Annotated in this window: 53 protein-coding genes and 2 pseudogenes (1 of these 55 only partly in view); 35 read left to right on the top strand and 20 right to left on the bottom strand. The window is 65.3% G+C overall.

The features are described from left to right. The 3 genes and pseudogenes from IE224_RS09085 to IE224_RS20990 form a co-directional block, all read left to right on the top strand. Positions 1-429, top strand: a 429-nt coding sequence (locus IE224_RS09085) for a winged helix-turn-helix domain-containing protein (RefSeq protein WP_191309629.1), incomplete at its 5' end; no start/stop codon positions are given. A gap of 470 nt (positions 430-899) precedes the next feature. Further along, positions 900-1,166, top strand: a pseudogene (locus IE224_RS20985) (HAMP domain-containing protein); the annotation flags it as partial. A gap of 48 nt (positions 1,167-1,214) precedes the next feature. Further along, positions 1,215-1,532, top strand: a pseudogene (locus IE224_RS20990) (integrase core domain-containing protein); the annotation flags it as partial. A 262-nt stretch (positions 1,533-1,794) separates the two neighbouring features. On the opposite strand, the gene IE224_RS09095 reads toward IE224_RS20990, so the two are convergent. Then, positions 1,795-2,754 carry a hypothetical protein gene (locus IE224_RS09095; protein WP_191309633.1) on the bottom strand — a complete coding sequence of 320 codons (960 nt, stop codon included), beginning with the start codon at positions 2,752-2,754 and terminating at the stop codon, positions 1,795-1,797. 387 nt (positions 2,755-3,141) lie between these two features. Then, positions 3,142-4,470 (bottom strand): HEPN/Toprim-associated domain-containing protein, encoded by a 1,329-nt coding sequence (locus tag IE224_RS09100; protein WP_191309635.1) that lies wholly within the window; start codon positions 4,468-4,470, stop codon positions 3,142-3,144. Between the two features lie 211 nt (positions 4,471-4,681). Here IE224_RS09100 and IE224_RS09105 point away from each other — a divergent pair, with 211 nt between their 5' ends. The 7 genes from IE224_RS09105 (at position 4,682) to IE224_RS09135 (ending at position 12,662) form a co-directional block, all read left to right on the top strand. Next, positions 4,682-7,672 carry a restriction endonuclease gene (locus IE224_RS09105; RefSeq protein ID WP_191309638.1) on the top strand — a complete coding sequence of 997 codons (2,991 nt, stop codon included), beginning with the start codon at positions 4,682-4,684 and terminating at the stop codon, positions 7,670-7,672. Between the two features lie 51 nt (positions 7,673-7,723). Further along, positions 7,724-8,239 carry an ATP-binding protein gene (locus IE224_RS09110; RefSeq protein WP_191309640.1) on the top strand — a complete coding sequence of 172 codons (516 nt, stop codon included), beginning with the start codon at positions 7,724-7,726 and terminating at the stop codon, positions 8,237-8,239. 364 nt (positions 8,240-8,603) lie between these two features. Then, positions 8,604-9,350, top strand: coding sequence for a hypothetical protein (locus IE224_RS09115; protein ID WP_191309643.1), 747 nt, complete (start codon positions 8,604-8,606; stop codon positions 9,348-9,350). Between the two features lie 55 nt (positions 9,351-9,405). Beyond that, complete coding sequence (locus tag IE224_RS09120) at positions 9,406-10,098, top strand: EF-hand domain-containing protein (RefSeq protein ID WP_191309645.1); 693 nt, start codon at positions 9,406-9,408, stop codon at positions 10,096-10,098. Between the two features lie 109 nt (positions 10,099-10,207). Beyond that, complete coding sequence (locus IE224_RS09125; RefSeq protein WP_191309647.1) at positions 10,208-10,543, top strand: hypothetical protein; 336 nt, start codon at positions 10,208-10,210, stop codon at positions 10,541-10,543. A 160-nt stretch (positions 10,544-10,703) separates the two neighbouring features. Further along, complete coding sequence (locus IE224_RS09130) at positions 10,704-11,231, top strand: hypothetical protein (RefSeq protein WP_191309650.1); 528 nt, start codon at positions 10,704-10,706, stop codon at positions 11,229-11,231. Positions 11,232-11,474: 243 nt separating this feature from the next. Then, positions 11,475-12,662, top strand: a complete 1,188-nt coding sequence (locus IE224_RS09135) for an AI-2E family transporter (protein WP_191309652.1) — start codon at positions 11,475-11,477, stop codon at positions 12,660-12,662. Between the two features lie 210 nt (positions 12,663-12,872). On the opposite strand, the gene IE224_RS09140 is transcribed toward IE224_RS09135, so the two are convergent. The 7 genes from IE224_RS09140 to IE224_RS09170 form a co-directional block, all read right to left on the bottom strand. Next, on the bottom strand, positions 12,873-13,136 hold the full coding sequence (locus tag IE224_RS09140; RefSeq protein WP_191309654.1) for a WGR domain-containing protein: 264 nt from the start codon (positions 13,134-13,136) through the stop codon (positions 12,873-12,875). A 96-nt stretch (positions 13,137-13,232) separates the two neighbouring features. Beyond that, a complete protein-coding gene (locus IE224_RS09145; protein ID WP_191309656.1) occupies positions 13,233-15,494 on the bottom strand; it encodes an FdhF/YdeP family oxidoreductase in 2,262 nt (753 codons plus the stop codon). Next, complete coding sequence (locus IE224_RS09150; RefSeq protein ID WP_191309659.1) at positions 15,491-16,579, bottom strand: catalase family protein; 1,089 nt, start codon at positions 16,577-16,579, stop codon at positions 15,491-15,493. Before IE224_RS09150 ends, IE224_RS09145 begins: the two co-directional genes overlap by 4 nt. 91 nt (positions 16,580-16,670) lie before the next feature. After that, positions 16,671-18,887 (bottom strand): PAS-domain containing protein, encoded by a 2,217-nt coding sequence (locus IE224_RS09155; RefSeq protein WP_229849304.1) that lies wholly within the window; start codon positions 18,885-18,887, stop codon positions 16,671-16,673. Beyond that, positions 18,887-20,068 carry an FIST N-terminal domain-containing protein gene (locus tag IE224_RS09160; protein ID WP_191309662.1) on the bottom strand — a complete coding sequence of 394 codons (1,182 nt, stop codon included), beginning with the start codon at positions 20,066-20,068 and terminating at the stop codon, positions 18,887-18,889. The genes IE224_RS09155 and IE224_RS09160 overlap by 1 nt, the downstream gene beginning before the upstream one ends. 39 nt (positions 20,069-20,107) lie before the next feature. Beyond that, complete coding sequence (locus tag IE224_RS09165; protein WP_167624020.1) at positions 20,108-20,776, bottom strand: LuxR C-terminal-related transcriptional regulator; 669 nt, start codon at positions 20,774-20,776, stop codon at positions 20,108-20,110. 23 nt (positions 20,777-20,799) lie between these two features. After that, entirely contained in the window at positions 20,800-21,414 is a 615-nt protein-coding gene (locus IE224_RS09170; RefSeq protein ID WP_191309664.1) for a rhodanese-like domain-containing protein, read from the bottom strand. A 108-nt stretch (positions 21,415-21,522) separates the two neighbouring features. Here IE224_RS09170 and pedF point away from each other — a divergent pair, with 108 nt between their 5' ends. The 6 genes from pedF to IE224_RS09200 are packed head-to-tail and all read left to right on the top strand — an operon-like array spanning position 21,523 to position 26,860. After that, positions 21,523-22,194 (top strand): cytochrome c-550 PedF, encoded by a 672-nt coding sequence (pedF, locus tag IE224_RS09175; RefSeq protein ID WP_191309667.1) that lies wholly within the window; start codon positions 21,523-21,525, stop codon positions 22,192-22,194. 14 nt (positions 22,195-22,208) lie between these two features. Beyond that, complete coding sequence (locus tag IE224_RS09180; RefSeq protein WP_191309669.1) at positions 22,209-22,970, top strand: quinoprotein dehydrogenase-associated SoxYZ-like carrier; 762 nt, start codon at positions 22,209-22,211, stop codon at positions 22,968-22,970. Beyond that, positions 22,967-23,911, top strand: a complete 945-nt coding sequence (locus IE224_RS09185; protein ID WP_191309671.1) for a quinoprotein relay system zinc metallohydrolase 1 — start codon at positions 22,967-22,969, stop codon at positions 23,909-23,911. The genes IE224_RS09180 and IE224_RS09185 overlap by 4 nt, the downstream gene beginning before the upstream one ends. A gap of 40 nt (positions 23,912-23,951) precedes the next feature. After that, on the top strand, positions 23,952-25,802 hold the full coding sequence (locus IE224_RS09190) for a PQQ-dependent methanol/ethanol family dehydrogenase (RefSeq protein ID WP_191309673.1): 1,851 nt from the start codon (positions 23,952-23,954) through the stop codon (positions 25,800-25,802). Positions 25,803-25,850: 48 nt separating this feature from the next. Then, positions 25,851-26,483, top strand: a complete 633-nt coding sequence (locus IE224_RS09195) for a pentapeptide repeat-containing protein (protein ID WP_229849305.1) — start codon at positions 25,851-25,853, stop codon at positions 26,481-26,483. Continuing rightward, positions 26,465-26,860: a hypothetical protein gene (locus IE224_RS09200; RefSeq protein ID WP_191309675.1), complete on the top strand. Its 396-nt coding sequence runs from the start codon at positions 26,465-26,467 to the stop codon at positions 26,858-26,860. Before IE224_RS09195 ends, IE224_RS09200 begins: the two co-directional genes overlap by 19 nt. Positions 26,861-26,872: 12 nt before the next feature. Here IE224_RS09200 and IE224_RS09205 read toward each other — a convergent pair whose 3' ends face one another. Together IE224_RS09205 and IE224_RS09210 are read right to left on the bottom strand one after the other, a co-directional pair. Further along, positions 26,873-27,850 carry an asparaginase domain-containing protein gene (locus IE224_RS09205; RefSeq protein ID WP_229849306.1) on the bottom strand — a complete coding sequence of 326 codons (978 nt, stop codon included), beginning with the start codon at positions 27,848-27,850 and terminating at the stop codon, positions 26,873-26,875. Positions 27,851-27,864: 14 nt separating this feature from the next. After that, the gene (locus IE224_RS09210) at positions 27,865-28,863 is read right to left on the bottom strand and encodes a bile acid:sodium symporter family protein (RefSeq protein ID WP_191309677.1); all 999 of its coding nucleotides are present in this window, start codon (positions 28,861-28,863) and stop codon (positions 27,865-27,867) included. A 129-nt stretch (positions 28,864-28,992) separates the two neighbouring features. Between IE224_RS09210 and IE224_RS09215 the strand changes: the two genes are divergently transcribed. The 11 genes from IE224_RS09215 to IE224_RS09265 all read left to right on the top strand — a co-directional run bounded on the left by IE224_RS09215 (position 28,993) and on the right by IE224_RS09265 (position 38,991). Next, on the top strand, positions 28,993-29,826 hold the full coding sequence (locus tag IE224_RS09215) for a PaaX family transcriptional regulator C-terminal domain-containing protein (RefSeq protein ID WP_191309680.1): 834 nt from the start codon (positions 28,993-28,995) through the stop codon (positions 29,824-29,826). Between the two features lie 120 nt (positions 29,827-29,946). Continuing rightward, positions 29,947-31,152 carry a 3-oxoadipyl-CoA thiolase gene (gene pcaF / locus IE224_RS09220; protein ID WP_191309682.1) on the top strand — a complete coding sequence of 402 codons (1,206 nt, stop codon included), beginning with the start codon at positions 29,947-29,949 and terminating at the stop codon, positions 31,150-31,152. Positions 31,153-31,166: 14 nt separating this feature from the next. Further along, positions 31,167-32,165: a 1,2-phenylacetyl-CoA epoxidase subunit PaaA gene (paaA, locus tag IE224_RS09225; RefSeq protein ID WP_167624031.1), complete on the top strand. Its 999-nt coding sequence runs from the start codon at positions 31,167-31,169 to the stop codon at positions 32,163-32,165. 51 nt (positions 32,166-32,216) lie between these two features. Beyond that, positions 32,217-32,501 carry a 1,2-phenylacetyl-CoA epoxidase subunit PaaB gene (gene paaB / locus IE224_RS09230; RefSeq protein WP_167624032.1) on the top strand — a complete coding sequence of 95 codons (285 nt, stop codon included), beginning with the start codon at positions 32,217-32,219 and terminating at the stop codon, positions 32,499-32,501. Next, complete coding sequence (gene paaC / locus IE224_RS09235) at positions 32,501-33,364, top strand: 1,2-phenylacetyl-CoA epoxidase subunit PaaC (RefSeq protein ID WP_191309685.1); 864 nt, start codon at positions 32,501-32,503, stop codon at positions 33,362-33,364. The genes paaB and paaC overlap by 1 nt, the downstream gene beginning before the upstream one ends. A 4-nt stretch (positions 33,365-33,368) precedes the next feature. Continuing rightward, positions 33,369-33,890 (top strand): 1,2-phenylacetyl-CoA epoxidase subunit PaaD, encoded by a 522-nt coding sequence (paaD, locus tag IE224_RS09240; protein WP_191309687.1) that lies wholly within the window; start codon positions 33,369-33,371, stop codon positions 33,888-33,890. Between the two features lie 39 nt (positions 33,891-33,929). Further along, positions 33,930-35,003 carry a 1,2-phenylacetyl-CoA epoxidase subunit PaaE gene (gene paaE / locus IE224_RS09245; protein WP_191309689.1) on the top strand — a complete coding sequence of 358 codons (1,074 nt, stop codon included), beginning with the start codon at positions 33,930-33,932 and terminating at the stop codon, positions 35,001-35,003. 7 nt (positions 35,004-35,010) lie between these two features. Beyond that, complete coding sequence (locus IE224_RS09250) at positions 35,011-35,760, top strand: Phenylacetic acid catabolic protein (protein WP_191309691.1); 750 nt, start codon at positions 35,011-35,013, stop codon at positions 35,758-35,760. A gap of 32 nt (positions 35,761-35,792) precedes the next feature. Then, entirely contained in the window at positions 35,793-37,856 is a 2,064-nt protein-coding gene (paaZ, locus tag IE224_RS09255; RefSeq protein WP_191309694.1) for a phenylacetic acid degradation bifunctional protein PaaZ, read from the top strand. Then, on the top strand, positions 37,853-38,470 hold the full coding sequence (locus tag IE224_RS09260; protein WP_229849307.1) for an acyltransferase: 618 nt from the start codon (positions 37,853-37,855) through the stop codon (positions 38,468-38,470). The genes paaZ and IE224_RS09260 overlap by 4 nt, the downstream gene beginning before the upstream one ends. A gap of 107 nt (positions 38,471-38,577) precedes the next feature. After that, positions 38,578-38,991, top strand: coding sequence for a hypothetical protein (locus tag IE224_RS09265; protein WP_191309697.1), 414 nt, complete (start codon positions 38,578-38,580; stop codon positions 38,989-38,991). A gap of 24 nt (positions 38,992-39,015) precedes the next feature. Here IE224_RS09265 and IE224_RS09270 read toward each other — a convergent pair whose 3' ends face one another. The 4 genes from IE224_RS09270 to paaG form a co-directional block, all read right to left on the bottom strand. Continuing rightward, positions 39,016-39,615, bottom strand: coding sequence for a TetR/AcrR family transcriptional regulator (locus IE224_RS09270; protein WP_167624040.1), 600 nt, complete (start codon positions 39,613-39,615; stop codon positions 39,016-39,018). 76 nt (positions 39,616-39,691) lie between these two features. Continuing rightward, complete coding sequence (paaK, locus tag IE224_RS09275) at positions 39,692-41,002, bottom strand: phenylacetate--CoA ligase PaaK (RefSeq protein ID WP_191309700.1); 1,311 nt, start codon at positions 41,000-41,002, stop codon at positions 39,692-39,694. A 23-nt stretch (positions 41,003-41,025) separates the two neighbouring features. Next, a complete protein-coding gene (paaI, locus tag IE224_RS09280; RefSeq protein WP_202380176.1) occupies positions 41,026-41,451 on the bottom strand; it encodes a hydroxyphenylacetyl-CoA thioesterase PaaI in 426 nt (141 codons plus the stop codon). Between the two features lie 14 nt (positions 41,452-41,465). Beyond that, entirely contained in the window at positions 41,466-42,260 is a 795-nt protein-coding gene (gene paaG / locus IE224_RS09285) for a 2-(1,2-epoxy-1,2-dihydrophenyl)acetyl-CoA isomerase PaaG (protein WP_191309706.1), read from the bottom strand. A 114-nt stretch (positions 42,261-42,374) separates the two neighbouring features. On the opposite strand from paaG, the gene paaN reads away from it, so the two are divergent. The 7 genes from paaN (at position 42,375) to IE224_RS09320 (ending at position 50,496) form a co-directional block, all read left to right on the top strand. Continuing rightward, entirely contained in the window at positions 42,375-44,003 is a 1,629-nt protein-coding gene (gene paaN, locus IE224_RS09290) for a phenylacetic acid degradation protein PaaN (RefSeq protein WP_191309709.1), read from the top strand. A gap of 26 nt (positions 44,004-44,029) precedes the next feature. Next, positions 44,030-45,172 (top strand): ABC transporter substrate-binding protein, encoded by a 1,143-nt coding sequence (locus tag IE224_RS09295; protein WP_191309712.1) that lies wholly within the window; start codon positions 44,030-44,032, stop codon positions 45,170-45,172. Between the two features lie 71 nt (positions 45,173-45,243). Next, positions 45,244-46,116: a branched-chain amino acid ABC transporter permease gene (locus tag IE224_RS09300; protein WP_191309714.1), complete on the top strand. Its 873-nt coding sequence runs from the start codon at positions 45,244-45,246 to the stop codon at positions 46,114-46,116. Positions 46,117-46,118: 2 nt separating this feature from the next. Further along, on the top strand, positions 46,119-47,075 hold the full coding sequence (locus IE224_RS09305) for a branched-chain amino acid ABC transporter permease (protein WP_191309717.1): 957 nt from the start codon (positions 46,119-46,121) through the stop codon (positions 47,073-47,075). Then, positions 47,072-47,863: an ABC transporter ATP-binding protein gene (locus tag IE224_RS09310; RefSeq protein WP_191309719.1), complete on the top strand. Its 792-nt coding sequence runs from the start codon at positions 47,072-47,074 to the stop codon at positions 47,861-47,863. Before IE224_RS09305 ends, IE224_RS09310 begins: the two co-directional genes overlap by 4 nt. Next, on the top strand, positions 47,850-48,551 hold the full coding sequence (locus IE224_RS09315) for an ABC transporter ATP-binding protein (RefSeq protein WP_191309722.1): 702 nt from the start codon (positions 47,850-47,852) through the stop codon (positions 48,549-48,551). The genes IE224_RS09310 and IE224_RS09315 overlap by 14 nt, the downstream gene beginning before the upstream one ends. Before the next feature lies 1 nt (position 48,552). After that, positions 48,553-50,496, top strand: coding sequence for a 3-hydroxyacyl-CoA dehydrogenase NAD-binding domain-containing protein (locus IE224_RS09320; RefSeq protein ID WP_191309725.1), 1,944 nt, complete (start codon positions 48,553-48,555; stop codon positions 50,494-50,496). Positions 50,497-50,535: 39 nt separating this feature from the next. Here IE224_RS09320 and IE224_RS09325 read toward each other — a convergent pair whose 3' ends face one another. Genes IE224_RS09325 through msuE form a run of 5 tightly spaced genes read right to left on the bottom strand, consistent with a single transcriptional unit; the run spans position 50,536 to position 55,061 of the window. Continuing rightward, positions 50,536-51,303: an ABC transporter ATP-binding protein gene (locus IE224_RS09325; protein WP_167624051.1), complete on the bottom strand. Its 768-nt coding sequence runs from the start codon at positions 51,301-51,303 to the stop codon at positions 50,536-50,538. Beyond that, positions 51,300-52,268: an ABC transporter substrate-binding protein gene (locus IE224_RS09330; protein WP_191309727.1), complete on the bottom strand. Its 969-nt coding sequence runs from the start codon at positions 52,266-52,268 to the stop codon at positions 51,300-51,302. Before IE224_RS09330 ends, IE224_RS09325 begins: the two co-directional genes overlap by 4 nt. Positions 52,269-52,301: 33 nt before the next feature. After that, positions 52,302-53,108, bottom strand: a complete 807-nt coding sequence (locus IE224_RS09335; RefSeq protein WP_191309730.1) for an ABC transporter permease — start codon at positions 53,106-53,108, stop codon at positions 52,302-52,304. A gap of 4 nt (positions 53,109-53,112) precedes the next feature. Beyond that, the gene (locus IE224_RS09340; RefSeq protein WP_191309732.1) at positions 53,113-54,459 is read right to left on the bottom strand and encodes an LLM class flavin-dependent oxidoreductase; all 1,347 of its coding nucleotides are present in this window, start codon (positions 54,457-54,459) and stop codon (positions 53,113-53,115) included. 23 nt (positions 54,460-54,482) lie between these two features. Continuing rightward, positions 54,483-55,061, bottom strand: a complete 579-nt coding sequence (msuE, locus tag IE224_RS09345) for an FMN reductase (RefSeq protein ID WP_191309735.1) — start codon at positions 55,059-55,061, stop codon at positions 54,483-54,485. Positions 55,062-55,418: 357 nt separating this feature from the next. On the opposite strand from msuE, the gene IE224_RS09350 reads away from it, so the two are divergent. Beyond that, positions 55,419-56,717, top strand: partial view of an FAD/NAD(P)-binding protein gene (locus IE224_RS09350; RefSeq protein WP_229849308.1) — the 5' portion only. 66 nt of this gene lie beyond the right edge of the window; the window shows 1,299 of its 1,365 coding nt (coding positions 1-1,299); its start codon is at positions 55,419-55,421; its stop codon lies off the right edge, out of view.

The raw sequence follows: 56,717 nt of genomic DNA on the forward strand, positions 1-56,717 counted from the left end.
ATGGGGGCTGACGATTATCTTCCAAAGCCATTCCACGGGCGCGAACTGCTGGCCCGCATCAAGGCCGTGCTGCGCCGAAGCGCCGGGCCGAAACCGGCACCACAGGATCCGGCGTCCCGGTTCATCTCCTTCGACGGATGGCGCCTCGACACCGGCAAGCGGGAACTGATTTCGGCGGATGACATCGTGGTCCAACTGAGCAGCGCGGAATACGAACTGCTTGTCGCCTTTCTGACCTGGCCGCAAGTCGTGCTGTCGCGCGAGAAGCTTCTGGACGCCACCCATGGCCGCTCTGCCATCATCTCGGATCGCAGCATCGACATCCAGGTCAGCCGGTTGCGGCGCAAGCTGGGCGACGACCCACGCGAGCCGCGCATCATCAAGACGATCTGGGGTGACGGCTATCTGTTCACGCCGGACATCAACTGATGGCCCTTCATGCCAGCATGCGGTTCCAGACGGCCGCCATCATCGTGGCAAGCTTCATCCTGTCCCATGCCGCCGGCCTTTTCTTTTATGCTCTTGATCGCCGGGACGCGCTTGCCGTGACCGAGGCCGTGGACCGCGCCGAAAGGGCCGCGGATATCAGCCGTCTTCTGCATGAATTGCCGGCCGACTGGCACGACAGCATCGTGCTGTTCTCGGACACCCGGAACTTTCGTGTCTGGCTGTCAGACCAGCCGGCCGTCGCCGTGCCGGATCCCACCAGGACCGAACGCGATATCACCGCCTATCTGCGGACCCAGGTGCCGCGTATTGCGGAAGGCGACCTGCGTGTCCGCCTCATCGGCGAGGAAGGATTTCAGGTCGCGCCGCCTCCTTTCGATCCGTCGGGCCGCGCCGGATCACCGGCCTACGCCCGCAACCTTCCCGACCAGGGATCCGCATTGGCCATCTCGATGCGGCATGACGGTGACGAATGGATCAACTTCATCGGCTTTCTCAGTCCGCAGCAGGCGTCTCTGCCCGGCCTGTTTTTGGCCAACTTCATTTCAAGCGCCATCGGGATCGCCCTTGTTGCCTTCTGGCTGGTCCGGCGGGTCACGCAACCGCTTGCCCGGCTGTCCGAGGCGGCCGAGCGTCTGGGGCGCAACCTGTTCTCGATGCCTCTGCCGGTGACCGGGCCAAGCGAGGTGGTGCTGGCTGCCACGGCCTTCAACAAGATGCAGCGCAGGCTGATACGGCTTATCCGTGGCAGGACCGNGACCGCCTTCGAGCACATCTTTGGCCGCGTGTGCCGCGAGCATGGGATCGAGCACAGGCTGACGAAGGTAAGGCATCCCTGGACGAACGGCCAAGTCGAGCGGATGAACCGCACGATCAAGGAGGCAACCGTCAAGCGCTTCCATTACGACAATCACGATCAACTGCGAACGCACCTCGACGACTTCATCGCAGCCTATAGCTTTGCCCGTCGGCTCAAGACGCTGAGCGGCCTGACGCCCTACGAATACATCTGCAAGGTCTGGACTTCAGAGCCAGACAGATTCATCGTCGATCCGATCCACCAGATGCCGGGACTGAACACCTAGAAGCGTCGGAACCAGTTGGGTTGCCGTATAAGGGCCGAACATGTTGGCGTTCATCGCTCCATCGATCATCCAAGGCCCGTGCAGCCGGCCATGCCGCACGGCCACAACGAAGGTCTGGCTTCAGTGTGAAGATGGCGAATGATCCGCGGGACTTCGTCTGCAAGGTGCCCAGCCGGTGGCCTTTGATGTGTTCGTCTAGACCCCGGCCGCCGTCACTGTCCGAGCTCCGGGTAGTAGCCCAATCATGTTCACTGACGAGTGCCTATAGGTGCACCGACTGCGGGATAAGGCCTTCCGATTTCAGATAGGCAACTACAGTTGGTGCTGGGGTGATCTTCGGAAACTTACTTGGATCAAAAACCTTATTAAACCGCCGAATTTTGCCCGCTTCACTCGTCGGCCAAATCTGTTTATCTGGCTGAAGTATTGCTTTCATCTCGTTTTCAGCTAAGGGTGTTTTTGCAAAAACACAATCGTATGTTGCAACTATGTGTAACAATACTTCGGAGAAGCCAATAACCCCTCGATAAGACAGCTTGACTTCGTCACCCACCGATTGGGCGGAGTGAAACTGAGGTGCATTTGCTCTTCCAATCTTCCCGGAATTTATTGCATGAGAAAACTCTGCCTGAGCGTCAAGCTGCCTTTGCCCGACCCGCCCTCCATTGTGAGCAACTGAGTTTCGTATTTCTTTGAAGTAACGATAGCAAATCAAAAGCCGGTCGATCCCTCCCTCGTCAATTCTTTCGGTAATTCGCTTGTCCCAAGTCACATTGCCTATGAATAAATTCGAAACTCCAAGTGTAGTCAATGCTTGCGTTACACCACCGTTACTTGCGCCAGTCGGAAATTGCAATTGCTTTTCAATAGCCCGCTTTTTGCTATCTCCAAAGTCGGACAGAGCAACTAGCGTGGAAAGGTAGTCTTCGAACACTGCGATTGCGTTTGTGAGTATAAAGGACGCAAAGGTTCCAAGTTGTTCGTCCCATGTGACCTCAACCGTGGCTCGCTTCAAGGAACCGGCGCCAATTCGAGAGCCACTCGCAAACCTTGCCTCCAGCATTCTAGCATCAGCGGTCGGGACGCTCTGTAAATAACCCTGGATCTGCCAGCGAAGATTCCACAGCGATATCGCGGTAGGGTGAATAAAATCATATAAACGGGTGATGGACCTATGAGCATCCCGCGATGCTTGAAAAATATACCGCGCATGATCACCCACGATAGAGACTCCCTAAAAATCGGATTGACATACATGTGTGCGCCATTATCTAGCTGAGTATCTTGTTTAAGTCCAGTTCGGAGAAAGCGGTTTCGTGCCATCTTTCATCAATCGTCAAATGCCATTTACGTGCTAATTTCAAACCTAGACCAGGTCCTTCTTGTGTTTCTTACCTAATGGATGACTGCACGCGACGTAAGCCGCGACAATCTAAGCACTCAGGTTAATTTCCGCAAACCTACGAAGTTAGCGTCCGGACGTTCAATGCAATCAATACGCAAGAAAAACTGCCGTTGATCGGCATTCTATGACCAGTCATCGGCCAAGCCGATTAGGGTCGGAAACTCAGTGTGATCTGAGATTGGACCCGTTGCCTCGCCAGGCTGCCTATTTGTATGCTCCCAGATTCCACTGAAGGTTTTTGTGCCCGACGCACGGCGCCATGGCAATTGCCTCTCCGATGAGCTTATCAAGAACTGCTGTTATCTTTGACGTATCATAGGGGCCTAGCTTTCTTCCCTCGCACCACGCGAGAAAGTCGATGCGGGGTGGATCCTTTGGATCCACAATTCCATTGTATTTCTTCTCGGACTTGTCCCATGAACCCCAGCGGAGAACCGAGGGTCCATTTCGGTGTGACCGCGTTAGGTCGAGATACGCCTCAATCGGTGCGCCGATGCCGTTTATGTCGAGTTGTTGCTCCAATCCACCCGGGCCAACGGTGGGAAAGCTCTTGAAGACATTCAGATCAGGTAGAGTCATTGCTCGACAGTAGGGACCGATAGAGCGAAGCGTCAGTGACCTGAAGCTCCTCCATCCTTCGATATCGTTGTCAAATATGCCGATGACGCGAAGTTCGGCACCCAGCTGTTGAAGGCCGCGGAGCAACTTGGGAATGTCACCGGCGCCGCCGAAGGGCCATTCGCTCGTGCTGAAGAAGCGGAAGAAGTCAGCCACATCCGGGCGCAGCTTTTTCATCGCTGCCTCGATTATTTCTGCGTCAGTCTTACCCTCAGTCACGACAAGGATTTTGTGCGATCGGGGTGGGCCGAGCCTGATGTGCTCTTCAGCGACAGAAAGATCGGATATTCCGGGGCCGTAATGCCAGACGACGTCGAGGTCTAGGTTGTCGGTGTTTTCAGCCAGCATCCGCATGCGGCTGAGAGGCGGAACAACGTCTAGTAACGCATGGAGTTGCTCAATGCCTGGCGGGATGTCATCGATACTTTCGATCCAGCCAAAATGAATATCGCGGCGCTTGTTTCGCATCTCCCCAAACAGGTCGACGGGGTCGTTAAGTAGAGAGCGAATACAATGTTGCTTTACCGTATCCATTATCTCAGCAAACGTCGCGACCGGGCTCGGCTTTTCATTGAGAAAAAATCTTATGTCGAAAGCCCCATAGTCGTAGTCTGCCAAAGCACGGTCTATGCTGTGATCCAGTAACTCCAAACGATGGATCATTGCTCGGAGACGCCTTCGGGCGGCCTGAATGTAGGTTCCGCCGAGATTGTGACCAAAGACCGAGTTCCGGCTCTCCAGTTCAGTTCGGGCATCAAGTTCGTCAGGATGGAGTTCCCGCTCGCTGAGCTCTGTTCTGTCCGTGTTGGCGAAAAGACCTGCGTATATCTCTTCTTTTGGGCTTTCGGTCGCCTCGATAAGCATCTCGCCCAGCCGAAGAGTCATCTTTGTTGGCTGGAGCAGTGTTCTTGCCATCTTTTCGTTCCTGTCCTCAGTAGTAGTCGCTGTTATCCTGACGGGATGGTTATAGAGGTGGCAGGTGCCTTGAAAGACCCGTCCCCGGGCTGTCAGTCTTCCGTTCCGGGAAAGCTAGGCAAACTGCCTGTATGGCTTTTATTCATCAGCAGATTGCCCAAACTTGCCTTCGCAACTATGGTCGCTGCAACAGATTTCGACGGTGATTTTCATGACGTCTTCTATTGATGCCCTCCTGGACAGCTACCGGGCAGCAGCGGCTTCTGAGCGTGAAAAAGGCACCTATTACGAACGGCTCTGTGCGGCGTTCCTGACCCATGATCCCCTCCAGGCCGAGCAGTATGAGCAGGTCTGGACCTGGGTGGATTGGGCGGCGAGGAACGGTTGGGTGGGCAAGGATGTCGGCATCGATCTCGTTGCCAAGCTGCGGGGTCATGAGGGATATGCCGCGATCCAGTGCAAGTTCTACGCCGCCAAGCACAAGATCGCGAAAGCCGACATTGATTCCTTCATCTCGGCCTCGGGGAAGGAGCCTTTCGCGCGCCGCGTCATCATGGATTCGACCGAAGGCGAATGGTCGGACAACGCGGAAGCCATGCTCATTGGCCAGGTGATCCCAGTCATCCGGATCGGGCTGGTCGATATGCGGGCATCAGCGATCCAGTGGGGTGTCTTCGCGGCCAAGCAGGAAGTGGCGCTCGAAGCGAAGAAGGAACTGCGGCCGCACCAGACGGATGCCGTCAATGCTGTCCGCAAGGGGCTGACGGAATATTCCCGCGGCAAGATTATCATGGCTTGTGGCACTGGTAAAACTTTCACCGCGCTGAAGATCGCTGAGGATCTGGTCGGTGCAGACGGCACCGTGCTGTTCCTGATCCCATCGCTCGCGCTGATGGCTCAGACCGTCAGGGAATGGACCAATGATACCACGACGCCGCTTCGCTCCTTCGCGGTCTGTTCAGACAGCCAGGTGGGCCGACGCCGTGTCGCCAAGGATGACGTGGCCGAGATCACCACCCTCGACCTGGCGTTTCCAGCGACCACCGATCCTGCATCACTCGCTGCCGGTGTGGCCGATCCTGCCATGGGTAAGATGACTGTCGTCTTTGCCACCTATCAGTCGATCCAGGGAGTATCCGACGCGCAACTCAAGCACGGCATGGGGCGCTTCGACCTGATCATCTGCGACGAAGCTCATCGCACCACCGGCGCAACCATCGACGGGCAGGAGGAAAGTAACTTCGTCAAGGTCCACAACGATGCAATCGTCGGTGCCAACAAACGGCTCTACATGACCGCGACGCCGCGTATCTACGGCGACGCAGCTAAATCGAAGGCGAATGACCTGGGTGTCACCCTTGCGACGATGGACAACGAAGAGCTTTTCGGCCCGACGCTGTTCTATCGAGGGTTCGGCTGGGCGGTGCAGGAGGGGCTGCTGACCGACTACAAGGTCGTCGTGCTGACGATGGATGAGGGACTGGTGGCTCGCTCGGTCCAGCACCGCATTGAGGATCCGACCAGCGGTCTCGTGCTCGATGATGCCACGCGTATCCTCGGCTGCTACAAGGCATTGACCAAGATGGACATCCAGGCCGATCTTGGGGCGGACACCCAGCCCATGCGTCGGGCACTGGCCTTCTGCCGCGACATCGCGTCCTCCAAGCTCGTTCGCGACGAGTTCTCGGACGTGGTGAACGAATATCTTGGATCGGAGGAGGTGAAGCAACGTGAGGCAGATCTCACCCGGCATCAGCTCGACTGCGAGATCAGGCATGTCGACGGCACCTTCAACGCGAAAACGCGTGGCGAGTTGCTGGACTGGCTCAAGGCTGAGACCCAGGATCAGACCTGTCGGATCCTAACCAATGCCCGCTGCTTGTCCGAGGGCGTCGACGTGCCAGCGCTGGACGCCATCATGTTCCTGCACCCACGCAAGTCGCAGATCGATGTGGTGCAGTCGGTGGGCCGGGTGATGCGGCGGGCTCCGGGTAAGCGCATGGGCTATGTCATTTTGCCTGTTGGCATCCCAGCCAGCAAGTCGCCCGAAGAGGCGCTGAACGATAACGAGAAATACCGGGTCGTCTGGCAGATCCTGAACGCCCTGCGCGCCCACGACGAGCGGCTGGATGCGACTATAAACCAGATGTCCCTAGGACAGGACGTCTCGGACAAGGTTGAGATCATCAGCCTAGACAGCAAGGAGTTGCAGTCGGTTACGGCGACTGTAGAAAATCTACCATCAAAGACTGCCGTCAAGCGTTCTGGCATCGCCGGTCGGGGCCAGGATAGGGATGACGACGATTTCGTTATTGAGGATGATCGAGAGCCTGAACAGGGCTCGATGGTCCTCGACGACTTCAGCCGTGCCATCAAGGCGAAGATCGTCAAGAAGTGCGGCGACCGCGAATACTGGGACCGCTGGGCGGCCAGCCTGCGCGATATCGCCTTGGCTCATATCACCCGGCTCGAGGCCATCCTCTCGGTCCCTGGCAGCCCTGCCAGGCACGCCTTCGACTCCTTCCTGGCCGAGATCCGTGATGACCTTAACAGCGGCATCACTGAGGCCGAGGCCATCGAGATGCTGGCGCAACACATCATTACGCGTCCAGTCTTCGATGCGCTCTTCGAGGGCCACGCCTTCACCGAGGAGAACCCAGTTTCGCGCGCCATCCAAGGCGTGCTCGAGACGTTGGAGAGTGCGCATCTGGAAAAGGAAAGCCGCGATCTCGACGAGTTCTACCAAAGCGTCCGCAACAAGGCACAGGGCATCACCGACCCCGCCGCCAAGCAGGAACTAGTCCGCCAACTCTACGACAACTTCTTTGGTGTCGCCTTCAAGGGCACGCGCGACAAGCTGGGGATTGTCTACACCCCCATCGAGATCGTCGACTTCATCATCCGGTCGGTCAACGATGTGCTTCAGGACGAGTTTGGTCAGTCCCTTGGGTCGAAGGGTGTCCATATCATTGACCCCTTCACCGGCACGGGCACCTTCATCACGCGCCTGCTACAGTCCGGCCTGATCCAGCCTGACGAGCTTGAGCACAAGTTCCGCTACGAGCTGCACGCGAACGAGATCGTGCTGCTGGCCTATTACATCGCCGCGATCAACATTGAGTCCGTTTATCACGGCTTGAACGGCGGCAACTACACGCCCTTTAACGGCATACTGAGCTGCTCCCCGGAAATTGGACAGTGACGGAAGCTACGATCTGACGTTTGCTGGTCTCCAAGAACGAGGAGATCAGGAATGCNTCTTCGTGCGCTCGATGACATCGATGTCATCATCGGCACCTTCCTGAATTACGCCCGAACCTTGGACGAGGCTGAGCCCAAGAGCCGTATCGATCTTGGAGCACTGGTCGGCAGCATCTGCGATGATCTTGCCGACAGCGGCGCTTGCATCAGCTGCGATTGCGCTTCTGGCATCATCATCTCCTGCAAGCGCGTGGGCATCAAGCGTGCCGTGACGAACCTGATCGAGAATGCCCTCAAGTACGGACAGGAAGCACATGTGAGCACACACCGTTCCAGGCATGTTGCCGTCATCTCGGTGGAGGATCGGGGACCGGGCATTCCCGAAAGCCAGCTTGAAAGGGTGTTCCTGCCATTCAGCCGTGGCGACAAGTCCCGCTCCTCCGAGTCCGAGGGCATTGGCCTTGGCCTGAGCATTGCACAAGCCATAGCCGAGGATCATGGCGGCGAGGTCCGCTTGATCAACCTCAGCGGGGGCGGTCTGCGCGCCGAGCTTGTTCTTCCCTTGTGACCCGCCCCCTGGATTGCCGGACGCATATCAGAGGCGAGAACAACGTCTGCCACTGTGGAAAACGTCCCTTCCGGTCGCATTCATATTGATTCGTTTTCCGCCGAACGGCCAGGGACCGACGACGCGCTGACCTTGCAGTTCCACACGCGAACGGCGTCAAATTGTATCGGCAGCCGTGTCTGACACATGCTGTCACAGCCTCGACAAACACATAGCGAATCCAGCGTCCCGACATCCCCTAACTTGGTTTCGTGGCCATCGTGCCGGTGCGGCTTCGGCTTTCGGTCGGCAGGCCGCACGTCTTGCAGAGCAAAACCGAAAGGAGATGGACATGGCATTCGCTGCCGTTTGCGCCAGACCCAGAATGACGACCCTTGCCGCAGCCGCGCTGCTGGGCTTCCCTCTCTGTGCGGGCGCTGTCCTGGCCCAGGACGCGCCTAAGGCAGATGCACCAGGCAACACGGGCGCGCAGCAGACGCAGTCGTCGGATCAGACGGCGCAGGCTGCTGGCGGACAGGCGTCCACGGGCGTTGTCGCCGATGGGCTGCTTGCAACCATTGGCGGCGTGGAAATCCGCAACTCCGATCTGCTGACGGCGATCGGTGCGCTTCCTCCGCCCCTTTCCGCCCAACCGCCCGAGATCGTGGCCTCGCTTGCGCTGCAGCAACTGCTTCTGCGTGAGGCCATCGTGCAGAAGGCGCGATCCCAGAACCTGGCCCAGGATCCCGAGGTCCAGTCGCTGGTCTCGCAGGCCACGCAAACGGCCGAGGAAAACGCGCTTGTGCAGGTCTGGCTGCAACGCGAACTGCAGAACCGCGTGACCGCTGACGCCGTGGATCAAGCCTATGCGGCGTTAAAGGCCGTTTCGACCGACGAGGTGCCGCCGCTGGACGAGGTGCGGACCCAACTGGAACAGGGCCTTCGCCGCCAGGCGGTCGAGCAGATCGAACGCTCGCTTCTGACCGGGGCGGATATCACCTTCTATGGACCGGACGGAAAACCCCGCCCGGGGCCGCAGGCCAGCGGCGATGGCGGCGCCGATGGCGCTGCCGCAGCGGCGGACCAGACGGGCGCGGCCGCGGACCCCGGCAGCGCGCAGACCGGCAACTGAAGCTTGGTCGGCACCTGCCAGCAATCATGCACCCAACCAAATTGGAGGAAAGATCATGACGAATTACACGCAACTCACCGCGAACGGCCTTGTGGCCCTGCTTCTTTGCACCACGCCGGTCCTGGCGCAGGCCGGATGGGACGAAGGAGCCTGGGACGCGGATGACGATGGCCTCTTGAGCATCGAGGAGTTCCGCGAGGGCTTCCGTGAACGGGTCGACTTCACGGACTGGGATGATGATGGCAACGGCGTCTTGTCCGAAGTGGAGTTCAGCAGCGGGATCTACGGCCGGTACGATGGCGACCTGACGGATGCCATCGAGGTAACAGAATACGGCGCCCTTGAACGCGATTTCGGCGACGAGGGCTTTTGGCGCTTCCACCGCGAGCAAGTGGTCGAGGCCCGGCAGGGCGGGGAAGAAGTTGTTGACGAGGAGGTCGCGGACACCGCGACGGACGCCGATGATGCCGTCACCTCGGCCGACGAACCTGCGGGGGAAGCAATAGGCTTCCAAGCTTGGGACGTCGACGGCGACGGCGTTATTCTCGGCAATGAATTCCAGACCGGCTTCCAGACCTGGGGGCTGTTTGCCGAGTTCGACAGGACCGGTGATGGCAGCATCACCGAAGACGAACTGACCCAAGAGATCTTCGATCGCTACGACGACGACGGTGACGGCCTGATCGAGGAACCGGAACTGGCCGATATCGGCGACGACATGGGCGACGAAGGCCTGTGGGACGTCTGAACGGCTTAGCGGGCTGCACCGTGCGGTGAAAGCACCTGCACGTCATCCAAAGCGGCCTGGCCGAAAACCGGCGGCGAACGCCGCCCCAACGAAGAACCTGGAGAACAACATGACGTTGGAACTGAAAAAGATCGCAGGCCTGGGTGCCGTTCTTGCAGCCCTCGCCGCAAGCCCGGCAATGGCCCAGAACATGACCGAATGGGACAGCGACGGCGATGGCGCCTTGAACCAGGAGGAATTCGGCACGGGCTGGAATTCCGCCTTTGGCGAAGACGAGACCGCGTTCAGCACCTGGGACGGGGACGATGACGGAGCGCTGAGCGAGGACGAGTACAACGCCGGCGTGTTCAACTCGTATGACAGGGACGACAGCGGCGTCATCGAGGAGCCCGAGTTCGGTGATGTCGGGGACGATCTGGGCGACGAAGGCTTCTGGGACGTCTGACCGTTCCGGGGCAGGGTGGGCGTCAAAGGCCCGCCCTGCCGTCCCGGTCCCCTCGGCTTCCGCCGATGGCAAGTCAGGCGAGGCCGAAAGCTGTTCACGGACAACCCGCGGGTTCCAGCATCTGACCGCTGGAGCCCGGATGCAATCGGAGGAGATCCCCATGACGACGACGAACTGGAAGACCTGCAGCAAGCAAGTTGCTGCGGCGTTCGGTCTTGCCTTGGCAGCCGGGCCTTTGTGGGCGCAGCAGTCGCAAGACAGCGCCTCGACCCAAGCAGCGGGCAGCGAGGCCGCAAAGAGCCAGGCCGAAAAAGTTGGGATGCGCAACGTCGAGGATGTAAAGGGCAGCAGTGTCCTGAAGGGAACATCTCCCGCAGACACTGTCCTCTACATGATCGTCGGCCCAGCGGGAGAACTTCTTGCGCTTGCCACGCCTCTTCCCGGATCATCAGCACATCCGGCTGCTTCAAACGCTCAGGGCAGTTCAACGGGCGGAGGGAGCAACAGCGGAAGCCAAGCAGCTTCAAACAGCGCGGCCAAAGCCGGAGAAGCCGCTGAAAGCGGCTACATGGCGACGCAGGCGCAGCCGGCGATGCCAAACATGTGGGATCCAGCGGCAGTTGAAAACGGCATCCGGCAGCTCGAACTTGGCACACGTGCCGCTGCCGGCGAGATACAGGAAAACTGACCGGTTGCTGCCCCGGTCCCCGTGCCGGGGCACGTTATCTTCCATCGCCAGCTATGACACAAGAAGCACGAAGGGGCGCCGCCCTCGTTTCGTTAGCCCCAACGACAACAAAACCGCCCGTGCCCATTGGCGATGATGCCGCCGTGTCATGCCAGAGGGAAACACGGGACTGGCCTTTACCATCTGTTTTGACATGGCTGCCATACCGCCCGTTCAACGACGGCTCTCAGGAAAGAATGAAGGATGGATGCAGGCAGGATCTCTCGGGCTCGTTTCTGGCTGCTGGTCGCCATCACCGTGGTCCTGGGCGGATGGGCCCTGTATGCAACGGGTGCCTTCATGGTCCCGGTCATCTTTTCCCTCGCCCTTGCGCTGTTGGTTGCGCCACTGGACCGGTGCGTGACCCAGCGACTGCCCACGAGGTTCGGGTGGCTTGGCCATGTGGCTGCCATGGGCGTCGTCCTGGTGTCTCTGCTGCTGCTGATGGGCATGGTCTGGATTGCCGCACAACAGCTTGTCGACCGCTTTCCGTCATCAGGCGTTAGCGGCAGCCTGCTGCCTCAGTTCGGGCAAGAGTTCCGAAGCCCATCGGGCAGTTCCACCGCGGATGCAGCAGCAGACTCGCCAGTTGCAGCGCAGGGTAGTCCCGAAGGTGCCGTCATTGATGCCCCATCCTCAGTCGCCCAAGGCTCCATCAAGCCGCTCCGCCAACTTCTCTCAAGCACCTTCGTGGTCGAAAAACTGGGATCCTGGGCATCCGGCATGGCCCTGAAAATCCTCGGCGCAGCCAGCGGCACATTGTTCGCGACTGTGCTCGTGTTCTTTCTGACGCTTATCATGCTCATCGAGGCGCCGAGATGGCGCCAGAAGATCGGCAACATCCTGAACCGTTCCGCGCACGACAAGACGATGGAGTCGATCATAGTCATTTCCCGCTTGTTGCGCCGCTATCTGATGGCGCGCACGGTCTTGGGCATTGTCACCGCAGTTCTGTACATAGCCTGGCTCTGGATTTTCGGGGTCGACCTGCTTGTGGTCTGGGGCATGCTGACCTTTGTGCTCGGCTACCTGCCAACGCTCGGCTCGCTGATTGCAGGGGCGTTGCCGGTCCTCTACGTGGTGGTGCAAAAGGATCCAGGCGCGGCGATCGCCGTCGGCGTCGGGATTTTCATCATCGAGCAGGTGATGGGTAACTATATCGACCCAAGGGTGCAGGGTCGGCAGGTGTCGCTGTCTTCACTTGTCGTGCTGATCGCTCTTCTGGTTTGGGGCTGGCTCTGGGGAATCGCAGGGGCAATCCTGGCTGTGCCCATTACCATCGCGGCGATGATCATCTGCGCCCATATAGAAAGTCTTCGGCCTTTCGCGCTGATGTTGAGCAACGCCAGCAACTTGGAAGAACTCGACCGGCAAGTAACCTGCAGCGATTGATAGCCTAGATCCGAGGTCTTTCCGGGACCGGTTTCCGAAACAGGCCGGTGCCGGTTTGCCAATCCGCAAACAGTCATTCCTTCAACGGGCAATACACAGGTGGCTTGCTGGAAGGCGCGGGTTATCCCGCACAGGTAGCCTCCTGTCCCAGCTCAGTTGAAACATCCCCTTTGGCCCAATTATTTGTCATATAATCCGGATTATGGAACATCAGGCGTTGCCGCCGTCGGCGTCCTGCGTGCCATAGCCTCGGCGCAGCTTGCGTCGAAGCCATAGCTGCTGTTCGCGCTGCGCGTCGGGAAGGTCGGCGAACCAATGGCGCCGTTCCTGGCCGTGATGGCCGATGCGGCCCCAGTTGCGGATCAGGACAACGCCGCCGAACAGGTCGGGCGTGATCTCGATCCGGTAGAACCGCGCCAGGTTCTGCGACGGATCACGACGGGCCAGAAGCAGGCTGCTTTGTTCCTGTGTCATGGTTCCAGTATCCGGCCACGCTTTCGGAAAATCCAATGATCATTGTGAATCGGACCCGCCCAAACGATTCCCCGTGATGATGTGTTCCAGCCCCCTTCAGGTTTCGATCCGCACCGGGGCACCTTTGTAGGCGGGGGTTTTCGAGGCTCGGTCATGCCAGGCCAGCGGCACCAGCGGGTTCGTTTCCGGATAATAGGCGGCGACGCAGCCGGGCGGCAGGTCATAGGGCACGACGCTCAGCCCCTCGATCCGCCGGGTGACGCCATCCTCGACGGCCGACACCAGGGTGACGCGCTGCCCCTCGGCCAGTCCCGACCGCTCCATCTCGGGCCGAGAGATCAGGACGATCATGCGGTCCCCCTCCAGCCCCCGCAAGCGGTCGTGGAAGTCATAGATGGTGGTGTTGAACTGGTCGTTCGACCGCAGCGTGATCAGCGTGAAGATGCCCTGTCCCGGTTCCTCGCCCAAGGCCGAAAGGCTTTGGGGCTTGGTGAACTGGGCCTTGCCGCTGTCGGTCTGCCAATCCCGCCTGCGCGCCGAATTGCCGCGATAGAACCCGCCCGCCTGGAACAGCCGGTCGTTGAAGTCGCGGAACTGGTCGGGATAGGTCGCCTCGATAAGGTCGCGGATCCTGGCATAGTCGCCCACCCAGTCATCCCATTTGACCTGCGGCTTGGGCGGCAGCGTCGCCTTGGCAATGCCTGCGATGATGGCGGGTTCCGACAGCAGGTGGCGCGATGCAGGCGGCCTGCGCCCCATCGAGCCGTGGATGTGGCTGAGGCTGTCTTCCATTGATACCGCCTGCGGCCCGGTCCTTTGGCGGTCGCGTTCCGCGCGCACCAGGCAGGGCAGCAGCCAGGCCCCGTCGCCCACCAGCACATGCGAGCGGTTCAGCTTGGTGGCGATCTGGACATTCAGATCCAACCTGGCCCAGGCAGGATCGGCCTGGTGCTGGTCGGGGATCGCACGGGCGAAGTTGCCGCCCAGGCCGATGAAGCCGCGCACGGTGCCGTCGATGACCCCCTGGACGACGTCGACGGTCGTCATGCCGGTGTCTTCCGGCGGGTCGAAGGCAAACAGTTCGGACAGGCGGTCCAGCGGCACCAGTTCGGGCTTTTCCGAGATGCCGACGGTGCGTTGGCCCTGGACGTTGGAATGGCCGCGGACCGGGCAGATGCCGGTGCCGGGTCGGCCGATATGGCCGCCCATCAGCAGCAGGTTGACCAGCATTCCGATGCTGTCGCTGCCATGGACATGCTGGGTCAGGCCCATGCCATAGATGCCGATGACGCGCTGCGACGCCGCGACGATCTCGGCCACTTCGACCAGGTCGGTGCGCGGCAGGCCCGATGCCGCCTCAATATCGTCCCAAGAGGATGCATGGATCCAGGCTTCGAAGGCATCGAAATCGTGTCCGTGTTCGGCGATGAAATCACGGTCCACGGCGCCGATCTCGAGCAGGTGCTTGCAGATCCCTGCGATGGCCGCGATGTCGCCGCCCGGTCGCAGTTGCAGGTAAAGATCCGAAATGGGCGTGCCGCGCCGCGACAGCATCTCGGTCGGGCTTTGCGGGTTCGTGAACTCGACAAGGCCGCGTTCACGGATGGGGTTGAAGGTGACGATCTTGCAGCCGCGCTTCACGGCCTGCTGGATCGGATGCAGGAAGCGCGGGCTGTTCGTGCCGGTGTTCTGGCCGAAGAACAGCATCAGGTCGCAGTGGTCGAAATCATCCAGGACGCAGGTGCCCACGGCTTCGCCGATGGTGCTTTTCAGCGCAACGCTGGTGGTCTCGTGGCACATGTTGGAACTGTCGGGCAGGTTGTTGTGCCCGTAAAGCCGCGCGAAAAGCTGGTAGAGATACGAGGTCTCGAGGCTGGCGCGGCCCGAGGCATAGAAGACCGTCGATTTCGGATCCAGTCCGCGAAGCTTGGCGCCTATGGCCTTGAATGCCTCGGGCCAGGTCGTCTCGACATAACGGTCGCTGGAGGGGTCATAGCGCATCGGATGCGTCAGCCGCCCCACCGCCTCGAGGTCGTGGTCGCACCAGGTCCGCAGTTCGGCCAGCGTATGGCGGGCGAAGAAGTCGGGGCCGCAGCGGTCGCGGGTCAGGTCCCAGATGGTCGCCTTTGCCCCGTTCTCGCAAAATTCGGCCAGGTGGGGCGAGGGCGGCTTGGCCCAGGCACAGGACGTGCACATATGGCCTCCGGGCTTGTTCTGGCGGCGCAGCGTTTCCACGACGCCCAGCCGGATGCGATCCTTGGCGGCATGTTTCAGCACGCTTTTCAGCGAACCCCAGCCCCCGGTGGGGCGGTCGTAGAAAGGCGTCGTCGGGTCTTGTCCGCGTTCTTCCCGGCTCATGTTCCGGCCTCCGCAGTCAGGATGGGTTCATGGATCGGGCAGCCGTTGAACCGCTGCCTGAAATCGGCCGACATCCGGTAAGGCCGTCGTCGGGCGCGGTTGATCGCGCCCAGGGGACGGTGGTCCTGGATCCCCGTCCAGACGGAAAAGCGCATGTGGTCATCGACCAGTTCGGCCGCCTCCTCAGTCCAACCGGTCTGGGCCGGGACATGCAGGCGTGCCACGGTGACGAAGGGGCTGTCGGCTTCGTCCCACAGGACCGAGGGATCCTCGACGGGTTGCCTGTCCAGGTCACGGCAAAGCTGCACGCGCAGGTTCCAGACCACGTCGCCGGTCTGCATGTCCGCGGCCAGCGTCTCGCGGATGGCGTCGGGCCGTCCACGGGTATCGATGACCTGCCCCGAGTGGCGCGTCAGGCTGGCCGAGGCAGGCTGCAGAGACAGCTTCGCGACATGGTCGCCATGTCGATAAGGGGTCTGTGTGAAATAGGTCTCGCCCAGCGGATGGACATTCGGGGCGCCGCCCAGGGTCTTCAGCGTCGCGCTTTCGCCGCCGGCAGCCTCGACGATCCTTTCGGCCCCGCGCAGAACCGCCGACAGCCCGCGCTTGGCCCATTCCGCCCTGTCGGTGGTCCGTGCCAGCAGCTTGAGGTTCTTGAGAAAGGTCTGGGGATCGGGCGCGGTGAAGACCGGGCCGTTCACGAAGATGAAGTCCTGGTTCCGGCCCTCGGCCCCCTCAAGCCGCGGGCCCTCGACGCCGATCACCTTCAGTGCAAGCCCGCGCGGGACCGAAATGGAATCGTGCAGCAGATCCCCCGGATTGGTCGAGATGCGGATGATCGCGCCATGCCGCCCGGGGCGGGCGAAGATGCCTTGGGACAGTTCGGCGGGAAGGCCGGGCAGGATCTCCAGCTCGCCGCGCAGGATGCCGTGGCTTTTCGCGTGGACGGACCGGACCGCGTGGCCATAGTCCCTGGACGTCGTTTCCATGATGTCACGAAGGGTTTCCAACAGCTCGTCGATGACACGGCCCTCGTCCGGACCCTCGGTTTCGACATCGGGGGAATAGCGGACTGGAGGCTGCATGGTCGACCCTTTGCTGCGGCTGGTGTGGCAAGGGGTCAACAGGTCCGGCGGAAAAGCGTTCCGCCTCAGGCCGCCGCCGGGGCATCACAAGTCAGGCAATTGCCGGGTTCACGTTCGACAGGAAATGATAAAGCGCCTCGGTATCCAAAGGTTTGGGCATCGGGAACAGGCCCATCCGCGCACAGCGTTCCCGCAGCACCGGCGAACGGTCGGCCGAGATGATGCGCGCCGGTCGCCAGCCGAAGCGCCGGCGTAGCATCGCGACCAGATCCAGCCCGTCCACGGCGTCGTTCAACTGATAGTCGATCAGCATCGCGTCGGGCACGAAGTCCATCTCGTCGATCAGGGCGATGGCATCCTCGGGGCCTTCCGCGTCAAGCACGGTGATCCCCCAGCCTTCCAGCAGCGCGACCATCGCCCGGCGCAGTTCGTGGTCGTTGTCCACCAGCAGCACCAGAAGCCCCGCCCCGGCCAGCGACGACAGGTGCCGGGGATCGCCGTTGTCCCGGCTGTTGCGGGCCCCCGCGGCGGCCAGGGGCACGGTCACGCGAAAGACGCTGCCGCGGCCCGGCCGTGACAGCAGGTCCAGGCCGAGGCCCAGCCGGGCGCAGGCACGCTCGACGATGGCAAGGCCCAGGCCCATCCCCTCGCTGGCCGAGGCGCGGCGGTGCAGGCGGCGAAACTCCTGGAAGATCACTGCGCGATCCTCGTCCCGGATGCCGGGACCGCTGTCCCATACCTCGATCTGCACCTTGTCGCCGCGCCGCCGCGCGCCCACGAAGACGCCGCCCCGGTCGGTATAGCGGATCGCATTCGAGATGAGGTTCTGCACGATCCGCTGGAGATACAGCCCGTCGCTGATGACATGGGCTTCCGAAGGCCGCACCCGGAAGCGCAGTCCCTTGGCTGCCGCTGCCGGCGCAAAGCTGGACGAAAGCGAGGACAGGATGTCGTTCAGCGCCAGATCGCCCTGCGCAAGCTGTTCCTCCTCGGTTTCAAGGCGCGAGATGTCCAGAAGCGCCTCGATGATGCGTTCGACATTGGTCAGCGCCTCGCCGGCCTTCTGGACATTGCTGTTGGTCCCAGCGGTATCGGCGGCCGACAGGTAAAGCTTGGCGGCCGACAACGGTTGCAGCAGGTCGTGGCTGGCCGCGGCGACAAAGCGCGACTTCGACGCATTGGATCGCTCCGCCTGCGCAAGCGCATCGCGTAATTCGTCGGTCCGCGCAGCGACCCTGGCTTCCAGTTCCTCGTTCGCGCGGGCCAGGCGGCGCAGCGCATCGCGTTCGGCGGTGACATCGGTCAGGGACAACACGAAACCGTCGTCCGGCAGGCGCTGCGCAAAGCCGTCCAGCGTCAGCCCGCCCCCCTGCTGGACCAGTTCGAAGGACAGAGCCCCACGCCCATCCTGCCCCTGCCCGCCCTGCCCCTGCATCCAGTCGGCGATGCGTGCCGCGTCTCCAGGACCCGCCGGGCGGAACAGTTGCAGCATCTGTTCCGTCACCCGCTGAAAGCGCGTCCCCAGCGTGAAGGTCTGCGGCGGCAGGCCCGTCAGCACACGGAAGCGCCGGTTCCAGCCCGCCAGCAGGCCCTGCGCGTCGAAGATCGCCACGCCCTGCGCCAGATGGTCCAGGGTCGCGCGGATGATGCGCCCCTGATTGTCCAGCAGCCTTTCGCGCTGCTCGCGTTCCGCCCGCATCAGTTCGGTCACGTCGGTCTGCACGATGGCCGTGCCCGAGTTCGCCGTCCGATGTTCCGAGATCTGAAGCCAGCGGTCATCGATCAGGGCCAGGTTGAAGATCACATGGTCGCGCCGGTGCCGCTGCATCCGGGTGGCCGCCCAGTCATCGGGCGTCTGGCCCGCGGGCAGGTGCAGCTTGGCCGATCGGCTGACGATCCGGACATAATCGGCAAAGCGCATTCCCGGCCGCAACTGGGCGCGCACCTCGGGCATCTGCCAGCAGAAGCGGCCGTTGAACAGCAGCAGCAGGTCATCGGCGCCGAACAGGGCAAAGCCCTCCTGCACGGCCTCGATGGCGCTTGCAAGGTCGCGGCGGGCGCCCTCGATCTGGCTGTTGGCGGCCGACAGCTTGGCGTTGGATTCGTTCAGCAGCCGCAGCGCGCGTTCCAGTTCCTCGGTCCTGCGGCGGACCTGATCCTCCAGCACCACGGCGCGTTCGAACTGGGAATAGGCGGCGCCGTCGCGGTCGGTCTGGGTTTCCACGCGCCGCATCAGGACGGCGCTGATCTTCTTCAGCCGGGCGATCTGGATGTCCGGCGGCTCGGCCGGATCGACGAGGTTGTCCATCAGTCTTCCTCGGGCGAATAGATCGCGACGCCGGTCATGGTCAGGTTCACGTGCATCGCGCCGAACTGTTCGCCATAGGTGGAAAAGCCGGTGACGTTGTGGCGGGCCAGAACCTGGGACACGTCGCGGATCTGCTGCTTCTGCTGCGCCTCGATCCGGCGCAGGATGCAGTCGCAGGCCAGAATGCTGTCCACGCGGCCCCCGTCCCCCAAGCCCGCCAGGTTGGCGTCCAGCGACCGGGCCATGTCGCGCGATGTCGCCAAGGTCAGCACCACACCCTCGTCGATGGCGCTGAAGAAGATCAGGTCGGTGCCGTTCTCGACCCGCTGGATCGAGCGCACGTGATAGCGCCCGCCGACCTTCACCACCAGGGGATGCGCCGCGAAGATGAAGGGGTCCAGCTGACCCGCGGGCTTGCCCAGCAGGCGGGCGTATTCGGCGGCGGCGGGGGCCGCGTTGATCTCGTGCACCTTGCGGCGGGCCGGATCGGCCCCGGTCACGACCATCTGCCCCGGCCCCGCATCCAGGTGGTCGAAGCTGAAGACCTTGACCGGGCAGCGGGTCCGCAGGAAGGTCAGAAAGGCCGCATTGGTGCGCACGGTTCCACCCTGTGCCAGATAGCTTTGGCCAAAGCGCGCCCCGTCGCCCGCCGATCCGCCGAACAGCGGCACCGGCCCCAGCCCGTGGCCCACCACGGCCATCAACGCATCCTCTCGCAAGGTGCTGCCATCGACCATCAGATAGGCGAATTCATGGGCGAAGCCGGGCCGGCCGGCCGCAAGCGCCTGCCGGGCGCGGATCATCCGGTCGATCAGCGCGCCGGGTTCAATCCGGTCCAGATCCGGGATGGCGATGGTTTCCGCCGCGAAATCTGATGCGGGAAAGCCTACCGCGACGATCCGGTCCTCGACATAGCCGCCCGCGATCTCTCCGGCGGTGGTGCATCCCAGGACCGGGGTGGTGCCGAAGGCGCGGGCGGCGGCGGCCATCGTGGCGGCGAAATCGGCGCTTGGCGACACGAACAGCAGGGCAAGCGCGATGCCCGGCCCCAGATCCGCCGCCAGGCGCGCCGCCGCGCCCGGATCCCCGGCAGGCGCCTGCGCCCGGCGAAGGATGCCGTGCCTGCCTATGCCTGAACCCGCCCGCGGCGGGGCGGCGGTCGGATCTCCTCCTCCGTCCATATGCCTGCCTGTCCGCGCCTCTCCCTGCGGGAAAGGATGTCACCGCGCGCCGAGGCTGTCAAACCGCGCGGCCTGGGCTGCCAGCACTGCCTGGGTGCGGGTCTGCACGCCCAGCTTGCGCATGATGACGGTGACATGGGCCTTGACGGTCGATTCTGCGATGTCGAGGTCATGGGCGATCTGCTTGTTCAGCTTGCCTTCCGATATCAGCGACAGGATGCGCGACTGCTGCGTGGTCAGGCTTTCCAGCCGGTCCCGGGTCTGCGCCAGGGGCCTCGGGCCGTCCGGGGCCACGAAGCCCTCGGGCAGGTAGATCTCTCCGCGCGCGATGCGGGCCAGGGCATCCTGGAACACCTGCCTTTGACTGTGCTTGGGCACATAGCCCGAGGCGCCGAAGTCGATGGCCGCGTTCACGATGGCAGGGCTGGTCAGCGATGACACGATCAGCAGGACCGCGTCGGGGGCCGCCTTGCGCACCTTCAGAAGACCGTCCAGCCCGTCCGCATCGGGCAGGTTCAGATCCAGGAACACCGCGTCGGGCTGCGGACCGATGGCCAGTTGTCGCAGGCAGTCGCCGATGGAGCTGGTGGTCCGCACGCTGCTGATTCCTCCGACGATCTGCAAGGTGATCGACAAGGCGTCGCAGAACAGCGGGTGATCCTCGACGATCAGGACCGAGGCGATGGTGCGGGTCGGGTTCTGGGTCATGGCGGATGCCCTTTGCATTTCGGTCAGTCTAGGGCAGCGGGGCCAACCCCGTCCATCGTGCAAAGCGGGCGTCCCAGCGGCAGCGGATCGACGGGAACCAGGTCGCGCCCCTGATCGGCCCAGTCATCCACCCCGCCCGGATACCAGCCGATCTCGCTATGGCCCAGACCCGCCAGGTGCTGCACTGCATTCCAGCTCATCCAGCAGTCGGTCTTGCAGAACAGGACCACAGGCCGCGCCCGGTCGCAATCCGCAAGCGAGGCGCGCAGCCCCGCCTCGATCCGCGGGTCCAGGCGGCCGCGCCCGATCTCGGGCAGCCAATGGGCGCGGGGGATGGTCCGGTGCGGTTCGGCGATGATCCATGCGTCTTCGGGGGTCAGGGCATGGCCGGGCGCGGCCATTGCGTCGATCAGCAGCGCGCCCCCTGCCGCCATTGCCGCGACCTCATCGGCGCCGACCACCCGCCCGCCGGGCACGCTGTCCGGGACCGGCGCGCGATAGGCAGCGACGCGCAGCCCGGTCGGCGGGTCGAAGACCGCTTCGGCCCCGGCGGTCTGCGGCATCAGCGCGATCAGCGCGGCGGGGATCAGGCGCAGCATGTTCATCGCGCCAGCTTCCCACGGCCGACGCCCCGCCACCAATTCGACCTTTGGCCTAAGACCGCACCCCCCGCCGGGACCATTGGAGAATTGTGGGATCCGCCTGCCTGGCTTGATCCTGCCGCAAAGTAATCGAGGGGGCTTCGAATGCGCAAGGCAACGATCTGGGCCGGTTTCGGCATCATCCTGGGGGCGGCCGCCGCACTGGGCCATGGCGATACCGCGCCGCAGGCGGTGGACACGGCTGGCCTGCCCGACCTGCCCGCCGAGATGGCAACCGAAAACCCTTGGCGCCAAGCCGCGCCCGAAGTGCTGTTCAAGGCGGTCGAGGTCGGCGCCAAGGGCTATAACAGCAACTGCGCGCGGTGCCACGGGCTCGAGGCGATCTCGGGCGGGCTGGCCCCCGACCTGCGCTATCTCGAGGCGAACGAGTTCGGGGACGAGTGGTTCCTGGACCGCATCCTGCACGGCTATGAACAGAATGGGGCGGTCAAGATGCCGCCCTTCGAGGGTATCCTGAACCAGCAGGCGATCTGGGCTATCCGCACCTATGTCGAGACCCGCGCCGACGACGTGGAAATCGCCGACCAGCAGGGCAAGCTGACCGAGCTGCGTGACAAGCTGGCCTTGGTCGCCGATGACGAGGCCGCAGCCACCGCCCTTGCGACCGAACTTGCCGCAGCGGGCGAAGGCTTCGAGCCCTTGTCGGGCGCGCCCCGCGCGATCACCCCCTTTGACGAGGCTGCCTGGCAATTGTCGACGCAGCCCCCTCATGTGAAGGCTGCGATCGAAACCTTGTCCGCCGCCGTGCGGGACTGACGGGGACGCGGGCCGTGGCGGCGATCCTGTCCCACCTTCTGCCGGGCGGCGAGGCCGGGCTTGCCGGCTTTGGCGGCGGGCTGACCCGACCGGACCGGCTGGACAGCGGCATGTGGGACCTGCACCGCGCCGATCTGCTGGGCGTTCCCGGTGTCTGGCGCACGGATCCTGGCCTGCGCCTTCTGGCTCCCGGCAATGCCGAGGATGCGCGCCATGTCCCCGTCCTGGCCGATGCGACCGGGCTGGATCGCGTCGAACGGATGGTCGTCACGATCGACTACAGCCCCTTTCCGCTGGCCCTCGTGTTCCATCCGGGCCGCGCCCTGCCGCTGCTTGGCTTTGGCGTGAAATACGAGATTGCCGGGCCGATCCGGGCTTCGGCTCTGACCGGGGGCGAATGGATCATGGGCGGCGCCTTCGTCGACGCGATGGGCGGCGGCTGTTCGGCGCCCGCCGTGACCCATGCCCGCCCCGACTGGCAGGACGGCTTTGGCGAGATGCGCGCCAGGCTGTGGCCGGAAACGGGGCGGCTGCGCGTGGGCATCCGGCACCCGATGGACACGGGCCTGGCCGACGGCGTCCCCGCCCATCACCTGACCGACCTGACCCTGACGGATGCAGCGGGGGCTGAGATCGCGCGGCTGGAGATCCACGAACCGCTGGAGGAAAACCCGGTCCTGACCTTCCTGCTGCCCCCGGATCTGGCCCGCGGTCCCGTGGGCATCACCGCGCGCGATACCAGCGGCTTCCGCTTCTCGGGACGGGTCGCGGCATGAGGGTCACCCGCCGCCAGACCTTGCTGGGTGCCGCCGCCGCGCTGCTGCCGGTTCCCGCGCGGGCCGCGCCGGAATACCGGCTGGAGCCCCGGCAGGTCGCGGATGGCGTCTGGCTGATCGAAGGCGCGCAGGAGAGCATCGCCCCTGCCAACGGCGGGGCGATCTGCAACGTGGCGATGCTCGAGACGCCCGAGGGCGCGGTCGTGGTGGATACCGGCGGCACGCTGCGCCACGGTGCCGCGCTGCGCGCCTTTGCCGATGGGCGCCTTGGCGGGGTCGCAGCTTCGCTGAACACCCATCACCACCCGGACCACTGGTTCGGCAACGGGGCCTTCGCCGACCGCCCCATCCAGGCCTTGCCTGGCACCACCGCCGCGCAAAAGGCCGGCGCGCAGGCGCTGTCCGACGGGCTGTATCGCATCCTGGGATCCTGGATGCAGGGGACGGCGCCGCTGGCCGCCACGGCAGCCGTCGAAGGGGGCGACATGACCATCGGCGGGCGCGGCCTGACCGTGATGGCGCTGTCGGGCCATACCGGGGCCGACCTGGCGCTGATCGACCAGCGGACCGGCACCCTGATCGCGGGCGACCTGCTGTTCCTGGACCGCGCGCCCAGTTTTCCCGATGCCGACCTTGCGGCCTGGCGGGCTGCCCTGGCCAGGCTGGGCGGGCTGCCCGTCAGCGGCACCATTCCCGGCCACGGCCCCTTCCACCGCGACAGCCGGGCGGTCGTGCAGACCCTGGCCTATCTCGACGCCTTCGCCGCCCGCATGGACGCAGCGGCAAGCCTGGGCCTGACACCGGCCGAAGCGCTTGCCGCTGGTCCGATGCCCGCCTTTGCCCACCTGGGCGCCAACCCTGCCGAATACCGCCGCGCCACCGTCCAGCAATGGCGCGCGCACGAGATCAGCGCCCTGCCGGTCATCGGCGGCAGCGTCTGACAGACGACCAGAAACGAAGTTTGCCATCAAGGAGGAGAGTATGCGCAAAGCTTTCACCATCCCGTCCGTCAGCGCCCTCGCGCTGCTGGTCGCGGGGGGCCTGTCGGCCGCCATCGCCAAGGATGTCACCTGGGAGGACATCCTGAACGACCACGAGACGACGAACGATGTCCTGATGTATGGCCTGGGCAACAATGCCCAGCGGTATTCGTCGCTGAACCAGATCAACGCCGAAACAGTCAAGCACCTGCGCCCGGCCTGGGCCTTTTCCTTTGGCGACGAAAAGCAGCGCGGCCAGGAAACCCAGGCCATCGTCCATGACGGCACGATCTACATCACCGGCAGCTATTCCCGGATGTGGGCGCTTGATGCCAAGACCGGCGAGCGAAAATGGAAGTTCGAGGCTCGCCTGCCCGACGACATCCGCCCCTGCTGCGACGTCGTGAACCGGGGCGCCGCGATCTATGGCGACAAGGTCTATTTCGGCGCCCTGGACGCCAGCATCTATGCGCTGAACAAGGAAACCGGCAAGGTCGAGTGGCGCGAGAAGTTCGGCGACCACAAGGTCGGCTACACGATGACCGGCGCGCCAACCGTCATCAAGGACAAGGAAACCGGCCGGATGATGCTGATCCACGGATCGTCCGGCGACGAGTTCGGCGTGGTGGGCCAGCTTTACGCCCGGGACGTGGATACGGGCGAGGAAATCTGGATGCTGCCCTTCGTCGAAGGCCACATGGGCCGCTTCGAGGGCAAGGACAGCCGCACCACCGGCGACGCCTCGGCGCCAAGCTGGCCCAACCAGGAGAACGGCGAGAAGGTCGAGGCCTGGAACCACGGCGGCGGCGCGCCCTGGCAGTCGGCGGCCTTTGACGTGGCAAGCAACACCATCGTCGTGGGCGCAGGCAACCCGGCCCCATGGAACACCTGGGCAAGGACGCCAGGCGACAGCCTCTACACCTCGGGGCAAGCTTACGTGAACCCCACCACGGGCGAACTGGTGGGCTTCTACCAGCACACCCCGAACGACGCCTGGGACTTTTCCGGCAACAACGAGATCATCCTGTTCGACTATACCGACAAGGACGGCAACACCCATCGCGCGGGCGCCCATGCCGACCGCAACGGCTTCTTCTACGTGACCGACGTGGATGCCCTGTCCCAGCGTGGCGGAGAGATCAACCGCCCCACCGCGCTGCTGAACGCCTTTCCCTTTGTCGACGAAATCACCTGGGCCAAGGGGATCGACCTGGAAACCGGCCGCCCGATCGAGGTCGAGGGCCAGCGACCCCCTCTGCCCGAGGAAGGCGAGACGAAGGGCGCCACCATCCAGGTCACCCCGCCGTTCCTGGGCGGCAAGAACTGGAACCCGATGGCCTATTCACAGGACACCGGCCTGTTCTATGTCCCCGCCAACAACTGGACCGAGGACTACTGGACGGAAAACGTGACCTACCAGGCGGGCGCCGCCTATCTGGGCCAGGGCTTCCGCATCAAGCGGCTGTATGACGACCACATCGGCACCCTGCGCGCCTTCAACCCCGCCACCGGGGAAAAGGTCTGGGAACACAAGGAAGAGTTTCCCCTTTGGGCAGGCACGCTGGCGACCGCGGGCAACCTGGTCTTCACCGGCACCTCGGACGGTTACGTCAAGGCTTTCAACGCCCAGACCGGCGAGGAACTGTGGAAGTTTCAGACCGGCTCGGGGATCGTCAGCAGCCCGATCACCTGGGAAATGGACGGCAAGCAATACCTGGGCATCGCCTCGGGCTATGGCGGCGCGGTGCCGCTGTGGGGCGGCGACATGGCGCAGCTGACCACGCAGGTCAGCCAGGGCGGATCCTTCTGGGTCTTCGAGATCCCGTCGGAACTGCTGGCCTCGGCCAACTGACAACGGCGGCGGGGGCATCGCGCCCCCGCGCTTTTTCAAGGGGGAACCATGTATCGCCATTCCATTGCCCTGGCCCTGCTGCTGGCCGCGCCGTCCACCCATGGGGCCATGGCCGACCCAATGCAGGTCACGCCCGGCACCGGTTACCGCATCATCACCGATACCGACGACCTGCCCGAGGGTCCGCAGACCATCGACGGCTGCAGGCTGGAACCCGGCGCGTCCTGCCCCGGCGTCGACCTGAGCCACCAGGATCTGTCGGGCATGAACCTGAACGGCACGGACCTGTCAGGCGCCCGGCTGGTGCGCGCGAACCTGCACGGCGCGCTGCTTAAGGGGGCTACCCTGACCGGCGCGGATCTGCGCGGGGCGGATCTGTCCGAAAGCTATCTGCAAGGCGCGACCGTGCGCGACGCCGACCTGACCGGGGCGGATCTGGATTATTCCCGCATGGCCGGGATCGACTTCAGCGGATCGAACCTGACCGCCGTGTCGATGGAGGCGGTCTGGGCCAACAAGGCCCGCCTGGTCGGCACGACCCTTGTCGCCGCCAACCTGTCCGAAGCCAAGTTCTACAACGCCGACCTGGCCAACGCCACTCTGGGCGACAACACCAACCGCTTCACCATCTGGGAAGGCGTGCATATGGAGAACTGCACCGGGTGCCCCGTCGATTGGTGATCGGGTCGCTGCTGCTGGCGACCTGCTTGGCAGCCGAGGCCGCAGCCGGGGAACTGTCGGACTGCCGTGCCCTGTCCGACGACCGGGCGCGGCTTGCCTGTTACGACGCCCTGCCTTTGTCGGGTGGGACGTTCTTTGAGGGCCAGGGCAGCGGCATGGCGGGACCATTCACCGTAACCGGGCCGCAGATGCTGGGGTTCGAAAGCGACGATGCGATCCTGGTCGCCTATCTGCTGGACGACACCACGGGCGCTGTCGTCCAGAACCTCCACCACGGCGGCGCGGGCACGGGGCATTTCCTGATCGAGATGCCGGGCACCTATCGCTTGCAGGTCAACGCCTCGGGTGGCTGGCGGATCGAGCTGTCCGGTCCCTGAGGCTTTTTTCCCTTAGGCAAAGACGTCCGGCGCGCGATCCGCCTCGCCCGCCGCGATCAGGGCCACCAGCAGCACCCGCGCCTGCCCCGGCCGCAGAACGGTAGACAGGACCGCCCCGGCGCGCACCAGGTCATGCCCGCCCCCGCCGCCGCCATAGCTGGCGGCAAGGCGCCCCATCGGAACCCGGCTCGAGATGACGACCGGCACCCCCGCCGCGTGGGCGCGCGCCACCCCGCTGGTGATCGCGGCCGAGGCGTTGCCCGACCCCAACGCCGCCAGCACGATCCCTTGCGCCCCTGCCGCAAGGCTCGCGTCCAGATGCGTCGCCTCGGCACCCGGATGGATCGCCACCACATCGACGCGCACATTGCCGACCGGCGCGGTCAGGGTCAACGCGGGCGGCGGCGCATCGACGGCCAGGCGAAAGGCATCGGCGCTGTCGGTCGCGTGCTTGACCAGCCCCCAGGCGGGCAGCAGCCGGCCGCCGAAGGCCAGCCGGACGCCCCCGCCTTGAAGAACCGCGCGGATCGCAGCCGTCATGTTGGCGGGACCATCGGCCTGCGGGTGATCGTCCGTGAACTGCGCGCCCGTCAGCACCACCGGCGCACCGGGATGCTGGAGCGACAGAAGCAAGGCTGTCTCCTCCATCGCGTCGGTTCCGTGCAAAACCACGACGCCTGCCGCGCCCGCTGCAAGCTCGGCCCCTACGCTGTCGCTGACGGCCTGCATGTCCGCAAGCGTCAGGGTCGAGGAATCCTTGGCGAACAGATCGACGGGCTTCAGCCGGACCGGGGGCAGCGCCCCCAGGCGGGCCAGCAGCGCCTGCCCGCCGAGGTGGGGGCTGCTTGATCCATCCTCGTTCTGCTGGCTGGCGATGGTGCCGCCGGTGGCGATGACGGCAATCAGCGGCGGATCGGTTTCGGGGCGGGCCGTCAGGCCGCTAGCATGGGGCTTGTTCATGGGCGCAGGATCGACGTCGGACGCGGGCATTGTCAATTGCGGGATCAGGCGGGCCGCAGGTCCGCGCGGCCCGCCATCCGCTGCGAGATGATCGCGCAGACGCCCAGTTGCAGCAGGTGGAAGATCATCAAGGGCAGGATGACCAGCGAGATGTCCTGCCCCGCGAACAGGATCCCCGCCATGGGCAGCCCGGTCGCCAGGCTTTTCGTCGATCCGCAATACAGGACCGCCATCAGGTCCGCATGACCCATGCCGGTGCTGCGTGCGGCCAGCAGGGCAGTACCCATCACCGCCGCCAGCAGGACTGCGCACAGGCCCACCAAGATCGCCAGGGACCCGGCCGAGATGACCTGCCAGATGCCGTTCACCACCCCTGCCGAAAATGCAGAATAGACGATCAGCAGGATCGACCCCCGGTCCACGACCAGCGTCGCGGTCCGGTGCCGCGCCAGCAGTCCGGCCAGAAGCGGGCGGCACAATTGGCCCAGGGCAAAGGGCAGCAGGATCTGCTGGAGGATCTTCCAGATGGCCGACGACTCGATCCCGTAGCCGGTCCCCTGGGGGATCAGGACCGCGAACAGCAGGGGCGACAGCACCACCCCGATCAGGTTCGAGATCGAGGCCGCGCAGACCGCCCCCGCCACATTGCCATGCGACACCGCCGTGAACGCGATCGAGCTTTGCACGGTCGAGGGCATGCAGCCGATATACAGGAACCCGACGCCTATGGCCGTGGGCAGCCAGATCATCGACAAGGGCTTCAGGCCCAGGGCCAGGATCGGGAACAATACGAAGGTCAGCGCCAGCACCGTAAGCTGCAGCCGCCAGTTCGCCAGCCCCGCAACGATCGTGGCCGTTGTCAGCTTCGCGCCGTAAAGGAAGAACAGCAGCGCGATCACCCAGTAGGTGAGATGGGACAGCGCCACCGCCGCCCCGCCCCGCGCCGGCAGGACGCTGGCCAGCACCACCGTGAGGATCAGCAGAAGCATGTAGCGGTCGAAGCCGAAACGGGCCAGCACGGCCTCGGCCCTGCGCAGGGACATGGGATATCCTACGGATGATGCGTTCCCGCTGCTTCTACAGTCCCCGCGCCGCCGATCCAAGGGGCGCCCGTTTGACATCGTGCCCCCCTGCCCCTAGGCCAAGGCCTGCGCCCCCAACCGGATCCGACGATGAGCCCGACCGACCTGATCCTGCGTTTGACCGACGGCCTGCCGATCACCGCCGGGTCCTTCATCGTCACCGTCTATGGCGACGTGGTGGTGCCGCGGGGCGAAGTCCTGTGGATCGGCAGCCTGATCGAGATCTGCTCGCGCATCGGGATCAGCGAGAACCTGGTCCGCACGGCGGTGTCCAGGCTGGTCTCGGCCGACAGGCTTCAGGGCACGCGCGTCGGGCGACGCAGCTTCTATCGCCTTGCACCTGCCGCCCGCGCCGAATTCGCCCAGGCGGCGCGGATGCTTTACGCCAGGCCGCAGCCCTCGGGCGACTGGCTGGTGATGCTGCATCCCGACATGCCCGAAAAGGTGGCCCGCAGCCACCGGATGGCGCGGATAGGGGGCGACCTGTGGATCTGCCCGGCGCGCGGCGACCTGCCCGAAACCGGAGGCCTTGTCCTGCGCGCGGCGCCCGTCGCCGGTGGGGACCAGCTTTCGCGGCTGGCGGCCTTCTGGGATCTCCAAGCGCTTGCGGACGGCTATCGCATTGTCCTTGATCGCTTCGGCCCGCTGGCGGAGGGCCCTGCCCTGTCGCCCGAGGATGCGCTGATCGCGCGGCTGCTGCTGGTCCACCTGTATCGCGGCGTCCTCTTGCGCGATCCCGGCCTGCCTGCCGAAGCCCTGCCCGCCGACTGGCCGGGACACGCGGCGCAGGCGCTGTTCAGCGACCTTTATCCCGCCCTGTCCCCCCTGGCGGAGGCGCATATCGCGCAGGTGATGGAAGGCGAGGACGGCCCCCTGCCGGAAAACACCCCCCGGACGCAGGCGCGGCTTCACGCCTTGGCTTGAAACATTACAGCACTATGCACATTTTCCTTTGCGGCGTAATGTCTGGTCTGATATAAGCTGACCAATCGGTCGATGAATGGGAGAATCATCGGCCTCATCTGGAAATCACTGGGGTCTTTCATGACTGATGCCTTCATCTGCGACGCGATCCGCACGCCGGTCGGCCGGTACGGCGGGGCGCTTGCGACGATCCGGGCCGACGATCTGGCCGCGCTGCCGTTGCAGGCGCTGATGTCGCGGAATCCAGATGTGGACTGGTCTGCCGTGGACGACGTGATCCTGGGCTGCGCCAACCAGGCGGGCGAGGACAACCGCAACGTGGCCCGCATGGCCGTGCTGCTGTCGGGGATGCCCATCGGTGTGCCGGGCACCACGGTCAATCGGCTGTGCGGTTCGGGCATGGACGCGATCGGCATGGCGGCGCGTGCGATCCGTGCGGGCGATTGCGACTTCATGGTCGCGGGCGGCGTCGAAAGCATGACCCGCGCGCCCTTCGTGATGCCCAAGGCCGAAACAGCCTTTGCGCGCGCCAACGCCGTCTACGACACCACCATCGGCTGGCGCTTCCCGAACCCCGCGCTGCGCAAGGCTTATGGCACGGACTCGATGCCGGAAACCGCCGACAACGTGGCGGCTGACTATGGCATCAGCCGCGCCGATCAGGACGCCTTTGCCGCCCGGTCGCAGGACCGCTGGGCTGCCGCGCAGGCTGCGGGAATCTTCCGGGACGAGATCGTGCCGGTGCATGTGCCCCAGAAGAAGGGCGATCACCTTACCGTCGATACCGACGAACATCCCCGCCCCGGCACCACGGTCGAGACGCTGGCAAAGCTGAAGGGCGTGAACGGTCCCGACCTGACGGTGACGGCGGGCAACGCGTCCGGCGTGAACGACGGGGCGGCCGCCCTTGCGATCCTGTCCGAGGACGCGGCCCGCGCCCAAGGCCTGACGCCCAAGGCGCGCATCTTGGCAATGGCCGCCGCCGGAGTCGAGCCGCGCGTCATGGGCATCGGCCCGGTGCCTGCGGCGCGCAGGGTTCTGGCACGTGCGGGCCTGTCGCTGGACCAGATGGATGTGATAGAATTGAACGAAGCCTTTGCCGCGCAGGGATTGGCCGTGCTTCGTGACCTGGGACTTGCCGACGACGATCCGCGCGTGAATCCGAATGGCGGCGCCATCGCCATCGGGCACCCCTTGGGCATGTCCGGCGCCCGGCTTGTCACCACCGCGATGTACCAGTTGATCCGCACCGGCGGGAAATACGCGCTTTGCACCATGTGCGTCGGCGTGGGCCAGGGCATCGCCATCATCATCGAACGCGTCTGAAGGGAGGGACTGCCATGTATGCACAGCTGGTCAAATCCGAAGGGTCGAAATCCCGCGAGGACATGACGCCCGAGGAGATCGCCTTTCAGGACCGCATCGACCGGAACGAGAAGATCGAGCCCAAGGAATGGATGCCCGAGGGCTATCGCAAGACGCTGATCCGCCAGATCGGCCAGCACGCGCATTCGGAAATCGTGGGCCAGCTTCCCGAAGGCAACTGGATCACCCGCGCCCCCACGCTGGAACGCAAGGCGATCCTGCTGGCCAAGGTCCAGGACGAGGCGGGGCATGGGCTTTACCTGTATTGCGCCGCGGAAACCTTGGGCGTGTCGCGCGACGAGCTTCTGGAAAAGCTGCACAGCGGCAACATGAAGTATTCGTCGATCTTCAACTATCCCACCTTGACCTGGGCCGACATGGGCGCTGTCGGCTGGCTGGTCGATGGCGCGGCGATCATGAACCAGGTGCCGCTGCAGCGCACGTCATACGGCCCGTATTCCCGCGCGATGATCCGCATCTGCAAGGAGGAGTCGTTCCACCAGCGGCAGGGTTACGACATCATGATGAAGATGTGCGCGGGCACCCCGGAACAGAAGGCCATGGCGCAGGACGCGCTGAACCGCTTCTGGTATCCGGCGCTGATGATGTTCGGCCCGTCCGACAAGGACTCGGTCCATTCCGCGCAGTCGATGGCGTGGAAGATCAAGATGAACACCAATGACGAACTGCGCCAGAAGTTCGTGGACCAGACCGTGCCGCAGGCCGAATACCTGGGCCTGACCGTTCCCGACCCGGACCTGAAATGGAACGAGGAAAAGGGCGGCTATGACTTCAGCGAGCCCGACTGGTCCGAGTTCTTCGCCGTGATCGCCGGCAACGGGCCCTGCAACGCCGAACGCCTGGGCGCCCGCGTCAAGGCCTGGGAGGACGGCGCCTGGTTCCGTGACGGGCTGATGGCGCACGCCGCCAAGGCCGGCGAACGCGCCCGCACGGCCCGCCACGCCGCAGAATAGGGACGCGCCCCGCGCACCCAGCCACAACCCGCATCTTTGGGAGGAGCCATCATGTCCAGCGAATGGCCGCTTTGGGAAATCTTCATCCGGGGCCAGCACGGCCTGAACCACCGCCATGTCGGCAGCCTGCACGCGCCCGACGCAGAGATGGCGATCCGCAACGCCCGTGACGTTTATACCCGCCGGAACGAGGGCGTTTCGATCTGGGTAGTCAAGTCGAATGACATCACCGCGTCCTCGCCCTCGGAAAAGGGGCCGCTTTATGATCCGTCGAACAGCAAGGTTTATCGCCACCCGACCTTCTTCGACATCCCCGACGAGATAGGGCATATGTGATGCCGTCGCTTCCCGACATGACCACCCCGAACCTGACCGCGCTTGCCGGTCAGGCCCTGGCCGACAGCGGCCATGTGGCGGTGCCTGCCCCCGATGCCGGGCAGCCCGAATTCGTGGAATTCCTGCAGCGGATGGGCGACAATGCGTTAATCCTGGGCCATCGCGTGTCGGAATGGTGCGGCCACGCCCCGGCGCTCGAGGAAGACATCGCGCTTGCCAACCAGGCGCTTGACCTGATCGGCCAGTGTCAATTGTGGCTGGGCCTTGCCGCCGAGGTCGAGGGCAAGGGCCGCGACGCAGACGCATTGGCCTATCTGCGCGACGCGGGCGCCTTCCGCAACCTGCTGCTGGTCGAGCTGCCCAACGGCGATTTCGGTGTCACGCTGATGCGTCAGTTCCTGTTCGACGCCTTCCATATCGAACTGCTGCGGGCGCTGAAGGCTTCGGCCGACAGCCGTGTGGCCGACATCGCCGCCAAGGCGGAAAAAGAGGTCGCCTATCACCTGGAACGGTCCGCCGACCTGGTGATCCGGCTTGGCGACGGGAGCGAGGAAAGCCGCGCCCGGATGCAGGCCGCGCTGACGAAGCTGTGGTCCTATACGGGCGAGATGTTCGTGGACGACGCCGTTGATGGGGCCATGTCCGACGCGGGCATCGCGCCGTTGCCGTCGTCGCTGAAACCCGCCTGGGACAGGACCGTCGCGGCGGTCCTGGACGAGGCCACGCTGGCCGCGCCGGCCGAGGCCTGGCAGCACGGGGTCAAGACGCCGGGCGGCAAGAAGGGCGTCCACACGGAACATCTGGGCTATATCCTGGCCGAGATGCAGTTCCTGCAGCGCGCCTATCCCGGCGCCAGGTGGTGATGCCATGTCCGTCACCACGCTGCCCCATACCGACCAGATCTGGGAATGGCTGTCGCAGGTGCCGGACCCGGAAATCCCCGTCATCAGCCTGACCGACCTGGGCATCATCCGCGACGTGCAGTGGCAGGGCGACACCCTGGTGGTCACGGTCACGCCGACTTATTCCGGCTGCCCCGCGACAGGCGTCATCAACCTGGACATAGAGACCGCCTTGCGCAGCCACGGCATCGAGAAGCTGGACCTGAAGCGCCAGCTTGCCCCCGCCTGGACAACCGACTGGATCACCGCCGAGGGCCGCGAGAAGCTGCGCGCCTATGGCATCGCGCCCCCGGTCGATGGGACGGCGGCGGATGGCGTGCTGGCGGGCCGGGTGTCGCGGCTGATGGGCAACAACCTGACCATCCAGTGCCCGCATTGCGGATCGACACACACGCAGAAGGTCAGCCAGTTCGGCTCGACCCCCTGCAAGGCCAGCTATCGCTGCACCGATTGCCTGGAACCCTTCGACTATTTCAAGTGCATCTGACTGCACGTCCCCCCTAGACGCCCAAGGAAAGACACCCCGATGGCACGCTTTCTGCCCCTGAAGGTCACCGATGTGCGCCGCGAAACCCGCGATGCGGTGGTGCTGACGCTGGCCCCGCGCGACGAGGATCGCGCCCTGTTCGACTTCACGCAAGGGCAATACCTGACCTTCCGCCGCAGCTTCGATGGCGAGGAATTGCGCCGGTCCTATTCCATCTGCGCGGGCGTCGATGACGGCTGCCTGCAGGTGGGCATCAAGCGTGTCGATGGGGGGGCCTTTTCCACCTGGGCGAACGAGAACCTGGCGCCGGGCGATATGATCGAGGCGATGCCGCCGATGGGCAAGTTTTCCCTGCCCTTGGACCCGAACGCCGCCCGCCATTACGTCGGTTTCGCCGCCGGATCGGGGATCACGCCGGTCCTGTCCATCGTCAAGACGGTGCTGCGGCGGGAACCGAAATCGCGCTTCACGCTGGTCTATGCCAACCGACAGATCAGCAGCATCATGTTCCGCGAGGAGCTTGAGGATCTGAAGAACCTCTATCTCGGCCGCTTCTCGGTCCTCCATGTGCTGGAAAGCGAGGCGCAGGAGATCGACCTCTTCACCGGCCGCATCGACGCCGCCAAGATGACGGCGCTGTTCGACCGCTGGATTGACCCGAAATCGGTGGACGCCGCCTTCATCTGTGGGCCGGAACCGATGATGCTGACCGTGGCGCAGTCCCTGCGCGACCATGGGCTGCGCGACGACCAAATCCGGTTCGAACTGTTCGCATCAGGCCAGCCGGGCCGCGCCAAGGCCCGCCCGGTGTCGAAGGCCACCGAAGCGGGCGAGGGAACGCAGGCCACCGTCACGCTGGATGGCGCCACCCGCAGCTTTTCCATGCCGCGCGAAGGCCAGACGATCCTGGACGCCGCCATCGCCAGCAACATGGACGCGCCCTATTCCTGCAAGGCGGGCGTCTGTTCCACCTGCCGCTGCAAGGTGCTGGAAGGCGAGGTCGAGATGGCCGTGAACCACGCGCTTGAAGACTACGAGGTGCGGGCCGGTTACGTCCTGTCCTGCCAGTCCTATCCGCTGACCGACCGCGTCGTCGTGACCTATGACGAATGAGGGCGCCATGTCCGACACCATGAATATCGAGGACTATCTGGCCCAGGGCGGTGTCCTGACCGCGCTCGGCAATGTCCCCGCCCGCTATCGCGGCGAGTTGATGCGGCTGATGTCGTCCTTCGTGGACAGCGAACTGGCGGCATCCGCCGGGTTTGCCTCGTCCATCAACTTTGCGCCGGGCATCAAGGAACGGATCGCGGCCAGCCGGATCACGCTGGAAAAGGCCGATCATGCCGAACGCGTGCTGGCGGTGATGGGCGATTTCGGCACCGACACGCGCCGCTATCAAAGCCAGCACGACTGGGCCGCCCGCGTGGAACGCGACACCGACCTGGGCGCGACCCGCCGCGAAGGCGACATGCGGCTGTCGGTGTTTCATTATCCGATCAACGGCTGGACCGACGCGGTGGTGATGAAAGTGCTGCAGGGCCTCGCCACCGGCGTGCAGATGGATGAACTGGCCCGCGTCTCCTACACCCCTCTGGCCGAGGTTTTCCGCGAAATCGCCCCGCGAGAGGCCCGCCATGCCGAACTGGGCCTGGAAGGTCTGGGCCGGATCGTCGGGAACGGCGGTCAGTCCGAAGTGCAGGCAAGCCTTGCCTATTGGCGTCCGCGCGTGGCGGCGGGCTTCGGCGTTGCCAACTCGGCCCGCTACGACACGCAGGCGCGGTTCGGCATCCGCCATACCCCGAACGAAACGCTGCTGGCCCGCTGGGAAAAGCTGGTCGGCGAACATTTGGGCGCTTTGGGTCTGTGAACCCTCGCCCCGTTGACGAAAAAGGAACTGCCATGACCATGACGCTTCGCGCCCCGCGCCGCTTGGAAAGCTTTGTCTGCGGGGAATGGGTGCCCGGTGCGAAGGAAGGGCAGACCCTTTTGGACGCCGCCACCGGCGCGCCGGTGGCGACGATCGATTCCACCGGCATCGACTTCGCCGCGGCGCTTGACCATGGCCGCACCAAGGCGGGGCCAAGGCTGCGGGCCATGACCTTTCATGAACGCGCGGGAATGCTGAAGGCGCTTGGCCTGGCGCTGATGGCGCAGAAGGAAGACTTCTACGCCGAAAGCCTGCATACCGGCGCGACCCGTTCCGATGGGTGGGTCGATATCGAGGGGGGCATCGGCACCATGCTGACCTTCGCCTCGAAGGGCCGGCGCGAGTTGCCAAACACCCGCGTCCTGACCGACGGCGACGTGGAGCCGCTGTCGAAAGACAACAGCTTCAGCGCCCAGCATATCCTGACCCCGCTGCATGGCGTGGCGATCCATATCAACGCCTTCAACTTCCCCGTCTGGGGGATGCTGGAAAAGATCGCGCCCACGCTGCTGGCGGGCGTGCCCTGCCTGGTCAAGCCCGCCAGCCAGACCGCCTATCTGACCGAGCTGGTGGTGCGACGCATCATCGACACCGGCATCCTGCCCGAAGGCGCGCTGCAACTGGTCTGCGGATCGGTGGGCGACCTGCTGGACCATGTGACCGAACAGGACGCCGTGACCTTCACCGGCTCGGCCCATACGGGGCGAAAGCTGAGAACGCATCCCGCGATCGTCAACCATTCCGTCCGCTTCACGATGGAGGCCGACAGCCTGAACGCCACCATCCTGGGTCCTGATGCCGTGGCGGGCACGCCCGAGTTCGACCTGTTCGTGCGCGAGGTCGCGCGCGAGATGACCTCGAAGGCGGGCCAGAAATGTACCGCTATCCGCCGCGTCATCGCCCCGCGCGGGCAGGTTGACGCACTGATCGCCGCCCTGCGCGACCGCCTGGACAAGACTGCCCTTGGCCTGCCCGGCGAGGAAGGCACGCGCATGGGCCCGCTTGCCAGCCTGGGCCAGCGGGACGAGGTTCGGGCGCGCATCCGCGAATTGCAGGCGGTGGCGGAAATCGTGGCGGGCAACCCCGACGACGTGCGCATTGGGTCCGGCGACGCCAAAAAGGGCGCCTTCCTGAACCCGGTCCTGCTTTACGCGGACAAGCCCTTCGAGGCCGCCCCGGTCCACGATTGCGAAGCCTTCGGGCCGGTCTCCACCGTCATGGCCTATGACGATCTTGACGAAGCGGTGGCGCTTGCCGCACGCGGACGTGGGTCGCTGGTCTCGTCCATCTTCACGGACGACAAGGATGTGGCCGAACGCGTGGTCTTGGGCGTGGCGCCCTTCCATGGGCGGGTGCTGATCGGCAACCGCGCCTCGGCCAAGTCGTCCACCGGGCATGGCTCGCCCTTGGCGCCGCTGGTCCATGGCGGCCCCGGCCGCGCCGGCGGGGGCGAGGAGATGGGCGGCATCCGGGGCGTCAAGCATTTCATGCAGCGCACCGCCGTCCAGGGCACGCCCCGCCTGCTGTCGGCGGTCACGGGCCGCTGGATCGAGGGCGCGGAGACGCAGCAAGGCATCCATCCCTTCCGCAAGTCCCTGGCGGACCTGCACATCGGCGACCAGTTGGTCACGGCGGCGCGCCAGGTGACGCAGGAGGATGTCGAGCATTTCGCGCATTTCACCGGCGACACCTTCTACGCCCATATGGACAGCGACGCCGCCAAGGCCAACCCCTTCTTCGACGACCGCGTGGCGCATGGCTATCTGATCGCCAGCTTCGCGGCGGGCCTGTTCGTCGAACCCAATCCCGGCCCGGTGCTGGCGAACTATGGCGTCGATAACCTGCGCTTCCTGACCCCCGTCTATTTCGGCGACAGCCTGCAGGTCCGCCTGACCTGCAAGGAGATCAATCCCCGCGAAAATGCTGGCCACGGAGAAGTCCGCTGGGACTGCCAGGTCACGAACCAGAACGGCGCCGTGGTCGCGCAATATGACGTGCTGACGATGGTGGCCAAGCAATGGCCCCCGGTGGCATGATGGCGAAGGTCTTTTCCTGGGACGGGATCGTGCCGGTCATCGACCCCGCGGCTTTCGTCCACCCCGAGGCGGTGGTGATCGGCGACGTGATCGTGGGCCCCGGCGTCTATGTCGGCCCCTGCGCCGTCCTGCGCGGCGATTTCGGCCGGATCGTGCTGCACGAAGGCTCGAACGTGCAGGAAACCTGCGTGATCCACTCCTTTCCCGGCAAGGATGTCGTGGTCGAGGAATCGGGCCATATCGGCCACGGCGCCGTCCTGCACGGCTGCCATATCGGCCGGAATGCCATGGTCGGCATGAACGCCGTGGTCATGGACGAGGCGGTCGTGGGCGAGAACACGATCATCGCCGCCATGGCCTTCGTGAAGGCCGGGGCGCAGATCCCGCCGAATTCGCTGGCGGTCGGGTCGCCCGCGAAGGTGGTGCGTGAACTGTCGGCCGAGGAGATCGCCTGGAAGCGGCAGGGCACCGGCGTCTATCAGCAGCTTGCGGTCGAGGCGCGCGAGAAGCTGGCCCCGGCGGTCGCGCTGTCCGAGGTGGAGCCGGACCGGCGCCGCGCCGAGGCGCCGAAGTACGATCCGCTGGTCATGGCCCGGAAAAGGTTCGAGAAGTAGCCGCGGTCCTGCACCTGTCGGCGCCTTGTCGCCACGTGCGGTTTTTCATGGTGCGGAAACAGCCGGTTGCGCCTTATATCCTCATCGAGTCTGTCAGGAGCGTGGACATGAAGCTTGCATCGACATTGACCGCGGCCGGGTTGATCTTCGCCACCCTTGCCGGCGCGCCGGCAGTTGCGGATCCGGGACATGGCAAGGGCCACGGCAAGGCTCATGCCCGTCACGCCGAACGGCACGAACACCGCGACCGCTATGACGCCCACTGCCCTCCCGGCCTTGCCAAGAAGGGGCCGCGCTGCATTCCGCCCGGCCATGCCAGGAAACACGATCATCACCGCCACCATGTGGGCGAGGTGCTGCGGCGTGGCGACTATGCCATCATCCGCGACCCCCGGCGCTACGACCTCGAAGACCGGCGCGGGTGGGATTATTACCGCGACGACAACAGCATCTATCGCGTGGACAGCAACACGCAGAAGATCTTGGCGGTCATCAACCTGATCAACGCGTTCTCGAACTGATCGCGGGGGCCGCGCGCCGGCCCCTCATTTCACCGCCTTGATCCCCTCCAGGATCAGCGTCGTCGCCACGTCCGCATAATCCTCGCGGCTGATGCGGCCGCCGTCCTTGAACCACATGTAGACCCAGTTCATCATGCCGAACAGCGACATGGTGACGGGCATCAGCAGCGGGCGTTCGCGGTTGTTCAGGTCCGGGTTGATCTGGTCCAGTACGGCGGAAAACCGTTTCACGATGCCGCGCTCGACCTCCATGATCTGCGCCTTCTGGTCGTCGGTCAGCGCGGCGGTGGCGTTTAACTGCACCTTGTGCTGGTTGTCGGCCCCCCGATAGGTGTCCAGCACCGCGCCCACCAGGCTGCGCAGCCGCTGGTGCGGCGGCAGGGCCGGGTCGTCGGCAGCCTCGATAGCCCCCTGCAACTCCTCGAGATGCGTCATGATGATCGCGAAGATCAGCGCGTCCTTGGACGGATAGTAATGATAAAGCAGCGCCTTGCTGACCTGGGCCTGCTGGGCGATCTGCGACATCGAGGCCTTTTCCATGCCCTGTTCGGCAAAGACAAGCGCCGCATGATCCAGGATGATGCGGCTCTTTTCCTCGAAATCCTGTGCGCGCGTTCGCGCCATGGGGTCACTTTCCTGTTGGTCGTGTGCCGCTTTAACCGGGGGCCGCGGCAAAGTCACCACGGCCCCCGACGCGGACTTATTCTTTCGGACGGTTGTCGATCACACGCTTGGCCTTGCCTTCCGACCGGGCAACGCCGCCGGGATCAAGCACCGTGATCCGGGTCGAGACGCCTACGACAGACTTGATGTGATGCGACAGTTCCTTGGCCGACACGGCCCGGGCATCCGCCGCGCAGTACTCCTCGACGCATTCGACATGGACGGTCATGCAGTCCATCCGGCCTTCGCGGGTCAGTTCGATCTGGAAATGCGGGGCGAGGCCCGCGCATTTCAGGATCTGCTCCTCGATCTGGGTCGGAAAGACGTTGACGCCGCGCAGGATGATCATGTCGTCGCAGCGCCCGGTGATCTTCTCGATCCGGCGCATGGACCGGGCGGTGCCGGGCAGAAGCCGCGTCAGGTCGCGGGTGCGATAGCGCACCATCGGCAGGCCTTCCTTGGTCAGCGTGGTGAAGACCAGTTCGCCCATTTCGCCATCGGGCAGCGGCTCGCCCGTCACGGGGTCGATGATCTCGGGGTAGAAGTGGTCTTCCCAGACATGCAGGCCGTCCTTGGTCTCGACACATTCCATCGCGACGCCCGGTCCCATCACCTCGGACAGGCCATAGATGTCGACGGCGTGCATGTCGAAGGCTTCCTCGATTTCGTGGCGCATGGCATTGGTCCAGGGCTCGGCGCCGAAGATGCCGACCTGCAGCGACGACTGGCGCGGGTCGAGGCCCTGGCGGCGGAACTCGTCCAGGATCGACAGCATGTAGGATGGCGTGACCATGATGATCCGCGGCTTGAAGTCGTTGATCAGCGTCACCTGCCGTTCTGTCATGCCGCCTGACATGGGAACCACAGTGCAGCCAAGCCGCTCGGCCCCGTAATGGGCGCCAAGGCCGCCGGTGAACAGGCCATAGCCATAGGCGTTGTGCAGCATGTCGCCGGGGCGCCCGCCGCCTGCGCGGATCGACCGGGCGATCAGGTTCGACCAATGGTCGATGTCGGCCTGGGTATAACCCACCACAGTCGGCTTGCCGGTGGTGCCGGACGATCCGTGGATGCGCACCAGCTTGGACTGCGGCACGGCGAACATGCCGAAGGGATAGCAGTCGCGCAAATCCTGCTTCACGGTGAAAGGGAACTTCGCGATGTCCCGCAAGGTCTTCAGGTCCTCGGGGTGGACATCGGCCTCGATGAACCTCTTGCGGTAGAAGGGCGAGTTTTCGAAGGCGTGCTTCAGCGACCGCTTCATGCGGTGGAATTGCAGCGCCTCGATCTCGTCGCGCGACGCCGTCTCGATCGGGTCGAGATCCTTGGGGTTCGGGGTCAGGTCTTCCATGGGTCTCCTCCCTCTCGGTGCGGTCAGGCGGGCAGGTGCGTGCCCTTGATGGTGCGCGAATGGCCGCGGAACTCGGCCACGTGGTCGCCGTCCTGGTTGGTGATGCGGATGTCGTAGATGCCGGACCGGCCCCGACGCGAGGTTTCCGTGGCGGTCGCCGTCAGCCGGTCCCCGATGCGGCCGGGGATCAGGTAGGTGATGGAACAATGCTGCGCCACGGCCATCTGGTTGTAGCTGTTGCAGGCGAAGGCAAAGGCGCTGTCGGCCAGCGTGAAGATATAGCCGCCATGCGCGTTTCCGTGGCCGTTCGACATGGTGTCCGTGATGGTCATGGACAGCGTGGCCTGGCCGGGCGCGATGTAATCCAGGCTCATGCCAAGCCGCTGGCTGGCCGAATCGTCGTTCCACATGGCGCGGGCCGAGGCTTCGGCGATCTCCTGCGGGGTCATCTCGCTGACGGGTTTCATTGGCCGCTGAACCGGGCCGGGCGCTTTTCCAGGAAGGCGGTGACGCCCTCGGCGTAATCGGCACTGCGGCCCGCCTGCTGCTGGCAGTCGCGTTCGGCGTCAAGCTGCTGGTCCAGGCTGTTGGTCGCGGCCTGCTGGATCAGCCGCTTGGTCAGGCCAAGGCCCAAGGTCGGGCCTGCGGCCAGAGACCGGGCCAGGGCTTCCGCCTCGGACATCAGGTCGGCATCCTCGACCGCCTTCCAGATCAAGCCCCAGTCGGCGGCCTTTTCGGCCATCAGCGGCTCGGCCGTCAGGGCAAGCGCCTTGGCGCGGGGTTCGCCCAGGATGCGGGCCAGATGCCAGGTGCCGCCCGCGTCGGGGATCAGGCCGATCTTGGCAAAGGCCTGGATGAATTTCGCCGATTTTGCGGCCAGCACGATGTCGCAGGCGAAGGCGATGTTGGCCCCCGCCCCCGCCGCCACGCCGTTGACTGCGCAAACGACCGGCTTATCCAGCGACCGGATCAGCCGCAGCGTCGGGTTGTAAAAGGTGTCCAGCGTTTTCCCCAGATCCGGCGCGGGCCCGCCCTTGCGCGGATCGCGGTCGCCCAAGTCCTGCCCGGCGCAGAAGCCGCGCCCCGCGCCGGTCAGCAGCACCGCCCGCACCGCCGAATCGTCATGCGCCCGCTGGATGCCGTCCCGCAGCGCCAAGTGCATCTCTTCGTTGAAGGAATTGAGCTTCTCGGGACGGTTCAACGTCAGCGTCAGAACGCCGTCGGCCAAGGCCGACAGCACCGTCGGGGATGCGGTCATGGTGTTTCTCCCTTCGTGCCGATTTCTCGGCCTCCTCGAAGAAATCTGTTGCATAAACCGACCGGCCGGTCAATGATATTTGCAAGCCGGAGGAGGAAGCCGGCGGAGGAGCCCATGACCGAACTGTTTACCCGTCATCGCCGGATGCTGGAGGATGCCGTTCAGGCGCTGTCCACACGCGCCTTCTGGACCCCCTTCCCCGAGGTGCCCAGCGGCAAGTTCTATGGCGAAACGGCCAAGGCGGATGGCGAGGCAGCTTATGCGGCGCTTCTGGGCAGCGACTTCGCCTTGCCCGGCCACCCCGAGCAGCGCCGCCTTGGGGCGGAGGTTTCGCCTTGGGGCAATTCGCTGGGCATCACCTATCCGGCGGCGGATGCGCCTGCCCTGATCGCGGCGGCGCAGGCTGCGGCTGACGATCTGGCGGCGGCGAGCGTGGAACAGCGCGTCGGCGCCTGCCTGGAGACCCTGTCGCGGCTGAACCGGATCAGCTTCCTGCTGGGCCATGCGACGATGCACACCACGGGCCAAGCCTTCGCAATGGCCTTCCAGGCGGGCGGGCCCCACGCGCAGGATCGCGGGCTCGAGGCGGTTGCCGTGGCGTGGACGGAAATGACCCGCTTCGCCGATGCCGCCCGATGGGAAAAGCCGCAGGGCAAGGCCCCTGCCCTTGTGATCGACAAGCGGTGGACGCTGGTGCCTGCGGGAATCGCCCTGACGATCGGCTGCAACACCTTCCCGACCTGGAACAGCTATCCCGGCATCTTCGCCAGCCTCGCCACCGGCAGCCCGGTGATCGTGAAGCCGCATCCCGCCGCGATCCTGCCGCTGGCCCTGACCGTGCAGGTCGCCCGCGAGGTCCTGGTGGAAGCCGGCCTGCCCGCCGACGCCATCCTGCTAGCGGTGGATGAGCCGGGGGCCGAGATCACCAAGCAACTGGCGACCGATCCCACCGTGCGGCTGATCGACTATACCGGGTCGTCAGCCTTCGGCACCTGGCTGCGCGAGAATGCCAAGCAGGCGCAGATCTTCACCGAGGAAACGGGCGTCAACAGCGTGGTCATTGCTGCCACCGATGACTTTGACGGGATGTGCGCCAATCTGGCCTTCTCGCTGTCGCTTTATTCCGGGCAGATGTGCACCGCGCCGCAGAACATTTATGTGCCGCAAGGCGGGATCGCGGCGGATCAGGGGCACAAGTCCTTCGATCAGGTGGCAGCCGGTCTGGCCGCAGCCATCGACACCTTGCTGGCCGATCCCAAGCAGGCGGCGGGCATCTGCGGCGCCATCGCCAATCCCGCCACGCGCGACCGGGTGGAACAGGCCCGCGCGCAGGGCCGCGTCATCCGCGACGGCACGCCGCTGCTGCTGGCGGTGGATGCCGACGCCCCTGTCGCGCAGGACGAATGCTTCGGTCCGGTGGGTTTCGTCATCCCCTGCGCGGATGCCGACGACGGCATTGCCCGCGCCACCGAACTTGCTGCGACCAAGGGCGCCATCACAGCCGCGCTCTACGACACCGACGATGCCCGCATCGGGCGCGCCGTTCGCGCCTTCGCCCGCGCAGGCGTGAACCTGTCGGTCAACCTGACCGGCAACATCTTCGTCAACCAGTCGGCGGCCTTCAGCGATTTCCATGTGACGGGGGCCAACCCCGCCGGAAACGCCAGCCTGACCGACTGCGCCTTTGTCGCGACCCGCTTTCGCCGCGTGATGTGGCGCAGGCCCGCCGCCGTTACCGTTTGACCAAGTTCTCTGGGGAGGAGACGACAATGCAGAAGACCCTGACCACCACGGCCCTTGCCACGTTGCTGGCCCTGGGCGCGACCGCCGCATCCGCCGAAATCCGCATCGGCGCGTCCGTTTCGGCCACCGGCCCCGCCGCCTTCCTGGGCGATCCCGAGGCGAAGACCCTGGAAATGCTGGTCGAGCAGATCAACGAGAACGGCGGCATCAACGGCGAGGAAATCGCCCTGACGCTCTATGACGACGGTGGCGATCCCAACAAGGCGCGCACCTTCGCCACCCGCCTGATCGAGGATGACGAGGTCGTGGCGATCATCGGCGGATCCACCACCGGCACTTCCATGTCGATCCTGTCGGTCTCCGAGGATAACGAGATCCCCTTCATCTCGCTGGCCGGCGCCATCGAGATCATCGACCCGGTCAAGCCCTTCACCTTCAAGACGCCCCATACCGACCGCATGGCCTGCCAGAAGATCTTCGAGGACATGCAGAAGCGCCAGATCACCACGATCGGCATGATCTCGGGCACCGACGGCTTCGGCGCGTCGATGCAGGCGCAGTGCAAGGACGTGGTGGGCGAATACGGCATCACCGTCGCCGCGGACGAGACCTATAACCCGACCGACGCCGACATGACCACGCAGCTGACCAAGATCCGCAACACCGAAGGCGTGCAGGCCGTGCTGAACCCCGGCTTCGGCCAGGGCCCGTCCATCGTGACGCGCAACTATCGCCAGCTTGCCATCGACCTGCCGCTGTATCAGTCGCATGGCGTGGCATCCGACGGCTTCATCGAACTGGCCGGGGCCGAGGCCGCCGAGGGCGTGCGCCTGCCCGGCACCGCCCTGCTGATCGCAGACCAACTGGGCGCGGACGACCCGCAGAAGCCCGTCGTCGATGCCTACAAGACCGCCTTCGAGGAAAAGACCGGCACCTCGGTCGGCACCTTCGGCGGCTATGCCCATGACGCCTTCCTGATCCTGACCGACGCCATCACCCGCGCCGGCAGCGCCGAGCCGCAGGCGATCCGCGACGCCATCGAGTCCACCAGCGGCCTGGCCGGCACCACCGGCATCTACAACATGTCGGCCGAGGATCACCTGGGCCTCGACCTCTCTGCCTTCCGCATGCTCGAGATCAAGGGCGGCGAATGGACCGTGGTGGAATGATCCGCTGACCGCCGCGCCCCGACCGGTCGCACGGTCCGGGGGCGGCATCACCTGACAGCTTTGGGGTCGCCATGGCGGAACTGCTGCAATTCCTGTTTTCGGGCGTGACGGTAGGCGCGGTCTATGCGCTTGTCGCGCTTGGCTTCACGATCATCTACAACGCGTCCGACGTGGTGAACTTCGCCCAGGGCGAATTCGTCATGCTGGGCGGGATGCTGACCTTTGTCTGCCACGCGGCGGGCCTGCCCCTGCCGCTGGCGGCGCTGATCGCGATCGTCGTCACCTCGGCCATCGGCGTCGCCATGAACAAGCTGGCGATCGAGCCCGCGCGCGGCGCGCCCGTGGTGTCGCTGATCATCATCACCATCGGCGCGTCGATCTTCATTCGGGGCGGCGCACAACTGCTGTTCGGCAAGCAGATCCACAGCTTCCCGGCATTCTCGGGCGACACGCCGCTGCGCATCGGCGGGGCGACGATCCTACCGCAAAGCCTGTGGGTGATCGGCGGCGCGGTGGTGGTCTTCGTGGGCCTGTGGCTGTTCTTCACCCGCACCCTGACAGGGCGCGCGGTGCTGGCCACGTCGAACAATCGGCTGGCCGCGCAACTGGTGGGCATCAACACGGGCTTCGTGATGACGCTGTCCTTCGCCCTGTCGGCTGGCATCGGCGCGCTTGCGGGCGTGCTGGCGACGCCGATCACCCTGACCTCCTATGACGTGGGTCTGGCTTTCGCGCTCAAGGGCTTTGCCGCCGCCATGCTGGGCGGGATGGGCAACCCCAAGGGCGCGCTTGCGGGCGGCTTCCTGCTGGGCCTGATCGAGGCGCTGACGGCGGGATACCTGTCCTCGCAATACAAGGACGCCGCCGCCTTCGTGGTGATCCTGCTGGTGCTGTTCTTCATGCCCCAGGGCCTGTTCGGCGCCAAATCGACCGAGCGGGTGTGACCATGAAGATTTCCGCCAAATCCGCCACGCTGCTGGTCCTTGTCGTGCTGGTCGCGCTGTCGCCGATGCTGTTCCCTTCGGGATACTATTACCGCGTCGGCGCGCTGATCTTCGTCAACGCCATCGCCGTGACCGGCATCGTGATCCTGACCGGCTATGCGGGCCAGATCAGCCTGGGCCATGCCGGTTTCGCCGGGATCGGCGCCTATGCCTGCGCGCTGGCGCCCGTGCATCTGGGGCTGCATCCCGCGCTGGCGCTTGTGCTGGGGGCGGCGATTTCCGCCGTGCTGGCCTTTCTGGTCGGCCGCCCGATCCTGCGGCTCAAGGGCTATTACTTGGGCGTCGCCACCTTGGGCTTCGGCATCCTGGTGTCGATGGTCCTGAACAACGAACGGCAACTGACCGGCGGCCCCGACGGGATGGAGGTGCCGGAGCTGGGCCTCCGCGGGCTGCTGCGGGATGCAGGGATTGACCTGACCAACGGCCAGTTCTGGTATTTCCTGTGCGGCATTATCCTGATACTGGCCGCATGGCTGGCGCTGAACCTGTTCAACAGCCCCACCGGCCGCGCCCTGCGTGCCCTGCACGGGTCCGAGGTTGCGGCGCGCACCGTCGGCGTCGATGTGGCCCGGCTGAAATTGCAGGCCTTCGTCATCTCGGCGGTCTATGCCTCGGTCTCGGGGTCGCTGCTGGCCTTGCAGAACAAGTTCATTACGCCGGATGTCGCGGGCTTCATGCACTCGATCGAGATGGTGACCATGGCCGTCCTGGGCGGCGTGGGATCGGTCCTGGGCGCGATCTTCGGCGCGGCGGTGCTGACGCTTCTGCCGCAGGTGCTGACGGTGTTTGCCGAATACGAACAGCTTGTGCTGGGCCTGGTGATGATGCTGGTGATGATCTTCCTGCCGCAGGGGCTGCTGCCGTCGATCCTGCGCAAGGTCCGGGGGAAAGACGAATGACCGCGCTTCTGTCAGTCGAGGGGCTGGGCATCAGCTTCGGCGGCCTCAAGGCCGTGAACGATGTCAGCTTCACCGTGCAACCAAGGGAAATCACGTCCGTCATCGGGCCGAACGGCGCGGGCAAGACCACGCTGTTCAACATGATCTCGGGCGTCTACCAGCCGGGCAGCGGGCGCGTCGTTCTGGGGGGCGAGGATGTCACGGGCATGGCCCCGCATCTGCTGGCCCGGCGCGGCATGTCGCGGACCTTCCAGAACCTGCAGATCTTCCAGTCCATGACCGTGCTGGAAAACGCCATTGCGGGTTATCACCTGCAAGAGCGCGGCCCGGTGCTGGCGGACCTGTTCAACCTGCCCTCGTCCCGCCGCCGCGCGGCCGCCGCGCAGGCAGGCGCACGCGAATTGCTGGCCCGCGTGGGCCTGGACCGCGCGGCCGAGCGGGAGGCCGGGAACCTGTCCTATGGCGCGCTGAAACGGCTGGAGATCGCCCGCGCCCTGGCGCTGTCACCGAAGATCCTGCTGCTGGACGAACCCGCCGCAGGCTGCAACGCCGTGGAAACCGAGGAGATCGACCACCTGATCGCCGAGGTCGCAAAATCCGGCGTGGCGATCCTGCTGGTCGAACACGACATGAAGATGGTCATGCGCATATCGAACCACATCGTCGTCTTGGACCATGGCGAAAAGATTGCCGAGGGCGATCCCGCCAGCGTCAGCCGCAACCCGGCGGTCATCGCCGCCTATCTGGGAACCGATGCCGGAACGGAGGCTGCCCATGCTGACGGTTGAAGGTCTGCGGTCCCGCTATGGCCGGATCGAGGTTCTGCACGGCATCGACCTGCATGTCGATTCTGGGGAAATCGTCACCGTCGTCGGCGCCAATGGCGCCGGCAAGACGACGCTTCTGAAATGCCTGTCGGGTACCCAGCCGGTCTCGGGCGGCACCATCACCTTCCGGGGCGAGGGCCTGACCGGCCTTCCCGCGCATCGCCGCCCTGCGCGCGGTCTGACCCAATCGCCGGAGGGCCGGCAGATCTTCACCAACCTGACGGTCGAGGAGAACCTGCGCCTTGGCGCCTATCTGTTCACCGACGACCGCGTGGAAAAGGACATGGAGGACGCCTTCGCGATGTTCCCCATCCTGCGCGAGAAACGCAACCTGGCGGCGGGCGGGCTGTCCGGCGGGCAGCAGCAGATGCTGGCGATGGCCCGCGCGCTGATGGGCCGCCCGTCCTGCCTGTTGCTGGACGAGCCGTCGATGGGCTTGGCCCCGATCATCGTGCAGCAGATCTTCGACGTGGTCAGCGGGCTGAAGGCGCTTGGGGTCACGGTCCTTCTGGTCGAACAGAACGCCTTCGGCGCGCTGAAGATCGCGGACCGGGGCTATGTCATGGAAACCGGCCGCATCACCATGTCCGGCGCGGCAGCGGATCTGATCGCCGATCCGCGCATTCGCGAAGCCTATCTAGGGATATAAAATGTCCGTTGTCAGCATCACCCGCGAGGGCGAGGTCGCCGTTGTTACCATAGACAATCCGCCCGTGAACGCGCTGTCGCAGGCCGTGCGGCAGGGGCTTTGGGACGCAGTGTCCTCGCTGGACGCGGACCCGCAGGTCCGCGCCGTGGTCCTGGTCTGCGCGGGCCGGACCTTCATCGCGGGCGCCGACGTGACCGAATTCGGCAAGCCGCCGCAGGCGCCGCATCTGCCCGATCTGGTGGACCGGATCGAGGGGGCGCAGAAGCCCTGGGTGGCTGCGATCCACGGCTCGGCGCTCGGCGGCGGCTTCGAGGTGGCGATGGGCTGCCGCTTCCGTGTGGCGGTGGAGGGTGCATCGGTCGGCCTGCCCGAGGTGTCGTTGGGCATCGTCCCGGGCGCATCCGGAACCGTGCGGACCCCGCGTCTGGCGGGCTTCGAGGCCGCGGTGGAACTGGTGACCTCCGGCAAGCCGGTGAAGGCTGCAAAGGCGCTGTCCTTGGGCTTGGTGGATGCGGTCTTCGCGGACGACCTGCAAGCCCATGCCCTGGCCTATGCGCGCGATGCCCTGACCCGCGACCTGCCGCCCCCGGTATCCGTGCGGCCGGTCACCGCGCCCGATCCTGGTTTCTGGGACGAAAAACGCAAGGCGGTGGCGAAAGCCGCCAAGGGGGCCGAGGCGCCGCTGCGCGCGCTCGACTGCCTGCGCAAGGCGGCGGAAGCGCCCTTTGCCGAGGCCCTGGCCCATGAGCGCCAGACTTTCCTGGACTTGCGTGGGTCCGATCAGGCGGCGGCCCTGCGCCACGTGTTTTTTGCCGAACGCGCCGCGCCCCGTCCCGCGCATCTGAAAGGCGTTGATCCCCTGCCGCTGCGAAGCGCGGGCGTGATCGGCGGCGGCACCATGGGCGCAGGCATCGCCGCAACCCTGCGCGACGCAGGCATTCCCGTCACCCTGATCGAACGCGACGACGAGGCACTGAAGCGCGGGATGGCCACCCTGCGCGCCATCTTCGAGGGCGCCGTGAAGCGCGGCAAGCTGACCGAGGCGCAGGCCCAAGACCGCATGGCGGGCGTCACCGCCACCACCGATTACGCCGCCCTCTCGGACGCCGACCTGGTGATCGAGGCGGTGTTCGAGGAGATCGGCGTCAAGCGCGCGGTCTTCGATCAGCTTGCCGCGGCCTGCCGCCCCGACGCGCTGCTGGCGACCAACACCTCCTACCTCGACCCGCGCCTGATCGCTGAAGGGCTGCAGAACCCCGAACGCTTCATCGGGCTGCATTTCTTCAGCCCCGCCAACGTCATGCGCCTGCTGGAGATCGTGCCGGTGCCCGAAACCTCGGACCGGACGCTTGCCACTGGCTTTGCGCTTGGCCGGATGCTGAACAAGATCCCCGTGCAGTCCGGCATCTGCGAAGGCTTTATCGGAAACCGCATCCTGAAACGCTACCGCACAAGCGCCGAGGCATTGGTCCGTAAGGGCATCGCGATCGCGGATATCGACGCAGCCATGCGTGACTACGGCTTGGCGATGGGGCCTTTCGAGGCGCAGGATCTGGGCGGGCTGGACATCGCATATCTGCAACGCGAAGGCGCGCGGGCAGCGGGGCAGGACGTGCCGGAAACCCTGGGCGACGTCCTGGTCCGCGCCGGCCGCAAGGGGCAGAAGACCGGCGGTGGCTGGTATGACTATGCCCCCGGCGACCGCAAGCCGCAGCCATCCGCGGCTGTGGCCGACCTGCTGGCGGAACGGATCGCTAGCCCCGCCGCGATGGATCGCGACGCCATTGCCCGCCACCTGGTCGCCGAGATGGCGGCCGAGGGCCAGGCGATCCTGGACGAAAGCATCGCCGCCAAGGCGTCCGACATCGACCTGGTCGAGATCCACGGCTATGGCTTCCCCCGCTGGCGCGGCGGTCCGATGTGGGCGACCGGCCACCGGGGCTGACCGGCCAGGCCGGTCCGGTGGCATGACCGGGCGGCTGCCCTAGTGCAGCCCGAATTCCGCCATCAGCTGCCGCCGCATCGCCACGAAGTCCTGCTGGCTGCGGTCGCGCGGGCGGGGCAGGTCCACGTCGATCAGCCGGGGACCGACGCCTTGGTCGCGCGACAGGACCAGCACCCGGTCGGCCAGGAAGATCGCCTCTTCGAGGTCATGGGTGACAAGGATCATTGTCACGCCTTCCTCGGCCCAGATGCGGGTCAGTTCCTCTTGCATGGTCAGCTTGGTCATCGCGTCAAGCGCGCCCAAGGGTTCGTCCAGAAGCAGGATTTCCGGCTGCACCGTCAGCGCGCGGGCGATGCCCACGCGCTGCGCCATGCCGCCCGACAACTGCCGGGGATAGGCGCCTTCGAAGTCGGCAAGGCCCACTAGCCGAATGTGATGCCGCGCCCGGTCCTGCGCGGCGCCCCGACCGATGCCCCGCACCTCAAGCCCGAAGGCCACGTTTTCCAGCACCGTCAGCCAGGGCAGCAGGCGCGGTTCCTGATAGATCACGGCGCGTTCGGTGCCCACGCCCCGGATTGGACGCCCGTCGATCAGGACCTGTCCGCTGTCGGCCTGTTCCAGCCCCGCCAGCAGCCGCAGCAGGGTGGTCTTGCCGCAGCCGGACGGGCCGACGATGGCCAAGGATTCCCCCGCGCGGATGTCCAGCGACAGGTTGCGCAGGACCGGCAGGGGCTGGCCGTTCAGCATGAAGGCCTTGGACAGGTGGCGCAGCGCCACCTGTCCGCGGGTATCGGTGTCGGCCGTCATTTCAGCGCCACCTCGTCCCCGGTGACCAGCAGGATGTCGCTGGCCTTCAGCCTGCCTTCGGCCAGCTTGCCTTCGCGCACCAGCACGTCGATCCAGAACTGGATGTCGCGTTCGGCCGCAAGCCCGCCGGGCCGGACGCCGAAGCCTGCGAAATACTGCGCGACCCCGGGGTTCTCGCCGCGTTCCTCAAGGACACGTGCGATGATCTGGCGCGTTTCCTCGGGGTGTTCGCGGGCATAGTCCAGGGCGCGGGCCGACTGCCGGATGAACTGCTGCGCGGCTTCGGGATGGTCCTCGACCCAATCCTTGCGCAGGACCGTGAAGCCGCCTGCGATCTCTCCCAGCACGTCGGTATCGTCCAGGATCGCGCGCAACCCGCCGGCCTGGCGTGCAGCGCCCTCGAAGGTGGTTTGCCAATATCCGAAGGCCGCCACGTCGACCTGGCCGGACCGCAGCACCTGTTCAAGCTGGGGGCCGGGCACCGTGACCAGGTTGGCGGAATCCGCGGGCAGGCCGTTCTGGTGCAGCGCCTCGCGCACAGTGTAATCCAGATGCGCCCCCAGCGTATTCACCGCGACCGTCTTGCCGGGCAAATCCTTGACCGACTGGATCGGGCTGTCCTCAAGCACATAGAAGATCGACTGCACCTGGTCGTTGACGCCGTTGGTGGGATAGGCCGCGACGAAGTCATTGCCCCCGATGATCGAGTTCAGCACCGCTGCCGTTGCCGCACTGCCAATCTCGATCGAGCCGCCGGCAAGCGCCATCAGCGATTCCGGCCCGCCCGAGGCGTAGCCCGCGCTTTCCAGCACGATGCCGGTGCCGTCGAAATAGCCCAGCTCTTGGGCCAGGTCATGGGCGCTGACGCCGCCGTGGCTGGGCATGTAGCGCATCACCACGTCATCGGCCCAGGCCGGGGCGGTCAGGGTCGTGGACAGGGCAAGCGAGATCAAGACGTGTTTCATGGTCGTATCCTTTGGAAACGGGTGGGGGTGGGTTCAGTCCAGCGACCAGCGGCACAGCCGCCGTTGCAGCAGGACCAGGACGGCATTGGCGGCAAGGCCCAGCCCCGCCATCAGCAGGATCGCCGCGAACATCAGCGGGATCTGGAAGTTGTACTGGGCGTTCATGACCTGGAAGCCGATGCCCTTGTTCGCGCCGATCATCTCGGCCGCGATCAGCAGCAGCAGCGCGGTGGTGGCCGACAAACGCAGGCCCACGAAGATCGCAGGAACCGATGCGGGCAGGACGACCCGGCGGAACACCTGCAAGCGGCCCGCGCCATAGCTTTCGGCCATCTCGATCAGCTTGCGGTCCACCTGCTTGACGCCGCCGATGGTCGCCAGCAGCGTCGGGAACAGCGTGGCCCAGAAGATCACGAAGACCTTCGACGTCTCGCCCAGCCCCAGAAGCAGGATGAACACCGGATAAAGCGCCAGGGCCGAGGTTTGCCGGAACAGTTGCAGGATCGGGTCGAGCGCGCACTCGACCGGCCGCAACTGCCCCATCAGCAGCCCCAGGGGGATCCCCAGGGCCACGGCCGCGCCGAAGGCCAGGCCGGCGCGTTGCAGGCTGATGGCGATGTCGTCCACCAGGGCACCGCTGGCGATGCCGGTCCACAGCGCGCCAAGGATGGCATCCAGCGGCGGCAGCACGGCCGGGCTGATCCAGCCCAGCGTGCCCGAAACCTGCCACAAGGCCAGGAAGGCGAACACCAGCCCATAGCGCGACAGGAAGGCGCGGACCGGCGGCGCGGGCAGTCCGCGGATGCGGCGGACCGGCGTGTCGAGATGTTGCAGCGTCATGGCGTCACTCCGCCGCCTGGGCCGCCGCGCGGGCGGCCGCATGGCGGTTCACGGGGAAGGGCAGGCCAAGGTTCGCCCGCAGGGTCCGGCCTTCGTAGGCGGTGCGGAACAGGCCGCGGCGTTGCAGTTCCGGGATCACCAGGTCCACGAAATCGGTTAGCCCCGTCGGCAACCAGGGCGGCAGGATGTTGAAGCCATCCGCGCCTTCGTTCTCGAACCAGTCCTGAAGGATGTCGGCGATCTGGGTGGCGCTGCCGATCACGGTGTAATGCCCGCGGGCCGACGCCACCCACTGGTAAAGCTGCCGGATGGTGAAGTTGTTGTCGTCGGCGATCTGGCGGATCAGCGCCTGGCGCGACTTCATGCCTTCGGTCGGCGGCGCGGGGGGCAGCGGCCCGTCAAGGTCAAATCCCGACAGATCCAGCGTGCCGCCGGTCAGGCCGTTCAGCAGGGAAATCCCGTCCTCGGGCAGGATCAGGCTTGTCAGTTGCTCGTATTTCTCACGCGCCTCGGATTCCGTGCGGCCCACGAAGGGCGACACGCCGGGCATGATCAGGACATGGTCCGGATCGCGCCCCAGCCCGCGGGCGCGGGCCTTGATGTCGCGGTAAAACTCTTGCGCCGTGTCCAGCCGCTGATGGGCGGTGAAGATCACCTCGGCCGTGGCAGCCGCCAGGCTGCGCCCGTCCTCGGATTGGCCGGCCTGGACGATCACCGGATGACCCTGGGGCGACCGCGGCACGTTCAGCGGCCCCTCGACCTTGAAATGCTGGCCCTGGTGATGGGCGCGGTGCAGCTTGGCGCGGTCCAGGAAGGTGCCGCTGTCCTTGTCGCGGATGAAGATGTCGTCCTCGAAGCTGTCCCAGAGCTTGCGCACCACCTCGACATGCTCGGCCGCGCGGGAATAGCGGAAGGCATGGGGATGCTGGGTGTCCAGGTTGAAGTTGCGGGCGGCGGCCTCGGTCGCGGTGGTGACCACGTTCCAGCCCGCGCGCCCGCCCGAGATCAGGTCCAGCGAGGCGAACTTGCGCGCGGTATTGTAGGGTTCCTCATAGGTGGTCGACGCGGTGGCGATGAAACCCAGATGCGAGGTATGCGCCGACAATGCCGCAAACAGCGTCACAGGCTCGAACCCGGCGATGCGGGCCGGGCCGCCCTCGGAGGTGCCGCCGGTCGCCAGGCCGTCGGCCAGGAAATAGGCGTCGAACAGGCCGCGCTCGGCCTCTTGGGCAAGCCGGATGTGGAAGTCCAGGTTGACGGCGCCGTCTGCGGGCTGGTCGGGATGACGCCAGCTAGCGATGTGCTGGCCGCCGCCGGGAAGAAAGGCGCCAAGGCGGATCTTGCGGGTCATGGGATGCTCCTGGAAAGGGATTGTCAAAGGGCGGCAAGCGCTGCGGGGCGTTCGATGCGCGGATCGACGCGTGGCTGGCCCAGCCAGGGGGCAAGCTGGTCCACCGCACGGTCCAGCCGCGCCAGCAGCGCGTCCGAGGAAGGCTGGCCGTCTCGGAAATCCGCGCCGCCGGCATAGACGCCGGTCGGCAGGACGGCGGCCTCGAAAAAGGCGAAAAGCGGGCGCAACTGGTGCTCGATCACCAGGGCGTGCCTGTCCCCGCCGCCGGTGGCGGTCAGCAGGACCGGCTTGCCCGCCAGAGCCTGGGGGTCGATCAGGTCGAACAGATGCTTGAACAGGCCGGTATAGCTGCCCTTGTAGACCGGGCTGCCGACGATCAGCGCGTCGGCCGACAGGATGTCATCCACGATGGCACGCCCCTTGGGATGCAGTTCCCCCAGTGATCCGGCCATGCCCAGCGACGGCTGGAGGTCCGACAGGTCATGGACAAAGGCCTCGGCCCCGAACCGGGCAGCGGCCCGGCGTGCCGCGTTTTCGACCAGGGCGCGGGTCCGCGACGGGTTGCTGAGGCTGCCTGCAAAGGCCGCGATGCGAAGGGTCATGAAGTTCTCCTAAATGACGATTGCAATTGTCGTGAATATCGCGCTGCCCTGCCCGATTGGCCATTCCAAAGACTGGCGCCTTTGGGGTCGAGGGCTGTCGGTGACGACCCCGGAAAGGGGAAATCCTTCTGCAAGGTCAAAAGCCCCGTCCGGACAAAATACGGGATTGGCCCGTCTTGAAGGTCAGATCGTCCTACCCCTTGCCCTGTGCGGGGAATGTTATTTCCCTTCCTGCGCTGCATAGGGAACGAAAAATCACGATCTTCCTGCTAGAGTAATGACCAGAAGGAGATTGCTGATGCCCCGAATGTCGCTTTCATCCACGTCTTGCCACGCCTGCTGCCCCGGTCGTCGCCCATGACCCGAACCCTGCGCATGACACCCCCGCCAGCAGATGGGGCTGCCGCCCATATTGTCATCGTCGGTGGCGGTGCCAGCGGAGTGCTGATGGCCACGCATCTGCTGACCCATCCGGGCCGCTTTCGCGTGACCATTGTCGAAGGGCGCAACATGCTGGGCTGCGGCATCGCCTATTCGACCGAGGATCCGCAGCATCTGCTGAATACGCGCGTCCAGAACATGAGCGCGTTTCCCGACGAGCCCGACCATTTCCGCCGCTGGCTGCGGACACGGGCCGGGCATGGGGACGCCCCGGCGGCCTTTGTCAGCCGCCCGACCTATGGTGCCTATCTGGCGGATCTTCTGTCGCCCTGGCAGGCGGATTCCTCGCGCCTGGCCTGCATCCGCCGGACATGCCTGCGCATTGACAATGGCGGGACGGACATGACGATCCACCTGGACGACGGGCAGGTGCTGCGGGCCGATCATGTGGTGCTGGCGACGGGCCATGTCCTGCCCGAGCCTGATCCCGCGGGCGTGCTGTCAGGCGCATGGGAACCGCCTGCCGACCTGGATCCCGACAGCAGGGTCATCATCATCGGCACGGGCCTGTCGATGGTGGACCAGGTGCTGTCGCTGATGAACCGCCGGCACCGCGGTGAGATCGTGGCGCTGTCGCGCCGCGGCCTGATGCCCCGACCCCATGCCCCGGCCAACCCCCTGCGGATCGACAATGCCGACCTGCCGCCGGATGCTCGTGCCGTCACCCTGTTCCGCTGGGCCCGCGACCTTGCGCGGCAGGCGGAACGCGACGGCGGCAACTGGCGCGACGCCGTGGACGGCATCCGTCCGCATGTCAGCAGGCTGTGGGCGGCGATGCCCGTCGCGGAACGTGCGCGCTTCCTGCGCCATGCGGCGCCCTGGTGGGACATCCACCGCCACCGGATGCCGCCGGAATCCGCGGCCCGGATCGCCGAAGCCATGGGAATGGGCCAATTGCGCCTGTTGCGCGGCCGCTTCCTGGAGGCGGGCCGCGAGGGGGACCGCTTGGTCGCCCGGATCGCCACCCCCGCCGGTCCCGCGCGGATCGAGGCCGGGCGCATCGTCGACTGCCGGGGCATCCGGCGCGATCCGCTTGAACACGCCTCGCCCCTGTTCGCGGCGCTGATTGCGGATGGCACTGCGCGGATCGACCCCATGCGGATCGGTCTGGACGTATCACCCGACTGCGGGGTCATCGACCGCATGGGCAGGCCATCCGCCCGGCTGCACGCCATCGGCCCTGTATCGCGCGCGGCCTTCTGGGAAATCACCGCG

It is taken from the genome of Paracoccus aerius (assembly GCF_014656455.1).
Classification (GTDB): Bacteria; Pseudomonadota; Alphaproteobacteria; order Rhodobacterales; family Rhodobacteraceae; genus Paracoccus; species Paracoccus aerius.

Coding starts and splice junctions, on each gene's coding strand:
- IE224_RS09195 (WP_229849305.1), top strand. CDS start 25,851: ATGTATCGCCATTCCATTGCCCTGGCCCTGCTGCTGGCCGCGCCGTCC.
- IE224_RS09265 (WP_191309697.1), top strand. CDS start 38,578: ATGAAGCTTGCATCGACATTGACCGCGGCCGGGTTGATCTTCGCCACC.
- IE224_RS09330 (WP_191309727.1), bottom strand. CDS start 52,268: ATGAAACACGTCTTGATCTCGCTTGCCCTGTCCACGACCCTGACCGCC.
- IE224_RS09140 (WP_191309654.1), bottom strand. CDS start 13,136: ATGACACAGGAACAAAGCAGCCTGCTTCTGGCCCGTCGTGATCCGTCG.
- IE224_RS09260 (WP_229849307.1), top strand. CDS start 37,853: ATGATGGCGAAGGTCTTTTCCTGGGACGGGATCGTGCCGGTCATCGAC.
- IE224_RS09300 (WP_191309714.1), top strand. CDS start 45,244: ATGGCGGAACTGCTGCAATTCCTGTTTTCGGGCGTGACGGTAGGCGCG.
- paaA (WP_167624031.1), top strand. CDS start 31,167: ATGTATGCACAGCTGGTCAAATCCGAAGGGTCGAAATCCCGCGAGGAC.
- IE224_RS09305 (WP_191309717.1), top strand. CDS start 46,119: ATGAAGATTTCCGCCAAATCCGCCACGCTGCTGGTCCTTGTCGTGCTG.
- IE224_RS09310 (WP_191309719.1), top strand. CDS start 47,072: ATGACCGCGCTTCTGTCAGTCGAGGGGCTGGGCATCAGCTTCGGCGGC.
- IE224_RS09115 (WP_191309643.1), top strand. CDS start 8,604: ATGACGACCCTTGCCGCAGCCGCGCTGCTGGGCTTCCCTCTCTGTGCG.
- paaE (WP_191309689.1), top strand. CDS start 33,930: ATGGCACGCTTTCTGCCCCTGAAGGTCACCGATGTGCGCCGCGAAACC.
- paaK (WP_191309700.1), bottom strand. CDS start 41,002: ATGGAAGACCTGACCCCGAACCCCAAGGATCTCGACCCGATCGAGACG.
- IE224_RS09210 (WP_191309677.1), bottom strand. CDS start 28,863: ATGTCCCTGCGCAGGGCCGAGGCCGTGCTGGCCCGTTTCGGCTTCGAC.
- IE224_RS09185 (WP_191309671.1), top strand. CDS start 22,967: ATGAGGGTCACCCGCCGCCAGACCTTGCTGGGTGCCGCCGCCGCGCTG.
- IE224_RS09270 (WP_167624040.1), bottom strand. CDS start 39,615: ATGGCGCGAACGCGCGCACAGGATTTCGAGGAAAAGAGCCGCATCATC.
- IE224_RS09325 (WP_167624051.1), bottom strand. CDS start 51,303: ATGACGGCCGACACCGATACCCGCGGACAGGTGGCGCTGCGCCACCTG.
- paaZ (WP_191309694.1), top strand. CDS start 35,793: ATGACCATGACGCTTCGCGCCCCGCGCCGCTTGGAAAGCTTTGTCTGC.
- IE224_RS09335 (WP_191309730.1), bottom strand. CDS start 53,108: ATGACGCTGCAACATCTCGACACGCCGGTCCGCCGCATCCGCGGACTG.
- IE224_RS09145 (WP_191309656.1), bottom strand. CDS start 15,494: ATGAGCCGGGAAGAACGCGGACAAGACCCGACGACGCCTTTCTACGAC.
- IE224_RS09320 (WP_191309725.1), top strand. CDS start 48,553: ATGTCCGTTGTCAGCATCACCCGCGAGGGCGAGGTCGCCGTTGTTACC.
- IE224_RS09100 (WP_191309635.1), bottom strand. CDS start 4,470: ATGGCAAGAACACTGCTCCAGCCAACAAAGATGACTCTTCGGCTGGGC.
- pcaF (WP_191309682.1), top strand. CDS start 29,947: ATGACTGATGCCTTCATCTGCGACGCGATCCGCACGCCGGTCGGCCGG.
- paaB (WP_167624032.1), top strand. CDS start 32,217: ATGTCCAGCGAATGGCCGCTTTGGGAAATCTTCATCCGGGGCCAGCAC.
- IE224_RS09215 (WP_191309680.1), top strand. CDS start 28,993: ATGAGCCCGACCGACCTGATCCTGCGTTTGACCGACGGCCTGCCGATC.
- IE224_RS09190 (WP_191309673.1), top strand. CDS start 23,952: ATGCGCAAAGCTTTCACCATCCCGTCCGTCAGCGCCCTCGCGCTGCTG.
- pedF (WP_191309667.1), top strand. CDS start 21,523: ATGCGCAAGGCAACGATCTGGGCCGGTTTCGGCATCATCCTGGGGGCG.
- paaI (WP_202380176.1), bottom strand. CDS start 41,451: ATGACCCCGCAGGAGATCGCCGAAGCCTCGGCCCGCGCCATGTGGAAC.
- IE224_RS09130 (WP_191309650.1), top strand. CDS start 10,704: ATGACGACGACGAACTGGAAGACCTGCAGCAAGCAAGTTGCTGCGGCG.
- msuE (WP_191309735.1), bottom strand. CDS start 55,061: ATGACCCTTCGCATCGCGGCCTTTGCAGGCAGCCTCAGCAACCCGTCG.
- IE224_RS09125 (WP_191309647.1), top strand. CDS start 10,208: ATGACGTTGGAACTGAAAAAGATCGCAGGCCTGGGTGCCGTTCTTGCA.
- paaN (WP_191309709.1), top strand. CDS start 42,375: ATGACCGAACTGTTTACCCGTCATCGCCGGATGCTGGAGGATGCCGTT.
- paaC (WP_191309685.1), top strand. CDS start 32,501: ATGCCGTCGCTTCCCGACATGACCACCCCGAACCTGACCGCGCTTGCC.
- IE224_RS09205 (WP_229849306.1), bottom strand. CDS start 27,850: ATGCCCGCGTCCGACGTCGATCCTGCGCCCATGAACAAGCCCCATGCT.
- IE224_RS09160 (WP_191309662.1), bottom strand. CDS start 20,068: ATGGACGGAGGAGGAGATCCGACCGCCGCCCCGCCGCGGGCGGGTTCA.
- IE224_RS09315 (WP_191309722.1), top strand. CDS start 47,850: ATGCTGACGGTTGAAGGTCTGCGGTCCCGCTATGGCCGGATCGAGGTT.
- IE224_RS09340 (WP_191309732.1), bottom strand. CDS start 54,459: ATGACCCGCAAGATCCGCCTTGGCGCCTTTCTTCCCGGCGGCGGCCAG.
- IE224_RS09295 (WP_191309712.1), top strand. CDS start 44,030: ATGCAGAAGACCCTGACCACCACGGCCCTTGCCACGTTGCTGGCCCTG.
- IE224_RS09250 (WP_191309691.1), top strand. CDS start 35,011: ATGTCCGACACCATGAATATCGAGGACTATCTGGCCCAGGGCGGTGTC.
- IE224_RS09135 (WP_191309652.1), top strand. CDS start 11,475: ATGGATGCAGGCAGGATCTCTCGGGCTCGTTTCTGGCTGCTGGTCGCC.
- IE224_RS09150 (WP_191309659.1), bottom strand. CDS start 16,579: ATGCAGCCTCCAGTCCGCTATTCCCCCGATGTCGAAACCGAGGGTCCG.
- IE224_RS09120 (WP_191309645.1), top strand. CDS start 9,406: ATGACGAATTACACGCAACTCACCGCGAACGGCCTTGTGGCCCTGCTT.
- IE224_RS09155 (WP_229849304.1), bottom strand. CDS start 18,887: ATGGACAACCTCGTCGATCCGGCCGAGCCGCCGGACATCCAGATCGCC.
- IE224_RS09105 (WP_191309638.1), top strand. CDS start 4,682: ATGACGTCTTCTATTGATGCCCTCCTGGACAGCTACCGGGCAGCAGCG.
- IE224_RS09165 (WP_167624020.1), bottom strand. CDS start 20,776: ATGACCCAGAACCCGACCCGCACCATCGCCTCGGTCCTGATCGTCGAG.
- paaD (WP_191309687.1), top strand. CDS start 33,369: ATGTCCGTCACCACGCTGCCCCATACCGACCAGATCTGGGAATGGCTG.
- paaG (WP_191309706.1), bottom strand. CDS start 42,260: ATGACCGCATCCCCGACGGTGCTGTCGGCCTTGGCCGACGGCGTTCTG.